Here is a 56,284-nt window from a genome sequence, read left to right on the forward strand (position 1 = left end):
GGTGGTAGAGGACGTGTGCGTGGTGAGCGTGGGTGCTCCCGAACACCCCGAGCTGGTCTTCCTGGTCGACGGTCCGGCCGAGGTTGAGCTGAAGGCCGGCGAGTCGGGCCGGGTGGCCGTCACGGTCGGCAGCCATGCCAAGGGCGACCTGGCGCTGGAGGCACACCTGATCAGCCCCTGGGGCACTTGGGAGTGGATCGGCCCGGCGGCTGTCGGCGCCACGCTGCCGGCGGAGGGGACCGTCGAAGTGGGCTTCGACGTCGTCCCGCCGGCCTGGCTGGAGCCCGGCCAGTGGTGGGCCCTGGTGCGGGTCGGCTGCGCAGGCCGTCTGCTGTACTCGCCGGCGGTCAAGGTGACGGTGGCATGACGCGGCCCGTCGCGACCGTGGGCGGTGACCCGGTCTCCGTCGGCGAGGTCGACGAGCGGGAAGTGCGCCTACGCAACGGTGCTTACGCCGCCACGCTGCCGGCGAGCGGCACCAGCGAGGGCCGGCAGCTCCGGCGCTGGCTGACCCAACTGATCGTGACCGAGCGGGTGGTCGCCGTCGAGGCGGCCGCCCGTGGCGTGGCGGTGCACGGCGCCCCCACCGAGGCCGATCTGTTGCCCGACGCGACGGCCCGGCTGGAGATCGGCAGCGTGGCCGCGGCGGTGTTGGCCGACCCGCTCGCGCGGGCGTTGTTCGCAGCCGTCACCGCGGACGTCGAGGTGTCCGACGACGACGTCGCCGACTACCACGCTCGCAACCCGCTCCGGTTCGCCCCGTCGCGCCCGGTCCCGCACGGCTGGCGTGCGACCGCAGACGAGGAGCCGCCGCTGCAGGAGGTGCGTCCGGCGATCACCGAGCATCTGCGCGGCGCCGCGCGTCGGCGCGCCTTTCGGCGGTGGCTCGACGCCCGCCGCGCCGCACTGGTCCAGCTCGCCCCCGGCTACGAGCATCCCGGTGACCCGCGTCAGCCCGACAACACCCACCGGCACTGATGCCCATCCTCTGCCTGGACATCGGCGGCACCAAGATCGCCGCCGGACTGGCCGAGCCCAGCGGTGTGCTGGGCTACACCGCTACCGTCCCGACGCCGGTGTACGACGGCGCCGATGCGGTCTGGGCCGCCGTCGCCGCGATGGTCACGCAAGCGTTGGACGCGGCCGGGGGCGCGGTGAGTGCCGTCGGTATCGCCTCGGCCGGACCCGTCGACCTGGACAGCGGAACCGTCAGCCCGATCAACATTGGCTGCTGGCACGGTTTTCCGCTGCGCGAACAGGTGGCGGCCCTGGTCCCCGGTGTCCCGGTGCGGCTCGGCGGCGACGGCGTGTGCATGGCGCTCGGCGAGCACTGGCTCGGTGCCGGCCGGCGGGCGCGATTCCTGCTGGGCATGGTGGTGTCCACCGGGGTGGGCGGCGGGTTGGTGCTCGACGGCGCCCCGTACGACGGCCGCACTGGTAACGCCGGCCACGTGGGCCATGTGGTGGTCGAACCCGATGGCCGGCGGTGCACATGCGGTGGCCGGGGCTGTGTCGAGACCGTCGCTTCCGGACCGTCGGTGGCGCGCTGGGCCAGGGACCACGGCTGGTCTGCGCCGCCGGGCGCGGGCGCCAAGGAGCTGGCCGAGGCCGCGGCGAGCGGAGATACGTTGGCGCTGGCGGCTTTTCGCCGGGCCGGCACCGCGCTGGCGGCGATGATCGCGTCGGTGGCGGCGGTGTGCGACCTGGACCTCGTTGTCATCGGTGGGGGAGTGGCCAAGTCCGGCGACCTGCTCTTCGGCCCTTTGCGTGCGTCGTTGTCCGACTACGCCGGGCTGAGCTTTGTGGCCGGGGTCCGAGTGCTGCCGGCCGAACTGGGTAGCGAGGCCGGGCTGGTCGGCGCCGCCCGGCTCGCCAGCATTGCGCGAGTGTGAATCCCGCGACGCGACACGCCGCGAGGGCGTCGCCGAGTTCACACTCGGCGACCGTTCGGGCCCGTTTTGGCTGATGGCAAGCGGCCGCGCTATTGTGGTTGCCGATCCACCGAAGACCGTCGGTCACCGAGAAATCGGTTGAAGGTCCGGGAACATCCCGGCGGCCCACGCAGGAGGACGAGGCAGTAACGCCGGCGTGCGCCGGCGTATCCAACGCCCCGGCCACTTCTGCGCCGGGGCGTACGTCATTCCCGGCCGGGCACACCTTCGGTGGTCGACAGACAACAGGAAGTCCACCGTAGGAGGCACGCATGGCCAGGGCTGACAAAGCCACCGCCGTCGCGGAAATCGCAGAGCAGTTCAAGGCCTCGAGCGCCAGCCTGATCACCGAATACCGCGGTCTGACGGTGGCGAACCTGGCTGAGCTGCGCAGGTCGCTGGGCGAGTCGGCTACTTACGCCGTCGCCAAGAACACGCTGATCAAGCGGGCGGCCTCGGAAGCCGGTATCGAAGGCCTCGACGAGCTGTTCGCCGGCCCGACGGCCATCGCGTTCGTCACCGGCGAAGCGGTCGATGCGGCCAAGGCCATCAAGACCTTCGCCAAGGAGCACAAGGCGCTGGTCATCAAGGGCGGCTACATGGACGGCCACCCGCTGACCGTCGCGGAAGTCGAGCGCATCGCCGATCTGGAGTCCCGCGAGGTGCTGCTGGCCAAGCTGGCCGGGGCGATGAAGGGCAACCTCGCCAAGGCGGCCGGCCTGTTCAATGCACCGGCATCGCAGATGGCCCGGTTGCTGGCCGCCCTGCAAGAAAAGAAGCCCGCCGATGCTCCGGCCCCCGCGGCCGCCGCCGAGGCACCCGCTGAAACTCCGGCCCCCGAATCAGCTGCAGCGGAATAACCCACCTACCCCAAACCCCAGAATCAGGAAGGACCCACATCATGGCAAAGCTCTCCAGCGACGAACTGCTCGACGCGTTCAAGGAAATGACCTTGTTGGAGCTGTCGGACTTCGTCAAGAAGTTCGAGGAGACCTTCGAGGTCACCGCGGCCGCACCGGTCGCTGTCGCCGCCGCGGGCGCGGCCCCGGCGGGCGGCGCTGCCGAGGCTGCCGAGGAGCAGTCCGAGTTCGACGTGATCCTCGAGGCCGCCGGCGACAAGAAGATCGGCGTCATCAAGGTGGTCCGGGAGATCGTCTCCGGCCTGGGCCTCAAGGAGGCCAAGGACCTGGTCGACAGCGCGCCCAAGCCGCTTTTGGAGAAGGTCGCCAAGGAAGCCGCCGACGAGGCCAAGGCCAAGCTCGAGGCGGCCGGCGCCAGCGTCACCGTCAAGTAGTTCCTGCTCGGCCCTCGCCCTCGCCGAGCGTCACTCCTGCGTGACACTCGGCGGGCGAGCGGTGGCTCAACCAGCCACCGCCGACAGCGCGGACTGTCGCACCCGGTCGGGCGAATCTCCCAGCGCCACCAGCAGATTCATCGTCATCGAGCCGAGCACCGGTCCGACGGCAGCGCCGTCGTCGCCGTAGTACCCGGCCAGTTCCAGCATCACGAACCCGTGTATCAACGCCCAGAACTGGGCAGCCGTGGCGACTACGCCGGCGGGCTCGACACTGATCCGGCCCGCGGTCATCGCCCTGTGCACCACCCGCACCACGTGCGCGAAGCTCGGGTGATGCTGTTCGACCTCCTCGACCGACAGTGTCAGGACATTGCGCACGGGCGCGTTGATGCCGTGCGCGCTGGTGCTGCCGAACATCAGGCGATACATATGCGGCCGTTCGGTGGCGTAGCGCCGGTATGCGGTGCCGATGGTCAGCAGGTCGGCGACCGGGTCCGCGGTCTGCGGCATGGTCAGGGCGGCGTCGAACTGCCGCAGACCCTCCTCGGCGACCTCGGCGATCAGCTCACGCATGCCGCCGAAATGCGTGTACACCGCCATCGTCGAAGTTCCGGCGGCGCTGGCCACCTTGCGGGTCTGCAGCGCATCGGGTCCGTGGTCGTTCAGCAGGCCGACGGCCGCGTGCAGCATGTCGTCACGGACACTGCGAACGCTGGCTTGGCTCTCCGAAGTCATCCTTGCCATCTTCTCATCGCCGGCGTACGGTCGCTATAACGCCGTAATAACAATGTTATGGGATCGCAGAGGAGCCCGAGATGACGTCCGTACAAACCGCCGAATCCCGGAACCGGTATCTCGAAGGCTTCCTCGCGCCGGTGACCGCCGAAGTGACCGCCACCGACCTGCCGGTGACCGGCCACATCCCCGAACACCTCGACGGGCGCTATCTGCGCAACGGCCCAAATCCCGTCGCGGAAGTCGACCCGGCCATCTACCACTGGTTCACCGGTGACGGCATGGTGCACGGCGTCGCGCTCAAGGACGGCAAGGCCTGCTGGTACCGCAACCGCTGGGTGCGCAGCCCGGTAGTGCGCGCCGCGCTTGGCGAGCCACCCGCCGCCGTCGGCAACCCGCGCGCCGGAATGCAGTCGCTGGGCGCCAACACCAGCGTGCTCAGCCACGCCGGTCGCACGCTGGCGCTCGTCGAAGGGGGCGTCGCCAATTACGAACTCACCGATGAACTCGACACCGTCGGCCCCTGCGATTTCGACGGCACCCTGACCGGCGGCTATACCGCGCACCCGCACCGTGACCCGCGCACCGGCGAGCTGCACGCGGTGTCCTACTCGTTCGCCCGCGGCCGGACCGTGCAGTACTCGGTGATCGACACCAACGGCCGGGCCCGGCGCACCGTCGACATCGCGGTGTCGGGATCGCCGATGATGCACGACTTCTCGCTGACCGACAAGTACGTGGTGCTCTACGACCTGCCGGTGACCTTCGACCCGATGCAGGTGTTGCCGACGACCATGCCGCGCTGGCTGCAACTGCCCGCCAGGCTGGTGCTGCAGTCGGTGATCGGGCGGGTCCGGATACCTGGGCCCATCACCGCGCTGGCCAACCGCGACGAGCGTCCCTCCAACCGGCTGCCGTACGCCTGGAACCCGAAGTATCCGGCCCGCATCGGCGTCATGCCCCGCGAAGGGTCCAACCGCGACGTGCGCTGGTTCGACATCGAACCCTGCTACGTGTACCACCCGCTCAACGCCTACACGGAGATGCGGGACGGCTCAGAGATCCTGGTCCTGGACGTGGTGCGGTACTCCCGGATGTTCGACCGCGACCGGCGCGGCCCCTTTGAGAGCGCGCCCCTGCTGGACCGCTGGACCGTCAACCTGGCGACCGGCGCGGTCACCACCGAACGCCGTGACGACCGGGCACAGGAGTTCCCCCGGATCAACGAGACCTTGCTTGGCGGTCGGCACCGGTTCGGCTACACCGTGGGGGTCCAGGGCACGTTCGACGACTCGAGCAGCGACCGCCCGATGGAGACCGCGCTGTACAAGCACGACTACGCGACCGGATCGAGTTCGATCGCCCCGCTGGACCCGGACCTGTGGATCGGTGAGATGTCGTTCCTCCCGAATCCCGGTGAGCATGCCGAAGACGACGGCATCCTCATGGGCTACGGCTACCACCGCGGTCGCGACGAGGGCCAGCTACTGCTGCTCGACGCCCAGACGCTGGAGCCGGTTGCCACTGTTCATTTGCCGCAACGGGTCCCGGGAGGCTTCCACGGCAACTGGGCGCCCACCGCTTGACGCGCACCGGCCAGCGGTAACGGTGATAATGGATCCGCCGAACGATCTGGTAAGACGGTTATCTGCCAAATATGAACTGCAACCCTGATATGTGGCCGCGGCGGTAAGCTACAGTGACTCAAGCCACACAATGGGGCGGGTGGGGCCACGCGCGTCGACGGAAGGATTCCCCATGGGCGTCAGCATCGAGGTCAACAACCTAACGAAGTCGTTCGGTTCCTCGAGGATTTGGGAAGACGTTACGCTTACCATCCCCGCCGGGGAGGTCAGTGTTTTGCTGGGGCCGTCGGGTACCGGCAAGTCGGTCTTCTTGAAGTCGTTGATCGGTCTGCTGCGACCGGAACGCGGCTCGATCATCATCGACGGCACCGACATCATCGAGTGCTCGGCCAAGGAACTCTACGAGATCCGAACCCTGTTCGGTGTGCTGTTCCAGGACGGCGCGCTGTTCGGCTCGATGAACCTCTACGACAACACCGCGTTCCCCTTGCGTGAGCACACCAAGAAGAAGGAAAGCGAGATCCGTGACATCGTCATGGAGAAGCTGCAGCTGGTGGGCCTCGGTGGGGACGAGAAGAAGTTCCCCGGCGAGATCTCCGGCGGTATGCGCAAGCGTGCCGGCCTGGCGCGGGCCCTGGTGCTGGACCCGCAGATCATCCTCTGCGACGAGCCGGACTCCGGTTTGGACCCGGTCCGTACCGCCTACCTGAGCCAGCTGATCATGGACATCAACGCTCAGATCGACGCGACCATCCTGATCGTGACGCACAACATCAACATCGCCCGCACCGTGCCAGACAACATGGGCATGTTGTTCCGCAAGCACCTGGTCATGTTCGGCCCCCGCGAGGTGCTGCTGACCAGCGACGAGCCGGTCGTGCGCCAATTCCTCAACGGCCGCCGGATCGGCCCGATCGGCATGTCCGAGGAGAAGGACGAGGCCACGATGGCCGAAGAGCAGGCCATGGTCGACGCCGGCCAGCACGCCGGTGGTGTGGAGGACATCGAAGGCGTGCCGCCGCAGATTCAAGCGACGCCGGGTATGCCCGAGCGCAAAGCGGTGGCTCGTCGTCAGGCCCGGGTCCGCGAGATGCTGCACACCCTGCCCAAGAGCGCCCAGGCCGCCATCCTCGACGACCTCGAGGGCACTCACAAGTTCCACGCGAACCAGTTCGGCGGCTAGTCCGTCCAGCGAAAGCCACGGCGGGGGACCGCAAGTCCCCGGCCGTGGCTTTCGGCTCAGCCGGTACCTAAAGTCGCACCGGCGCGCTGCTGCCGCCCGTGACGGTTCATCCAGGCAATTTCGTGTGAACTTGGCGCAACTTGCCGCCCCGCACCCCTTGACGACGGGACGTAAACGGGTCAATCTGTTGGGCAGCATGTGTCCAAGGTGTTCCAGGGGCAATTCCAGATTGCCAGCCAGCGCGAGGTGCCCCGGGGCCGTTTGGCATGGGTAGTTGAGGAATGCGCGGTCCTGCGCTATTGTTGGACGTTGCGCTGGCTACTTCCTGCCCACCTCACAATCGCCACTTGACACTGTGGTCCTAGCCTGAGCCCCCTTCTGTGGCCCAGCTAGTTAGTTGCGCGCGTGAGATCCGGGCAGATCGTCCGCCAGCCTGATTAACACAATTGTCGCGGCGAACAGGCCCGGTGGGCATCCGCTCTCTGGGGATCTCGTTAGTCGCACGAGGTGCTGGAAGGATGCATCTTGGCAGATTTCCGCCAGAGCAAGACAGACCAGAGTCGCCAAAGTTCCTCTAATAGCGGAAGTTCCTCTAACAGCTCCGTGCCCGGAGCGCCCGATCGAATTTCCTTCGCCAAGCTCCGCGAACCGCTTGAAGTTCCGGGGCTTCTCGACGTGCAGACCGACTCGTTCGAGTGGCTGATCGGCTCGCCGCGGTGGCGCGAGTCCGCCGCCGCACGCGGCGAGGGCAACGCGATGGGCGGCCTGGAAGAGGTGCTCTACGAGCTGTCGCCGATCGAGGACTTCTCCGGCTCGATGTCGCTGTCTTTCTCCGATCCCCGGTTCGACGAAGTCAAGGCACCGGTCGACGAGTGCAAGGACAAGGACATCACCTACGCGGCTCCGCTGTTCGTGACGGCCGAGTTCATCAACAACAACACCGGCGAGATCAAGAGCCAGACGGTGTTCATGGGCGACTTCCCGATGATGACCGAGAAGGGCACGTTCATCATCAACGGCACCGAGCGTGTCGTGGTCAGCCAGCTGGTGCGCTCGCCCGGCGTGTACTTCGACGAGACCATCGACAAGTCCACCGAGAAGACGCTGCACAGCGTCAAGGTGATCCCCAGCCGGGGTGCCTGGCTGGAGTTCGACGTCGACAAGCGCGACACCGTCGGGGTGCGTATCGACCGCAAGCGCCGGCAGCCCGTCACCGTGCTGCTCAAGGCGCTGGGCTGGACCAACGAGCAGATCCACGAGCGGTTCGGTTTCTCCGAGATCATGATGTCGACGCTGGAGAAGGACAACACCGTCGGCACCGACGAGGCGCTGCTGGACATCTACCGCAAGCTGCGTCCGGGCGAGCCGCCGACCAAGGAGTCCGCGCAGACCCTGCTGGAGAACCTTTTCTTCAAGGAGAAGCGCTACGACCTGGCCCGGGTGGGCCGCTACAAGGTCAACAAGAAGCTCGGGCTGCACGCCGGTGAGCCGATCACCAGCTCGACGCTGACTGAAGAAGACGTCGTGGCCACCATCGAGTACCTGGTCCGCCTGCACGAGGGGCAGACCGCGATGACCGTCCCGGGCGGCGTCGAAGTGCCGGTGGAGACCGACGACATCGACCATTTCGGTAATCGCCGGCTGCGCACGGTGGGCGAGCTGATCCAGAACCAGATCCGGGTCGGCATGTCCAGGATGGAGCGGGTGGTCCGGGAGCGGATGACCACGCAGGACGTCGAGGCGATCACGCCGCAGACGCTGATCAACATCCGCCCGGTGGTCGCCGCGATCAAGGAGTTCTTCGGCACCAGCCAGCTGTCGCAGTTCATGGACCAGAACAACCCGCTGTCGGGTCTGACCCACAAGCGCCGGCTCTCGGCGCTGGGGCCCGGCGGTCTGTCCCGTGAGCGCGCCGGCCTCGAGGTTCGCGACGTGCACCCGTCGCACTACGGTCGCATGTGCCCGATCGAGACCCCGGAGGGTCCGAACATCGGTCTGATCGGCTCGCTGTCGGTGTACGCGCGGGTCAACCCGTTCGGGTTCATCGAGACGCCGTACCGCAAGGTCGTCGACGGCGTGGTCTCCGACGAGATCCACTACCTGACGGCCGACGAGGAGGACCGCCACGTCGTGGCGCAGGCCAACTCGCCGATCGACGCGCAGGGCCGGTTCGTCGAGGGGCGTGTCCTGGTCCGCCGCAAGGCGGGCGAGGTGGAGTACGTGCCCTCCTCCGAGGTGGACTACATGGACGTCTCGCCGCGCCAGATGGTGTCGGTCGCGACGGCGATGATTCCCTTCCTTGAGCACGACGACGCCAACCGTGCCCTGATGGGCGCCAACATGCAGCGCCAGGCGGTTCCGCTGGTGCGCAGCGAGGCGCCGCTGGTGGGCACCGGCATGGAGTTGCGCGCGGCGATCGACGCCGGCGACGTCGTCGTCGCCGAGGAGAGCGGCGTCATCGAGGAGGTGTCGGCGGACTACATCACCGTCATGCACGACACCGGCACCCGGCGCACCTACCGGATGCGCAAGTTCGCCCGCTCCAACCACGGCACGTGCGCCAACCAGTGCCCGATCGTGGACGCCGGGGACCGGGTCGAGGCCGGCCAGGTCATCGCCGACGGTCCCTGCACCGACAACGGTGAGATGGCGCTGGGCAAGAACCTGCTGGTGGCGATCATGCCGTGGGAGGGTCACAACTACGAGGACGCGATCATCCTCTCCAACCGCCTGGTCGAAGAGGACGTGCTCACCTCGATCCACATCGAAGAGCACGAGATCGACGCCCGTGACACCAAGCTGGGCGCCGAGGAGATCACCCGGGACATCCCGAACGTCTCCGACGAGGTGCTGGCCGACCTGGACGAGCGCGGCATCGTGCGTATCGGTGCCGAGGTCCGCGACGGCGACATCCTGGTCGGCAAGGTCACCCCGAAGGGGGAGACCGAGCTGACGCCGGAGGAGCGGCTGCTGCGGGCGATCTTCGGCGAGAAGGCGCGCGAGGTCCGCGACACCTCACTGAAGGTGCCGCACGGCGAGTCCGGCAAGGTCATCGGCATCCGGGTGTTCTCGCGTGAGGACGACGACGAACTGTCGGCCGGGGTCAACGAGCTGGTCCGGGTGTACGTGGCCCAGAAGCGCAAGATCTCCGACGGCGACAAGCTGGCCGGACGGCATGGCAACAAGGGTGTGATCGGCAAGATCCTGCCGGTCGAGGACATGCCGTTCCTGCCGGACGGCACCCCGGTGGACATCATCCTGAACACCCACGGTGTGCCGCGACGGATGAACATCGGCCAGATCCTGGAAACCCACCTGGGTTGGTGCGCCCACAGCGGCTGGAATATCGACGGTTCGCCGGACTGGGCGGCCAGCCTGCCCGACGCGCTGCTGAGCGCCGAGCCGAACCAGATCGTGTCGACTCCGGTGTTCGACGGCGCCAAGGAAGAGGAGCTGCAGGGCCTGCTGTCGGCCACGCTGCCCAACCGCGACGGCGACGTGCTGGTCGACGGCGACGGCAAGGCGGAGCTGTTCGACGGTCGCAGCGGCGAGCCGTTCCCGTACCCGGTGACGGTGGGCTACATGTACATCATGAAGCTGCACCACCTGGTGGACGACAAGATCCACGCCCGCTCCACCGGCCCGTACTCGATGATCACCCAGCAGCCGCTGGGTGGTAAGGCGCAGTTCGGTGGCCAGCGGTTCGGTGAGATGGAGTGCTGGGCCATGCAGGCCTACGGCGCCGCGTACACGCTGCAGGAGCTGTTGACCATCAAGTCCGACGACACCGTCGGCCGGGTCAAGGTCTACGAGGCGATCGTCAAGGGCGAGAACATTCCGGAGCCGGGTATTCCCGAGTCGTTCAAGGTGTTGCTCAAAGAGCTGCAGTCACTGTGCCTCAACGTCGAGGTGCTGTCGTCCGACGGCGCGGCGATCGAGCTGCGCGAGGGCGAGGACGAGGACCTGGAGCGGGCCGCGGCAAACCTCGGAATCAACTTGTCGCGCAACGAATCTGCGTCTGTCGAGGACTTGGCTTAAATCGCGGCACAGCCGCGGTGCTTAACGGTTACTAAACCCGCAAGGGGAAAGGGAGTTACGTGTTAGACGTCAACTTCTTCGATGAACTCCGCATTGGTCTGGCCACCGCGGAGGACATCAGGCAATGGTCTTACGGCGAGGTCAAGAAGCCCGAGACCATCAACTACCGCACGCTGAAGCCGGAGAAGGACGGCCTGTTCTGCGAGAAGATCTTCGGACCGACTCGCGACTGGGAGTGCTACTGCGGAAAGTACAAGCGCGTCCGGTTCAAGGGCATCATCTGCGAGCGCTGCGGCGTCGAGGTCACTCGCGCCAAGGTGCGCCGTGAGCGGATGGGCCACATCGAGCTGGCCGCACCCGTCACGCACATCTGGTACTTCAAGGGTGTGCCGTCGCGGTTAGGCTACCTGCTGGACCTGGCCCCGAAGGATCTCGAGAAGATCATCTACTTCGCCGCGTACGTCATCACTTCGGTCGACGAGGAGATGCGGCACAACGAGCTCTCGACGCTCGAGGCCGAAATGGTGGTGGAGCGCAAGGCCGTTGAGGATCAGCGCGACGCCGAGCTGGAGGCACGCGCGCAGAAGCTCGAGGCCGACCTGGCCGAGCTGGAGGCCGAAGGCGCCAAGGCCGACGCGAAGCGCAAGGTTCGCGACGGCGGCGAGCGTGAGATGCGCCAGCTTCGTGACCGCGCCCAGCGTGAGCTGGACCGCTTGGAGGACATCTGGAACACCTTCACCAAGCTGGCCCCCAAGCAGCTGATAGTCGACGAGAACCTGTACCGCGAGCTCGTCGACCGCTACGGCGAGTACTTTACCGGCGCCATGGGCGCGGAGTCGATCCAGAAGCTGATCGAGAACTTCGACATCGACGCCGAAGCCGACTCGCTGCGCGAGGTGATCCGAAGTGGCAAGGGGCAGAAGAAGCTTCGCGCGCTGAAGCGGCTGAAGGTGGTGGCCGCCTTCCAGCAGTCGGGGAACTCGCCGATGGGCATGGTGCTCGACGCCGTGCCGGTGATCCCGCCGGAGTTGCGCCCGATGGTGCAGCTCGACGGTGGCCGGTTCGCCACGAGCGACCTCAACGACCTGTACCGCCGCGTGATCAACCGCAACAACCGGCTCAAGAGGCTGATCGACCTCGGCGCGCCGGAGATCATCGTCAACAACGAGAAGCGGATGCTGCAGGAGTCCGTGGATGCGTTGTTCGACAACGGCCGTCGCGGCCGGCCCGTCACCGGGCCGGGCAACCGTCCGCTGAAGTCGCTCTCCGATCTGCTCAAGGGCAAGCAGGGCCGGTTCCGTCAGAACCTGCTCGGTAAGCGTGTCGACTACTCGGGCCGTTCGGTCATCGTGGTCGGCCCGCAGCTCAAGCTGCACCAGTGCGGTCTGCCCAAGCTGATGGCACTCGAGCTGTTCAAGCCGTTCGTGATGAAGCGGCTGGTGGACCTCAACCACGCGCAGAACATCAAGAGCGCCAAGCGAATGGTGGAGCGCCAGCGACCGCAGGTGTGGGACGTCCTCGAAGAGGTCATCGCCGAGCACCCCGTGCTGCTGAACCGCGCACCCACCCTGCACCGGCTGGGCATTCAGGCCTTCGAGCCAATGCTGGTGGAAGGCAAGGCGATTCAGCTGCACCCGCTGGTCTGTGAGGCGTTCAACGCCGACTTCGACGGTGACCAGATGGCGGTGCACCTGCCGCTTTCCGCCGAGGCGCAGGCCGAGGCGCGCATCCTGATGCTGTCGTCGAACAACATCCTGTCGCCGGCGTCGGGCCGTCCGCTGGCCATGCCGCGACTGGACATGGTGACCGGCCTCTACTACCTGACCACCGAGGTCGACAGCGACAAGGGTGAGTACCAGCCCGCAGGCAAGGACACTCCCGAGTCGGGCGTGTACTCGTCGCCGGCTGAGGCGATCATGGCGGCCGACCGCGGGGTGCTGTCGGTGCGCGCCAAGATCAAGGTGCGGTTGAACCAACTGCGTCCGTCGGCCGAGGTGGAGGCCGAGTTGTTCGGCGCCAACGGCTGGCAGCCGGGCGACGCGTGGACGGCCGAGACCACGCTGGGCCGGGTGATGTTCAACGAGCTGCTGCCGCTGGGGTATCCGTTCGTCAACAAGCAGATGCACAAGAAGGTGCAGGCTGCCATCATCAACGACCTGGCCGAGCGTTACCCGATGATCGTGGTGGCGCAGACCGTCGACAAGCTGAAGGACGCCGGTTTCTACTGGGCGACCCGAAGCGGTGTGACGGTCTCCATGGCCGACGTGCTGGTTCCGCCGCGTAAGAAGGAGATTCTCGACCACTACGAGGAGCGGGCCGACAAGGTCGAAAAGCAGTTCCAGCGTGGTGCTTTGAACCACGACGAGCGCAACGAGGCGCTGGTGGAGATCTGGAAGGAAGCCACCGACGAGGTCGGGCAGGCCCTGCGCGACCACTACCCGGTCGACAACCCGATCATCACGATCGTCGACTCCGGCGCCACGGGTAACTTCACCCAGACCCGGACGCTGGCCGGCATGAAAGGTCTTGTGACCAACCCGAAGGGTGAGTTCATCCCGCGTCCGGTCAAGTCCTCGTTCCGTGAGGGCCTGACCGTGCTGGAGTACTTCATCAACACCCACGGCGCTCGAAAGGGCTTGGCGGACACCGCGTTGCGTACCGCGGACTCGGGTTACCTGACCCGTCGTCTGGTGGACGTGTCGCAGGACGTCATCGTGCGCGAGCACGATTGCGAGACCGAGCGCGGCATCCTCGTCGAGTTGGCCGAGCGGCAGCCCGACGGCACTTTGATCCGCGACCCGTACATCGAAACCTCGGCGTACGCGCGGACTTTGGGCACCGACGCGGTCGACGAGGCCGGCAACGTCGTCGTCGCGCGCGGCGAGGACCTGGGTGACCCGGAGATCGACGCCCTGCTGGCCGCGGGCATCACGCAGGTCAAGGTGCGTTCGGTGCTGACCTGCACCACCGGCACCGGGGTCTGCGCCACCTGCTACGGGCGGTCCATGGCCACCGGCAAGCTGGTCGACATCGGCGAGGCGGTCGGCATTGTCGCCGCCCAGTCCATCGGTGAGCCCGGCACGCAGCTGACCATGCGTACCTTCCACCAAGGCGGTGTGGGTGAGGACATCACCGGCGGTCTGCCGCGTGTCCAGGAGCTGTTCGAGGCCCGCGTGCCGCGTGGTAAGGCGCCGATTGCCGACGTCACCGGTCGCGTCCGTCTCGAGGACGGTGAGCGCTTCTACAAGATCACCATCGTTCCCGACGACGGCGGCGAAGAAGTCGTCTACGACAAGCTGTCCAAGCGGCAGCGGCTGCGCGTGTTCAAGCACGAGGACGGCTCCGAGCGGGTGCTCTCCGACGGCGACCACGTCGAGGTGGGTCAGCAGCTGATGGAAGGCTCGGCCGACCCGCACGAGGTGCTGCGTGTGCAGGGTCCGCGGGAGGTGCAGATCCACCTGGTACGCGAGGTCCAGGAGGTCTACCGGGCGCAGGGTGTGTCGATCCACGACAAGCACATCGAGGTGATCGTGCGCCAGATGCTGCGCCGGGTCACCATCATCGACTCGGGTTCGACGGAGTTCCTGCCCGGCTCGCTGATCGATCGTGCGGAGTTCGAGGCGGAGAACCGCCGGGTGGTGGCCGAGGGCGGCGAGCCCGCCGCCGGCCGTCCGGTGCTGATGGGTATCACCAAGGCGTCGCTGGCCACCGACTCGTGGCTGAGTGCGGCGTCGTTCCAGGAGACCACGCGAGTGCTGACCGATGCGGCGATCAACTGCCGCAGCGACAAGCTCAACGGTCTGAAGGAGAACGTGATCATCGGAAAGCTGATCCCGGCCGGTACTGGTATCAACCGTTACCGGAACATCCAGGTCCAGCCGACCGAAGAGGCCCGGGCCGCGGCGTACACGATCCCGTCGTACGAGGACCAGTACTACAGCCCGGACTTCGGTCAGGCCACCGGTGCCGCCGTTCCGCTGGACGACTACGGCTACAGCGACTACCGCTAGCGGGTAGCGCTAGCAGCGCGAGCACCTTCCCTCGCGAGCAGACGCAAAATCCCCCCAAACAACCGTTTTCGGGGGATTTTGCGTCTGCTCGCGCGTGCACAGCCGCGCGCTCGTCCACAAACGGGCGGTCGCTGCCTACTTTCGCGGTCGGATACCGCGCATCATGCGCCCATGGACATCGAAAGTGCTCTCGTAGCCAACGGCGGATTGGCGACCACCGCCGAGCTGCTGACCATGCTGAGCCGCAAACGTCTGGATGGACTTGTCGCGGCGGGCAGGCTCGTTCGGGTGTGCCATGGTGTCTATGCGTTGAGCGGGCAAGACGTGACCGGCAAGCTGGCCGCACTGGATCGCCTTGCCGCGCAACCGATTGTGGCCTGTATGGGCACTGCCGCGGCGTTGTACGGCTTCGACACCGAGAACACGTCGCGCCTGCACATCCTGGATCCGGGGGTGCGCATGCGACCGTCAGCGAATCTCATGGTGCATCAGCGGATTGGGGCACCGCTGCGACGGGTCGAGGGCCGGCTGGCGACAGCACCGTCCTGGACGGTGATCGAGGTGGCGCGAACGTTGCGACGGCCACGTGCGCTCGCGACTATGGATGCGGCGTTGCATATAAGTGCTTGCACGACAGGTGAATTGAGCGCCGCGATCCGTGATCAGAAGGGCCGTCGCGGCATCGTCAAGGTCCGCGAGTTGATCTGTCACGCCGACGGTCGTGCCGAGTCACCGATGGAGAGCGAAGCACGGCTGGTGTTCATCGACCACCGGCTACCGATGCCGGAATTGCAGTATGAAATCGTGGACCACTACGGCAAACTCTGGCGCGTCGATTTCGCGTGGCCGGACGCAATGCTCGTCGCCGAATACGACAGCCTGGAGTGGCACGGCGGCCGAGATGCCCTGCTGCACGACCGCCAAAAAATCGCCCGACTGCAAGATTGCGGATGGGCGATTATCCCGATGACCGTCGACGACATTCGACATGACCCCATCGGCCTCGTCGACCGCATCAACGCTCAGTTGGCGAGCAGACGCAAAATCCCCCAAAATCGGTCTGAATCGGGGGATTTTGCGTCTGCTCGCCATGGGTAGACTGGCCGACGTGCTTATCGGTTCGCATGTCCACCAAGATGATCCGCTGGAAGCCGCCCAGGCGGACGGCGCCGACGTCGTGCAGTTCTTCCTCGGCAACCCGCAGAGCTGGAAGAAGCCCAAGCCGCGCGACGACGCGGACAAGTTGAAAGCATCCCCGATACCGCTGTACGTCCACGCGCCGTATCTGATCAACGTCGCGTCGGCCAACAACCGCATCCGCATCCCGTCGCGCAAGATCCTGCAGGACACCTGCGACGCGGCATCGGAAATCAACGCGACTGCGGTGATCGTGCACGGCGGCCACGCCGACGATAACGACATGGAGGCCGGCTTCGAGCGGTGGGTCAAGGCGCTCAAGTACCTCGAAACCGATGTTCAGGTGTATCTGGAAAACACCGCCGGCGGCGACCACGCGATGGCCCGACACTTCGACACCATCGGCCGGCTGTGGGATCACATCGGCGACAGCGGCATCGGCTTCTGCCTGGACACCTGCCACGCTTGGGCCGCCGGGGAGAAGCTGGTCGACGCCGTCGACCGGATCAGGGCCCTGACCGGCCGCATCGACCTCGTGCACTGCAACGACTCGCGGGACGCCGCAGGATCCGGAGCGGACCGGCATGCCAACTTCGGCGCCGGCCAGATCGATCCTGACCTGCTGGTCGCCGTCGTGAAAGCGGCCGATGCGCCGGTGATCTGCGAGACCGCCGACGAGGGCCGCAAGGACGACATCGCGTTCCTGCGAGAGAACACAAGCGGCTAAGCGCCGCGGCGGGATTGTTCGGAGCTGACGTCGGCTGGCCCCCACACGCGACGAGCGACACCGCCGTAACGATCCCGATGAACCATAACCACCAACGTGACTGCGCCGAAACACTTTTCGGTGTAGATGTAATCGATCGAACGCTATGCCACATAATCCTTGCCGTCCCAATGCAGCACCTTGTTCGTAATCGTGCCTCCCGCGCAATCTGGTTCGCAGTCGTTGCGCGACTGCACGATCGTGTACTTGCCGTCCGGACCCGGACCTTGCGGTTTGGCGTCGTAGTAGGCGCGCTTGCCCACATAGTGGATACCTGGCGTCGACCACCCGGGGTCTTGGAATCCGCTGGGCGTCGGCACGAGGACGAGGACCCCGTCGTATCGGCCTGGGTTGTAGGTGACGAAGGCATTCCCGGTCGAGTCGGTCACCGGATCGGCGAACGCGAGCGAATTACCTTCGATGTCAAGCGGAATGGCGATGATCGCTTTCCCCGTGTCCGCGACCGCGACGACACACCCGTGGTCGCTTACTTGCTTCGTCGCGGTAAGCATCAGCAACAGCCGAACGGTACCCAGCGACGGATGACCGATGTCGCGGTGAGCAGTGACGTCGCCTTGACATCCGGCGTCGGGCGGCGGGGCGTCGGGCAAACTCACCGCCGATGTCCTGCCCGCAGCCCCGGAACTGCTGCCCGGCAACGCGGTTGAGCTGTGATCGCCGCTGCATCCGGTCACGACCGCAGCCAAGATCGCGACGACGGCGAGCCAGCTCACCAATGGATTGCTCATCGAATTTTTTCCTTGCCGGCCCGCCCCCGAGAATCGCCCGGCCGACGTCCCGACGCTAACGGCTTTACCTGGCCGCCGCACTGCCATTACATCCCTTGTGCAGTTGTCGGAGAACTGTAATATGGACACCATGCCAGACACCCATGTCGTCACCAACCAGGTTCCGCCGCTGGAGAACCACAATCCCGCGTCCTCCGCGGTCCTCGTCGAAGCCCTGATCCGCGAGGGCGGTCAATGGGGGCTGGACGAGGTGACCGAGCTCGGAGCTATCAACGGCAGCCACCAAGCCCAGCGTTGGGGCGAGCTCGCCGACCGCAACCGGCCTATCCTGCACACCCACGACCAGTACGGGCACCGGGTCGACGAGGTGGAGTTCGATCCGGCCTACCACGAGCTGATGCGCACCGCGATCGCCCACGGGCTACACGCCGCGCCGTGGGCCGACGAGCGGCCGGGTTCGCACGTGGTACGCGCCGCCAAGACATCGGTGTGGACCGTAGAGCCGGGGCATATCTGCCCGATCTCGATGACCTATGCCGTGGTGCCGGCGCTGCGCCACAACCCCGAGTTGGCAGCCGTCTACGAGCCGTTGCTGACCAGCCGCGAATACGACCCCGAGCTCAAGCTGGCCACGATCAAAGCCGGCATCACCGCCGGCATGTCGATGACCGAGAAGCAGGGCGGATCCGACGTGCGCGCCGGCTCCACCCAGGCGACGCCCAACGGGGACGGCACCTACAGCCTGACCGGCCACAAATGGTTCACCTCGGCGCCGATGTGCGACATCTTCCTGGTGCTCGCGCAAACCCCAAAAGGGTTGTCGTGCTTCATGTTGCCGCGAATCCTGCCCGACGGCACCCGCAACCGGATGTTCCTGCAGCGGCTCAAGGACAAGCTCGGCAACCATGCCAACGCGTCCAGCGAGGTCGAATACGACGGTGCCACCGCATGGCTGGTGGGCGAGGAGGGCCGGGGCGTCCCGACCATCATCGAGATGGTCAACCTCACCCGGCTGGACTGCACCCTGGGCAGTGCCACCAGCATGCGCACCGGTCTGACCCGCGCCATTCATCACGCCCAGCACCGAAAGGCGTTCGGCGCCTATCTGATTGACCAGCCGCTGATGCGCAACGTGCTGGCCGACCTGGCCGTCGAGGCCGAGGCCGCCACCATCGTGGCGATGCAGATGGCCGGCGCCACCGACAAGGCGGTGCGCGGCGACCAACGGGAAGCCCTGCTGCGTCGCATCGGCTTGGCGGCCAGCAAGTACTGGGTGTGCAAGCGCTCCACGCCGCACGCCGCCGAAGCACTGGAGTGCCTGGGCGGCAACGGCTATGTCGAAGACTCCGGCATGCCGCGGCTGTACCGTGAGGCGCCGCTGATGGGTATCTGGGAGGGCTCGGGAAACGTCAGTGCGCTCGATACCTTGCGCGCCATGGCAACTCGACCCGAATGTGTCGAGGTGCTGTTCGACGAATTGGCCACCAGCTCCGGGCAGGACGCCCGGTTGGACAGCCACGTCGACAAGCTACGGCCCCAGCTTGCCGACCTGGAAACCATCCAATACCGCGCCCGCAAGGTCGCCGAGGACATCTGCCTGGCGTTGCAGGGGTCGCTGCTGGTGCGGCACGGACATCCCGCCGTCGCCGAGGCATTCCTGGCCACCCGGCTCGGCGGCCAGTGGGGCGGAGCGTTCGGCACCATGCCCGCCGGCCTGGATCTCGCTCCGATCCTCGAGCGCGCGATGGTCAAGGGATGACGCACGCGATCAGGCCCGTCGACTTCGGCAATCTGAAAACGATGACCTATGAGGTCACCGATCGGGTTGCGCGAATCACGTTCAACCGTCCGGAGAAGGGCAACGCGATCATCGCAGATACTCCGCTGGAGCTATCGGCCTTGGTGGAGCGCGCCGACCTGGACCCCGAAGTGCACGTCATCCTGGTGTCCGGCCGAGGCGAGGGCTTCTGCGCCGGCTTCGACCTGAGCGCCTACGCCGACGGCACCGGGTCGGCGGGCGGCACCGGGGCGTACCAGGGCACGGTGCTGGATGGTAAGACCCAGGCTGTCAACCATCTCCCGAATCAGCCGTGGGACCCGATGGTCGACTACCAGATGATGAGCCGTTTCGTGCGCGGGTTCTCCAGCCTGATGCATGCCGACAAGCCGACGGTGGTCAAGATCCATGGTTATTGCGTGGCAGGTGGCACCGACATCGCGCTGCACGCCGACCAGGTGATCGCCGCCGCCGACGCCAAGATCGGTTACCCGCCGACCCGGGTGTGGGGCGTGCCCGCAGCCGGGCTGTGGGCGCACCGGCTGGGTGACCAGCGTGCCAAGCGCCTGCTGCTCACCGGCGACTGCATCACCGGCGCGCAGGCCGCCGAGTGGGGCCTGGCGGTCGAGGCTCCGGCCCCCGAAGACCTCGACGAGCGCACCGAGCGGCTGGTCCAGCGCATCGCGGCGCTGCCCGTCAACCAGTTGATCATGGTCAAGCTCGCGCTCAATTCCGCTCTGCTGCAACAAGGTGTGGCCACCAGCAGGATGGTCAGCACCGTGTTCGACGGTGTCGCCCGGCACACGCCGGAGGGGCACGCCTTCGTCGCCGACGCCGTCGAACACGGCTTCCGGGACGCGGTGAAACAACGGGACGAGCCGTTCGGTGACTACGGCCGCAAAGCATCCCAGGTGTAACCCGATGCCTACCATGACAGCCCGCTCGGTGGTGCTCAGCGTGCTGCTCGGCGCCCATCCGGCGTGTGCTACTGCTGGCGAATTAATCAGGCTCACAGCAGATTTCGGAATCAAGGAAACGACATTGCGGGTCGCGCTGACACGCATGGTCAGCGCCGGCGACCTGATCCGCTCCGCCGGCGGCTATCGGCTGTCCGATCGATTGCTGGCCCGCCAGCGCCGTCAGGACGAGGCCATGCGCCCGCAGGAGCGTCCCTGGCTCGGAGACTGGATCATGCTGGTCGTCACCAGCGTGGGCACCGATGCCCGCTCACGGGCAGCTCTGCGAAACACCATGTACCACAAGCGCTTCAGTGAGCTGCGCGAAGGCGTGTGGTTGCGTCCCGACAACCTCGACTTCGCGTTGGACGACGACGTCCAGGCGCGGGTACGGGTGCTGAAGGTGCGCGACGACGCGCCCGCTCAGCTGGCCGGGCAGCTGTGGGACCTGTCCGGTTGGGCTGACACCGGCCATCAGCTGCTCGCCGAGATGGCCCGGGCCGCAGACATTCCCCGCCGCTTCGTGGTAGCCGCGGCAATCGTGCGCCACCTGCTCACCGACCCGATGCTGCCAGCGGAGTTGCTGCCGCAGCAGTGGCCCGGTGCCCGGCTGCGCGCCGCCTATCGTGACTTCGCCACCGAACTGGCGGAGCGACGCGACTTGGAACAAGACAACACCAGACTCGTGGAGGCGACATGACCGATCCGGTGCGAGTAGAGCGCAATGGCCCGGTGACCACGGTCATCGTCAACCGGCCCGAAGCGCGCAACGCCGTCAACGGCCCGACGGCCTCGGCGTTGTACACGGCGTTTGACGAATTCGACCGCGACGACAGCGCATCCGTGGCGGTGCTCTGGGGCGACGGTGGAACCTTCTGTGCCGGAGCCGATTTGAAGGCCTTCGGCACGCCGGAAGCCAATGCGGTGCATCGGGACGGGCCCGGCCCGATGGGGCCGTCGCGAATGGTGTTGTCCAAGCCGGTGATCGCCGCCGTCAGCGGCTACGCCGTCGCGGGAGGTCTGGAGCTCGCGCTGTGGTGCGACTTGCGGGTAGCCGAGGAGGACGCCGTCTTCGGGGTGTTCTGCCGCCGCTGGGGCGTGCCGCTCATCGACGGCGGCACGGTGCGGCTGCCGCGGCTGATCGGGCACAGCCGGGCAATGGACATGATCCTCACCGGTCGCGGGGTCAAGGCCGACGAGGCGCTGGCGATGGGGCTGGCCAACCGGGTGGTGCCCAAGGGTCAGGCGCGGCAGGCCGCCGAGGAGCTGGCTGCCCAACTGGCCGCGTTGCCGCAGCAGTGCATGCGCTCGGATCGGCTCTCGGCACTGCACCAGTGGGGATTGCCCGAGGCGCAAGCAATGGACGTCGAATTCGCCAGCATCTCCCGCGTCGCCGCCGAAGCCATGGCTGGTGCCGGACGGTTCGCCGCGGGCGCCGGCCGGCACGGCGCCCCGGCGGGCTAGCTCGGTCCGTTGATCGTGTTGCTCGAGCCGAGCTTGTCCACCTTCGGCTTGCCGTCCTTATAGGTGATCGTGTTGTTCGTCCCGATCACCCTGAGCTTGTTGTCGATCTTGTCGAGGGTGATGTTGTTGCCCGTGCCGCCGACCGTCACCTCCGCACAATGGCCCGTGACGGTCAGCGTGTTGTTGCTGCCGGCCACGTTCAGGTTCTTGCCGTCTTTGCAGTCGATGCTCGACGTGGTGCCCATCGACCCGTAGTTGATCGTGTTGCCCGTCTCGAAGGTCACGGTCGTCGTCGCGCTGCCGGACGAGGTGGCCGATTCCGAGGTTCCGCTGCTCGCCGTCGTCGTTCCGGACGCGGAGGTCGTGCTGGCGCCGCTTGTACCGGAGGTGGCCGCTGGGGGGTTGGCCGTCGAACCGCAGCCGGCCAGCCCGACGGCAGCCACAACGGCCGCAGACGCCGCGACCAGCCCGGCGAATCTGAGTGAGTCAGCAGTTCCATGGACGCGCATAGTTCCTCGATTCCTCGGTAGGGGTTGGGTTCTTACGAGGTATTGATGACTGTGATTGCGTTCCGTCAGGGGCCCACCCGTTGCAGCCGGTTGACCATCCCCAGTTCGCGGCCGCGGTCCCACAGGACCGGGTCGCCGCCGTGGAAGAACACCGTTTCGTCGTAGCCGTAGACCGTGATGTCGTGCGTGACGCTATCCGCGATGACGGTGTTCGACGAGCCCATGACGGTCACCGCCCAGCAGTTTCCCTTCGCGGTGACGTTATTGAACGAGCCATTGACGATCAGCGTCGCGTCGCCGCAGTCCACCACCTGCTCCAGGCCTTCGCCGACCACATGGGTATCGCCGTTCTTGGCGTGCGCGGCAGGTGGCGAGGCGGCCGCGGCGCAGGCAATCGCGATGGCACAGGCGCCGAGTGAGACGGCAGCTGTCCACTTCATCGAGCGCCTCCTTTGCCTGCACGCAATCCGCTCGACTGAGCCTACGTGCATTCGCCCGCCGGAAAACAGAGTTGAGTGCATTTACTGGGCCATTTATCAAGCAGTCCAGCCGTCTCCTGTACACAGCCCGGCAACAGCGAGATATCGACGTGGCGGCCGCCCCGCGCTGACTACTGGCGAGCGTGCGCATTTGTACAGCGAAATGACCCTTTGGGCGGCATTTGCGCACGCTCGGCAGGGTGATTACGAATGCACCGGCGTCGGGCAAGGTAGTCTCGCGCCCTCGTCAATTAGAGTCATTAGTTGATCTTCAAACGGCCATCGGAATCGAAGGGCGATCGCATGGCAGCTCAGCCGGAACCGTCGTCGGCGCCCGGGCGCCAGCGTGCGGCCAAAGCGGGCGCGCGGCCCGCGAAGCTGAGCCGCGAGGGCATCGTCGAGGGCGCGCTGACCTTCCTCGACCGGGAAGGCTGGGATTCGCTGACCATCAATGCACTGGCGACCCAGCTCGGCACCAAGGGGCCATCGCTGTACAACCACGTGGACAGCCTGGAAGACCTGCGCCGGGCTGTGCGCGTTCGGGTGATAGACGACATCATCGGGATGCTGAACAGGGTCGGCGAGGGCCGCGAGCGCGACGACGCGGTGCTGGTGATGGCCGGCGCATACCGCAGCTACGCCCATCACCACCCGGGTCGGTACTCGGCGTTCACCCGGATGCCGCTGGGCGGCGACGACCCGGACTACACGGCGGCGACCAGGAGTGCGGCGGCCCCGGTGATCGCGGTGCTGTCCTCCTACGGACTGGACGGTGAGGAGGCCTTCCACGCCGCTCTCGAGTTCTGGTCGGCACTGCACGGGTTCGTTTTGCTGGAGATGACCGGGGTGATGGACGACATCGACACCGACGCGGTGTTCTCCGACATGGTGCTGCGGCTGGCGGCGGGCCTGGATCGGCGCACCACGCCCGGTGGCGCCCGGTCCAGCTGAAACCGATCCGCTACCCCCGGGCACCGCTTTGACCTGCCAGACCGCCGGCGGGTATTGTGGTAGCTCGTGCCTGGCGGCTTACGACGCCTGACGTAAGGCGTGAATGCCGGGCCAATTCGCATGTCCAGGATGCATCGGAAAAATCCGGGGCAAGCGCATGCGACACACCCGAGAACAGAACGTAGAGCGCAACACAGAAAGCCGGTAGATGCCAACCATTCAGCAGCTGGTCCGCAAGGGTCGTCGGGACAAGATCGGCAAGGTCAAGACCGCGGCTCTGAAGGGCAGCCCGCAGCGCCGTGGTGTATGCACCCGCGTGTACACCACCACCCCGAAGAAGCCGAACTCGGCGCTTCGGAAGGTCGCCCGGGTGAAGCTGACGAGTCAGGTCGAGGTCACGGCCTACATCCCCGGCGAGGGCCACAACCTGCAGGAGCACTCGATGGTCCTGGTGCGTGGTGGCCGGGTGAAAGACCTGCCCGGTGTGCGGTACAAGATCATCCGCGGTTCGCTCGACACCCAGGGCGTCAAGAACCGCAAGCAGGCTCGCAGCCGTTACGGCGCCAAGAAGGAGAAGAGCTGATGCCGCGCAAGGGGCCCGCACCCAAGCGTCCACTGGTCAACGACCCCGTCTACGGGTCGCAACTGGTCACCCAACTGGTGAACAAAGTTCTGCTGAAGGGGAAGAAATCGCTGGCTGAGCGCATTGTTTATGGAGCGCTCGAGCATGCCCGCGAGAAGACCGGCACCGACCCCGTCATCACCCTCAAACGTGCTCTCGACAACGTCAAGCCGGCCCTCGAGGTGCGCAGCCGCCGCGTCGGCGGTGCGACCTACCAGGTGCCAGTCGAGGTGCGTCCGGACCGGTCCACCACGCTGGCGCTGCGTTGGCTTGTCGGCTTCTCGCGGCAACGCCGGGAGAAGACGATGATCGAGCGGCTGGCCAACGAGATCCTGGACGCCAGCAACGGCCTGGGGGCCTCCGTCAAGCGGCGCGAGGACACCCACAAGATGGCCGAGGCAAACCGCGCCTTTGCGCACTATCGCTGGTGACAAGCCACCGGTGATTCTGCCGGGGCGCAACCGATAGCGAACTACCAAGCAACCGAAAGAGTGGGAAGACTTCTGTGGCACAGAAGGACGTGCTGACCGACCTGAGCAAGGTCCGCAATTTCGGCATCATGGCGCACATCGATGCCGGCAAGACCACGACCACCGAGCGCATCCTGTACTACACCGGCATCAATTACAAGATCGGTGAGGTGCACGACGGCGCCGCCACGATGGACTGGATGGAGCAGGAACAGGAGCGCGGGATCACCATCACGTCCGCGGCTACCACGACGTTCTGGAAAGACAACCAGCTCAACATCATCGACACGCCGGGCCACGTGGACTTCACCGTCGAGGTGGAGCGCAACCTGCGGGTGCTCGACGGCGCGGTCGCCGTGTTCGACGGCAAGGAAGGCGTGGAACCGCAGTCCGAGCAGGTTTGGCGGCAGGCCGACAAGTACGACGTGCCGCGCATCTGCTTCGTCAACAAGATGGACAAGATCGGCGCGGACTTCTACTTCTCGGTGCGCACCATGGAAGAGCGGCTCGGGGCGAACGCCGTCCCGATCCAGCTGCCGATCGGCGCGGAAGCCGAATTCGAGGGCGTCGTCGACCTGGTCGAGATGAATGCCAAGGTATGGCGCGGCGAGACCAAGCTCGGCGAGACCTATGACACCATCGAGATCCCGGCCGACCTGGCAGAACAGGCTGAGGAGTACCGCACCAAGCTGCTCGAGGTGGTCGCCGAGTCCGACGAGGAGCTGCTGGAGAAGTATCTCGGCGGCGAAGAGCTGACGGTCGACGAGATCAAGGGCGCGATCCGCAAGCTGACCATCGCCAGCGAGATCTACCCGGTGCTGTGTGGCAGCGCGTTCAAGAACAAGGGCGTGCAGCCGATGCTCGACGCCGTCGTCGACTATCTGCCGTCGCCGCTGGACGTGCCGCCGGCCATCGGGCACCCGCCCGGCAAGGAGGACGAGGAGGTCGTCCGCAACGCGACGACCGACGAGCCCTTCGCGGCGCTGGCGTTCAAGATCGCCACGCACCCGTTCTTCGGCAAGCTCACCTACATCCGGGTGTATTCCGGCAAGGTCGATTCCGGCGCCCAGGTCATCAACGCCACCAAGGGCAAGAAGGAGCGTCTGGGCAAGCTGTTCCAGATGCACTCCAACAAGGAGAACCCGGTCGACAGCGCGTCGGCGGGGCACATCTACGCGGTGATCGGCCTCAAGGACACCACCACCGGTGACACCTTGAGCGATCCGAACAAGCAGGTCGTCCTCGAGTCGATGACCTTCCCCGCCCCGGTCATCGAGGTGGCCATCGAGCCGAAGACCAAGAGCGACCAGGAGAAGCTGAGCCTGTCGATCCAGAAGCTCGCCGAGGAGGATCCGACCTTCAAGGTGCATCTGGACTCCGAGACCGGGCAGACGGTTATCGGCGGTATGGGTGAGCTGCACCTGGACATCCTCGTGGACCGGATGCGCCGGGAATTCAAGGTCGAGGCCAACGTCGGTAAGCCGCAAGTGGCGTACAAGGAGACCATCCGCCGCGTGGTGGACAACGTCGAGTACACCCACAAGAAGCAGACCGGTGGTTCGGGCCAGTTCGCCAAGGTACTCATCAAGCTCGAGCCGTTCACCAGTGAGGACGGCGCCACCTACGAGTTCGAGAGCAAGGTCACCGGTGGCCGCATCCCGCGCGAATACATCCCGTCGGTGGACGCCGGCGCCCAGGACGCCATGCAATATGGCGTGCTGGCCGGCTACCCGCTGGTGAACCTGAAGGTCACCCTGCTCGACGGTGCTTACCACGACGTCGACTCGTCGGAGATGGCATTCAAGATCGCCGGTTCGCAGGTGCTGAAAAAGGCTGCGGCGCAAGCGCAACCGGTCATCCTGGAACCGATCATGGCCGTCGAGGTGACCACGCCCGAGGACTACATGGGCGATGTGATCGGCGACCTGAACTCCCGCCGTGGCCAGATCCAGGCCATGGAGGAGCGGGCCGGTGCGCGCGTCGTCAAGGCGCACGTGCCGCTGTCGGAGATGTTCGGCTACGTCGGCGACCTGCGGTCCAAGACGCAAGGCCGGGCGAACTACTCCATGGTGTTCGACTCCTACGCCGAAGTTCCGGCGAACGTGTCGAAGGAGATCATCGCGAAGGCGACGGGGGAGTAGCTGGGCCAATGCGGGGGAGAGCCGAGCAATCGGCACCGAAGGCGACGGCGAGTAGGTGAAGCCTACGAGTGAGGAGCCGAGCAACGGACACAGAACCTTACGAGTAAGCTGACCCGGTTACCACCGCGGCAAAACCTGTAAAAATCAACACTGCTTTTAAAGCACCAACAAGTCCAGGAGGACACAGAAGTGGCGAAGGCGAAGTTCCAGCGGACCAAGCCCCACGTCAACATCGGGACCATCGGTCACGTTGACCACGGCAAGACCACACTGACCGCGGCTATCACCAAGGTCCTGCACGACAAGTTTCCGGACCTGAACGAGTCCAAGGCGTTCGACCAGATCGACAACGCGCCCGAGGAGCGTCAGCGCGGTATCACCATCAACATCGCGCACGTGGAGTACCAGACCGACAAGCGGCACTACGCCCACGTCGACGCGCCGGGCCACGCCGACTACATCAAGAACATGATCACCGGCGCCGCCCAGATGGACGGTGCGATCCTGGTGGTCGCCGCCACCGATGGCCCGATGCCGCAGACACGTGAGCATGTGCTGCTAGCCCGTCAGGTCGGTGTGCCCTACATCCTGGTCGCGCTGAACAAGGCCGACGCGGTGGACGACGAGGAGCTGCTGGAGCTCGTCGAGCTGGAGGTCCGCGAGCTGCTGGCCGCCCAGGAGTTCGACGAGGAGGCCCCGGTGATCCGCGTCTCGGCGCTCAAGGCGCTCGAGGGCGACGCCAAGTGGGTCGAGTCCGTCGAGGAGCTGATGAACGCCGTCGACGAGTCCATCCCGGACCCGGTGCGTGACACCGACAAGCCGTTCCTGATGCCCGTCGAGGACGTCTTCACGATCACCGGCCGCGGCACCGTGGTGACCGGTCGTGTCGAGCGGGGCGTCATCAACGTCAACGAGGAAGTCGAGATTGTCGGCATCCGCCCGACCAGCACCAAGACCACCGTCACCGGTGTGGAGATGTTCCGCAAGCTGCTCGACCAGGGGCAGGCCGGCGACAACGTCGGACTGCTGCTGCGTGGTGTCAAGCGTGAGGACGTCGAGCGGGGCCAGGTCGTCACCAAGCCCGGCACCACCACGCCCCACACCGAGTTCGAGGGCCAGGTCTACATCCTGTCCAAGGACGAGGGCGGCCGGCACACGCCGTTCTTCAACAACTACCGTCCGCAGTTCTACTTCCGCACCACCGACGTGACCGGTGTGGTGACGCTGCCGGAGGGCACGGAGATGGTGATGCCCGGTGACAACACCAACATCTCGGTGAAGCTGATCCAGCCCGTCGCCATGGACGAGGGCCTGCGGTTCGCGATCCGCGAGGGTGGCCGCACCGTCGGCGCCGGCCGGGTCACCAAGATCATCAAGTAACTTCTGACAGCGTTCGCCGGGCCACGCCCGGCCGCCCAGACGCAAAATCCCCCGAAACGACTGGTTTTCGGGGGATTTTGCGTCTGCTCGCCCGTAGGTGCTTTCGACGGAATTTGTGATCGGTAGCGCCACGACGGCGCTAGTCTGACTCCACTTATCGGGCAACGGGAGGGACAAGCACATGTTGTGGCGCTATCTGAAATTGCAGTTATTCATTCTGACATGCTTCGGCGTCGGACCGGCCTTTCTGATCTTTTATTTCGTACTCGGCCAGCCCGCCGATGCGACGTGGATGTTGTACTCCGGTGTGGGCGTCACCGTCCTTGCCTTCTTGATTCCGCCGGTGTTGTTCACCTACAGCTCGAAATCGGCCGCCAAAAGGGCTGCGTTCGAACAGAGCGGGTTGCTTGGCCTGGCTGAGATCACCGGCATCAACGAGACCGGGACTACCATCAACGATCAACCCTTGGTCAAGTTGCAGCTGCACATCTCCGGATCGGGCTTCGAGCCCTTCGACACTGAAGACAAGGTCCTCGCCGGTATCACCCGCCTGCCGAACATCACCGCGCGCAAGCTGGTGGTCGTCGTTGATCCCACCACCCGGAAACACCAAATCGACTGGGAACGAAGCGCTTTGGTGAACGGCCTGGCGCCCATGAAGTTCACCGTCGCCGAAGACAACAAGACCTATGACCTGAGCGGGCAGGCCGGTCCGGTAATGGAGATCCTGCAGATCCTCAAGGCCAACAACTTTGGGCTGAACGCCGACCTTCGGGCGAATCCCGCAGCTCGTCAGCAGGCCCTGGCGGTGCTGCGCAGGTTCGAGGAGGAGAAGGCAGCGGCGGCGGCGCCACCCGCGCCGCAAGCTTCGACCGTCGAGCGTCTGCAGAATCTGGAGACGCTACGCACCAGCGGCGCGGTGACGGAGCAGGAATACAACACCCAACGCGCCCAGATCATCTCAGATATCTGAGTCGCGATACCCTCGCCGAGCATGGTCGACGTCAAAGTTTCGGAAGCATCTTGGCGGCGAGGTCTTTCTCCGCCTGCAGTTGTCTGTCGTCTCGGGTGCTGGAGTCTCCCGAGGTGAGCACGACGTTGATCTGCATGCCGTGCTTGCCCTTTCGCACTTTCAGGCCCGAGAACGACGTGTACGCTGCGTCGCCGATCCCCGCGACCGGCTGTTCATTCGGCTCACTGACGAGGTGGATCACGGACCACTCGCCGACCATCGCGTCGATCCAGCCGTTCTGACCCTTGTACTGGCAGTGGGTTTCGCGCGGATTGGGTTGCGCAGAGATCGATTGGACGGCATTGTCACCGATCACCGGCTTCGCGAGATCCAGCGTCAGCACCTGACACGCGTTGGCGGCGTCGGTGCCACCACCGAGGCCCGAGCGAATGCTGCCGCATGCGGCTGTGGTCGAAACAACTGCGGCCCCGATCAACACCAATGCCGAACCCGCCGACCAACGGGCAGGCGTTGGCGCCACGATTCGAAGCATCGCTGATCAGAGCTCAGCGATGATCTTCTCGCGCTTCGCGCTGTATTCGGCCTCCGTAATAGCCCCGGTGGCGCGCAGCGTTTCGAGCTCCTGTAGCCGCTGAGAGGCGGGTGCTTGTGGAGGTGGTGGCATTGCGGAACCCCCGGGTTCGGACGGTGCCGCCCCGGCAGGTGCCGGGACCGCCTGGGCGTGCTGGGCGCGTCGCACTACGGCCATCACCTGCTGGCGCACCGCTGGGTAGTTGCGCAGATCGGTCGTGCCACCGAACGGCAGATTGTTCGCTTTGTAGATCTGCAGGATCTCCATCAGCAGGTCGGGTTGACCCCTCAAATCGTAGGTCTTGTTGTCCTCGGTGCTGGTGAACTGTGCCGGTACCACGCCGGCAATCAATCCGCTGGCCTGCCAATCAATTTCGTACTCACGCGTGTTCGGGTCCACCAGTACGACAACCTTGCCCGACGTGACGATGGCCTGTTTGGCGATGTCGACGATCACCCGCTTGTCGCTGTCGAACCCAAACCCGGGACCGGAGATGCGCAGGTTCAATCTGACCACCGGGCGCTCGTTGACACGCATTCCCGTCTCGGAAAGGCCGATGATCTGGGCCACCGTCAGCACCCCGGTCTGGCGCAGGGCCGCGGACTTGGCCGACGAGCGGGCGCCGCGGTTGGCCAGCCACAGGGCAACCGCCACATCCGCAATGGTGATCAACGCCCCGACATACAACATCCATCCGATGTTGTCCTGCACCAGCGAGCCAAGCGAGCCCGTGTCGATTCCATTACCGGAGAATTGCGAACCGATCATGGACGGAAGCAAGAAGTAAGCGGCAATGAAGATCGGCCCGACGATCCCTCCGCAGATCAGGACGAATAGTTGGGCCTTTAGATAACGCGCTAACATTGCCGGCTCCTGTCGTTTCGAGGCAGATCAGAGTGTAATGCTTAGCCCTGCCATATGCGCTGCTCTGCTGGAAAGCGTTGCGACGTCGCACACCGATTTTGAGAGGTACATCCTGTTCAAGATGCCGCCGACGATCCTTTGTCGGTTTCGGCTCGCCCTTGCGCCCTAGCAAGCTGCCCGCCGAGTTCGGGATCGGTAGCGCCGATTTGGCGTTAATGTGACAGGAACTGTCGGGTATCGGGGGGAAGTAGGCACATGTTGTGGCGCTATGTGAAATTGCAGTTTTCCATGCTGGTATGCGGCGTGGTCGGGCCGTTATTTCTGATCGAATATTTTTCAAGCGGCAGGCCCAGCGGTTCTAAGTGGATGTTGTACGTCGGCCTGTTCGTGACCGTCTACGTGTTCTTGGTCCCGCCGATGCAGATCATCCGCGGTTCGAAAGCGGCGGCCAGGAGGGCGGCGTTGGAACAGGGCGGTGTGCTCGCGCTCGCTGAGGTCACGGGCATCGCTCAGACGGGTACGCAAATCAACGATCAACCGCTGGTCAAAGTGCAGCTACACATCTCCGGTTCGGGGTTCGAGCCATTCAACAGCGAGGACCGGCTCGTTGCCAGTGTCAGCCGTCTGCCGAACATTACCGCGCGCAAGCTGGTCGTCGTCGTTGACCCCGCTACCCAGGAACACCAAATCGACTGGGAGCGAAGCGCTTTAGTGAACGGCCTGGTGCCCATGAAGTTCGCCGTCGCTGAAGACGACAAGACCTATGACCTGAGCGGGCAGACCGGCCCGGTAATGGAAATCCTGCAGATCCTCAAGGCCAACAATGTTCAGCTGAACGACGATATTCGGTCGAATCCCGCAGCGCGTCAGCAGGTCCTGGCGGTGGTGCGCAAGGCCGCGGAGCAGCAGGCAGTGGCAGCGCCGGCCGCACCGCAAGCGTCGACCGCCGAGCGTCTGCAGAACCTCGAGACGCTACGCGCCAGCGGCGCGGTGACCGAGGAGGAATACAACACCCACCGGGTTCGGATCATTTCGCAGATGTGACCCCATGTTGGGATCGGTAGCAACTCGGCCCGTGTCTACTTATGCCGGCACAAAACAGGCAGAATTGCCCATCACCCGGGCCTGTCCGCCGGGACATACCATGGCGGAAGGTCCGCGGCGGGCCCGGTAGCAAAGGAAGTCCAGCATGGTCATCACCCGCATGCCAAGACGAGGAGTCGGCCGGCTCGCAACGGCCATGTTGGTGTCCGGCGGTCTGGGTCTGGCCTGCCTGGGGGCGGGCTCGGGTGCCGCCCTGGCCATACCGTCGAGTCCACACCACTGGTGCCCGGGGGATTCGATGAATCCTCCGACCGGCCCGGGGGCCGACAAAGTTTGGGACATGAGTGTCTGCCACACCTGGTATTTCGTCAAAGAAGGATATGGCAACGTCCAAACTAGATATGGCACTGTCAGTGGCAATGTTTTCGATGGAGACAACCCGCCTCCCGGCGCGATCAAAGACTGCGGCTACGACTTGATCGGTATTCCGATCCATTGTTAGAAAGGCGTTTACGAAGTCGACTTTGTCCGTCTGAATCGTACCGAACGCCCCAACTAGAACACGTTTCAGTTTCGCTGCTAGCCTGGCTGGGTGACTGGATCGCTGCAAGGCCGGGTTGCCTTCATCACCGGCGCTGCTCGCGCCCAGGGTCGGTCGCACGCGGTGCGGCTGGCCCGGGAAGGCGCCGACATCATCGCGCTGGACATCTGCGCTCCGGTGTCCGGCACGCTGACGTACACGCCGGCCACGCCGGAGGACCTCAACGAAACCGTGCGGCTGGTGGAAGCTGAAGGCCGCAAGGTGCTGGCCCGCGAGGTGGACATCCGCGACGACCCGGCCCTGCGGCAACTGGTCGCCGACGGCGTCGAACAATTCGGCCGGCTCGACATCCTGGTGGCCAACGCCGGAGTCCTGGGCTGGGGCCGGCTATGGGAACTCACCGACGAGCAATGGGACACGGTGATCGGGGTGAATCTCACGGGCACCTGGCGCACCCTGCGCGCCGCGATCCCCGCGATGATCGAGGCCGGCAACGGCGGTTCAATAGTCGTTGTCAGCTCGTCGGCCGGACTCAAGGCGACGCCCGGCAACGGGCATTACTCGGCCAGCAAGCATGGGCTCACCGCGCTGACCAACACCCTGGCGATCGAACTCGGCGAATACGGCATCCGGGTCAACTCCATCCACCCCTACTCCGTCGACACCCCGATGATCGAGCCGGAGGCGATGATGCAGATATTCGCCAAGCATCCCCGGTTCGTGCACAGCTTTCCGCCAATGCCGGTGCAGTACAAGGGATTCATGACGTCCGATGAGGTGTCCGACGTCGTGGTCTGGCTGGCCGGCGACGGCTCGGGCACACTGTCGGGCACACAGATCCCGGTGGACAAGGGCGCCTTGAAGTACTGAACCGGCGAGCGTGCTATGAACTCCGAGTGACCAGTAGCGCGAAGTCCAACGGACCCAAAAAAGGAATCGTGATCGTCGGCGGCGGACTCGGCGCCGCCCGCACCGCTGAGCAACTGCGCCGGGCCGACTACACCGGTCCCATCACGATCGTCAGCGACGAGGTGCATCTGCCCTACGACCGGCCCCCGCTGTCCAAGGAAGTGCTGCGCAGCGAGGTCGACGACGTCGCGCTCAAGCCGCGCGAATGGTACGACGAAAAAGACGTCGCGCTGCGGCTGGGATCCGCGGCCGTCAGCCTGGACACCACCGCGCAGACGGTGACGCTTTCGGACGGATCCGTGCTCGGCTACGACGAACTCGTGATCGCTACCGGTTTGGTGCCGCGGCTCATCCCGTCGTTCCCCGATCTGGAGGGCATTCGGGTGCTCCGGTCGTTCGACCAGAGCATGGCGTTGCGCACCCATGCGTCGGCGGCCAATCGCGTCGTCATCGTCGGCGCCGGCTTCATCGGATGTGAGGTCGCGGCCAGCCTGCGCAGCCTGGGCGTGGAAGTGGCGTTGGTGGAGCCCCAGCCCACCCCATTGGCGGCCGTCCTCGGCGAGCAGATCGGCGAACTGGTGACGCGGCTGCATCGCGCCGAGGGAGTCGACGTGCGCACCGGGGTGGGCGTGGCCGAAGTGCGCGGCGAGGGCCACGTCGACACCGTGGTGCTCAGCGACGGTACAGAACTGGCAGCAGACCTGGTGGTCGTCGGCATCGGGTCGCGTCCGGCGACCGAGTGGCTGGACGGCAGCGGCATCGAGGTCGATAACGGCGTCATCTGCGACGAAGCCGGACGCACCAGCGCGCCAAACGTGTGGGCACTCGGAGACGTCGCTTCCTGGCGTGATCCCACGGGACATCAAGCGCGCGTGGAACATTGGAGCAACGTCGCGGACCAGGCCCGGGTCGTGGTGCCGGCGATGCTGGGCCAGGACGTGCCGTCGGCCGTGGTGGTCCCGTACTTCTGGAGCGACCAGTACGACGTGAAGATCCAATGCCTGGGCGAGCCGGAAGCCACCGACATCGTGCATCTGGTCGAGGATGACGGCCGCAAGTTCTTGGCCTACTACGAGCGTGACGGCGTGCTCGTCGGCGTGGTCGGCGGTGGAATGCCAGGCAAGGTGATGAAGGTCCGCGCCAAAATCGCTGCCGCCACACCCATTTCGGAAGTGCTGGGCTGACATGGCTGGCCCGCGGTTGTATCGGCCGCGGCCGCCGCTTGCCGAGCACATCGAGTATTTCGGCTACTGGGAGCGGGGTAGCGCGATCGGCGCGCACACCAGCCGGGCGCTGCCTCGAGGAGCCGCCACGGTGATCATCGACGTCGGCGACGGCAACGACCTCGGCTTCTATGCCGCCGATGGCGGCACCCGGCTATCGGTTCCGCCGGCTTTCCTCGTCGGGCCGGGTGTGGCCTCCTACATCACCCGGGTCCAAGCCACTCAGACCGTCATGACGATCCACTTCCGTCCGGCGGGGGCGCAGCCATTCGTCGGATGTCCCCTGGGGGAGCTGGAAGACACCTGCGCTGGTCTGGCGGATCTCTGGGGTTCGGACGCCGACTTGCTGCTGGACCAGCTGGTCGAGACACGGTCGGCAAGGCGTCGGGTGGACTTAGTCGAGACGTTTCTGCTTCACCGCATGCGCTCGCAGTATGTGCCAGCACGCTCGGAGGTGGCTTCGGTAATCGTTGCCGCGGAACAAAATCCGTCGATGAGGGTCTCGAAAGCCCGCGACTTCACCGGCCTCTCAGCCAAGCGGTTCAACGCGGTGTTCCGTTCACGAGTCGGGTTGTCACCCAAGGCTTATCTTCGGGTGCGACGGCTGCAGGCGGCGCTGCGCGCGCTCGATGCGGCGGCGCCGGGCGCGCGAATCGCCGCCGATCTCGGGTACTTCCATCAGGCCCACTTCGTCCGGGAGTTCCAGGCGTTCGCGGCGATAACACCCACCCACTACGTACAGCGACGGTCGTCGATGCCCGGGCATGTCGCGCTTCGCTAGGTGCGGCTGATGTCGTGCCCTCCGCTGCGTGTGAAACGTCGGCGATGGCTGAGAAACGTCGGCAATGGCTGTTAAACCAGGGCGCAGAATCGCCCCTCAAAGAGATTCCGCCCTGGCTGCACACCAAAAGCCCTGCCTTCACACCGAAACCCCGGTGCGACCGAAAAATACAAGCCAGGCCACGGTCCGGCATCGATGATGAACCCATGGACACACATCACCGAGCGGTGGCCGATACGGCGCTGTTGGTCGCCGCCATCCGCGCCCGCGAGTCGGCCCGTGCGGACGGCCTCTTCTGCGATCCATTCGCCGAGCGACTGGCTGGCGACCGCGGGCGAGAACTGCTTGCCGGAGCACTGACCTCGGCCGGCGAACAGTCCACCGCCCAGATCGTCGTGCGGACCCGCTTCTGGGACGAAGCCCTACTCGAAGCGGTGCCGCAAGGCGGGCAGGTCGTCATCATGGCGGCAGGGATGGACGCGCGAGCCTACCGCCTGCCCTGGCCGGACGGCACCGTCGTGTACGAACTCGACCAGCCCCAGGTCCTTTCGGCCAAGGCCCGGTTGCTCGGCGGTGAGAACCCACGCTGCCGGCGCGTCCCGGTCGCCGTTGACCTGGCCGACGACTGGGCCGCCGCCATCCGGTCCGCCGGCCTGACCGAGGGCACGCCCACCGTGTGGCTACTCGAAGGCCTGCTGCAGTACCTCGACGAGAGTGCGGTCCACACGTTGTTCGATCGCATCGACGCGCTGTCCGCACCCGGCTCTGTGTTGCTGTACGAGGTTATAGGCAAGTCGCTGCTCGAATCCGATTCCATGGCACCGGTTTTGGAATCGATGGCGAAGAACGGCGCGCCGTGGTTGTTCGGCACCGATGAACCAGAACAGCTTGCTGCGCGCCGTGGTTGGTCGGCGACGGTGATCGACGTGGCCGAAGTCGGGAATCGCTACGACCGCTGGTTCGCGCCGATGGTCCCGATGGATGTCGAGGGCGTGCCGCGCGGCTACTTCGTCAAGGCGGCGAAGTAGGTCATTGCGGCAATCTCAGAATTGGCCTAGATAGAAGCGGGCGCCCTGGTCGTCGACGCACTCGGCCGTCACGCCGTACGGCTGACGCGACGGTTCGGCCAGCACGGTGCCGCCCGCCTCGCGAACCCGCGTGACTGCCGAGTCGATGTCCGCAACCGTCCACATCGGCACGGTAACCGGACGGGGGCTGCCGCCCGCAGCGCCGGCCATCGGATGGACAGTCTCGACCTGCCAGCCATCCGCCACCCGGCCAGGCGCAAAGGTCCAGCCCAACACCCGGCCGTAGAAGTCGCGGAACGCGGCCGAATCCGGCACCTGGTAGGTGACATACGACAGCTCACCCGGCCCGGAACCGTTGAGTTCGGGCCGTTTCTGGCCACCGGCCGGTTGATACACGGCGAACGCCGCGCCCTGCGGATCGACGGCGTCGAGCAGCACGCCGAAGTCTCTGTGCTCGATTTCGCCGGGCACACCGCCCGCCGCGATGATCGAGTCGCGCGCCGCCTGCACATCGTCGACCGCGTAGCAGCAGAACAGCGTCGGCTCGACGTCATCTGCCGAAATGCCGGTCGGCAGTTCGGTATTCGTCACCTGGTGCGACTGGCGGTCGTAGGTCCAGCCCAAGACGTGCCCGTAGAAGGCGGCCGCGCGATCGGCATCGGGCACCCACACCGACACGTAGCCGATGTCGCCGTGTCGGATGCCGGCAACGGGGGTACTTGTCGGACCGCTGAGCATCCAGCGATGACCGAACGGGTCGATGATGGTCGCGTTGCGCGCTCCGTAATTCTCGTAGATCTCGCGCTCCACCGTGGCGCCGTGTTCGCGCGCCCGCTGCAAAGCGGTGTCGGTGTCGGCGACGTGCAGCATCAGGCTCACCGAAACCGACTGCGGCGCAGGGGCTTTCAACCCGAGTTCGGGATATTCGTCGGCCAGGTACAGCACGCCGTCACCGATCGCGACTTCCGCATGCCCGATTCGCCCGTCGTCCATCACGATCGGCTCACCCAGCACGGTGGCCTCGAAAGCATCGGTGTACCAGGCGATCGCGGCACGCGCGTCGGCTACGGCCAGGTAGGGCAGGGCCGCGGGGCGCGGCGGCCGGTCTTCGGTCGATGGTTCGTTCAGCTCGGAAATGGCTGTGGCGGTGCCGCTCATGAGAACTCCTTCCGGTAGTGACAATGCGGATTCCAGGCGCCGGCGCAGCTGCGCGGCGAAGGCCGGATCTGGTTGCACCGGAAGGTCATCGGTGTGCAGGACGCTGAGCGGGTCCCGACGGTCGCGCAAACTCATGACGTCCCTCCTTCCGGATACTCCTGTTTGAACGCCTTCCGGGCACGGACCAACAGCGCCTCGGTGGCATGCACGGTGCGCCCGATGAGTCGCGCGCATTCGTCTACCGTGCAGTCGTCCATATAGCGCAGCACCAATACGGTCCGGTGCGGCTCGGTCAGCCGGGTCAGGACGCTTTCGGCCACCAGTCGATCCAGTTCGGCGTCCCAGTCGTCGATCGCCCCTTCGAGGATGGGTTCCGGCAGCTCGGCCACCGGGACGGCGGGGCGGGCTTGCCGGCGCCGATAGTGGTCCGCCAGCTTGTGGCGGGCCACGCCGAGCAACCACGGGACCGCTATCGGCAGCGGGTCAGTCTTGCGTGCGGCGTCCATCGCGGCCAGGAACGTTTCCGACGTCAGATCCTCGGCCGTCCCGCGATCGCCACATCGCCGGACGAAGTACCCGTACACCACCGGCAGTGCCTCGTCGTACAGCGCCAACAGCGCGCGTCGAGCATCGGATCGGTCGTCCGCTTCGGCGCTCACACCCTTATCGTCGCGGTGGCGGAGCATTTTCCGACGCACGGGCCCGGAAAAATGCAAAAGAATCTTGCAAAAAGAAGCTATTGCCAGTTCACCGGCGGCCCGTGCGGATGGCATTCGCCGAGCACGCGCAACTCGCCGCCCGGCCAGCTGCGGACCCGCACCAAAAACTTCAGCTCGCCACCGTCGCGCGCGGGTTCGAGGGTCAGGTGTGCAAACGGCGAGCGGGTGTCGGCTTGACCGGCCAGCGCGTCAACCCCGTCGCGGATCGCGGCCCGTTCGTCGACGGACAGGTACTGCCAGGTGATCGAATGCCACAGCACCGTCAGCGCGCCGTCGGTCAGGCTCACGCCGGCTACCGCCGCACTGGCCGTGTCGCGCACCAGCACCGCCGGGACTTCACGGGCGACCGCGATGGCGCCCCGCAGTCGATCCAGGCGGGCCCGCTGATCGGGCCAGACGTAGCTGAGCAACGTCATCTCCCCATCGGCGCGGGAGACGTCAAGGGGTGCGATGTCGTATCCGTACCGCTCGACGATACGCAGCGCACCGGGCGGCGGCAGCGCGCCGTGCCAGGCGTCGTCAATGGTCACCGGGGAGTCGGCCGGTCCCCACTGGCCACCGGCAAAGCGGTAGTGATAGCGGTCGGCCCGCAGGTTGAGCCCGGCGCTGGACCCGATCTCGAAAAGCCTTACGGGCAAGTCGAATCCGTGGTTGATCCGCAGCAGTGCGCCGACCAGCACGGCCGAGCGGCCCACCTCATTGGTCTGCGGTGGCTGGTCCAGAGCCGCGCGCAGCACGCCCGTGTTCGCCGCCGCGACCCGCACGATTTCCGGCCACGCGGCTTGGGCGTCCCAGCTTCCTCCGGTGCTGGGATACCAGCGGCGTAGAGCCGATGCCCGGCCGTCGAGCACCATCCGGTGCAGACCGCCGAGCAGTCGCAGCGGCACCGCTTGGGGCGACGGGGCATCTTCGCGGCCGGCCAGGATGGTCGCGAACACACCGCCGGCTTCCACGTCGTCGGCCACCCGCTCGAACAGCTCGTCGTACATCGAAGAGCCGGAGGCGCCGCAGAATCGCCCCTGCGAGCGCAGGGTGTGTACCAGGTGCCCGGAATTCATCTGCCGAGTCCGTTCAGCCCGGCGCCGACGACGTCGAAGGCGTTCCCGAGCGCGATGGGCAACGGCACGGATTCGTCGCCCAGCCAGAGCTCGTAGGCACTCAGCGCCACCCCCAGCATCGTCCAGGCCACGGTCTGGGGCACCAGGTCGGCGGTCTTGACACCCAATCGGCCGGCGACGAATTCGGCGATCACCTCGCGCCAGCCGGCGTACATCGTCATCGAGTAAGCCTGCAGCTCTTCGGTTTTCAAGATGACCCGCATGCGCTGGCGGTGCCGGGCGGTCTCGGATTCGTCAAAGGTGTTGAACGCCAGCAGCGCAGCCCGCAGTGCCTCGCCCAGCGGAACACTTTCCTCGACAGTGTCGAGCAGATTTCGCAGATGCGCGAGGTGGGTGTCGAAGTCGCCCCACGGGATTGCGTTCTTCGAGGCGTAATAGCGGAAGAGCGTGCGCCGGGCAATACCGGCGGCGTGCGCGACGTCGTCGACACTCACCTCCGCGAAACCACGCTCGGAGAACAAGTCGATGGCGACGTCGGCGATGTCGCGCGGCGTCGTCGAGCGGCGCCGGCCAACCCGCGACTGCGGCATCATCAGAACCTGCCCTTCCATTTCGGCACTCGATGCCATATCCTGACGACGATTGTGACCAGCCCGACCCTTCGTTGTCGAGACCTAACGAGAGGCAATTCGTATGGACCACGAGACCGAGACCGACACCGAGCTCGTCGCCGAGACTCTGGTTGAAGAGGTGTCTATCGACGGGATGTGCGGGGTCTACTGATCCGCGTGTTCGATCCTGATCGCGGCTGGCGGCTGCATCCACAGGTGGCCGTCCGGCCGGAACCGTTCGGCGCTCTGCTCTACCACTTCGGTACGCGCAAGCTGTCGTTTCTGAAAAACCGCACCATCCTCACCGTCGTGCGATCGCTGGCCCAGCACCCGGACCCGCGGTCCGCCTGCCGCGCCGCGGGAGTCGACGATGCCGGCCAAGATCCCTACCTGCACGCGCTGGCCGTGCTGGCCGACTCCAACATGCTGGTGGCCCAGGAGGATCCGAGATGACCGCCCCAACAGCGCGCGTTCCGCGACTCATCGAGCAGTTCGAGCGCGGCCTGGACGCACCCATTTGCCTGACGTGGGAACTCACCTACGCGTGCAATCTGGCTTGTGTGCATTGCCTTTCGTCGTCGGGCAAGCGCGATCCACGCGAGCTGTCCACCCGCGAATGCAAGGACATCATCGACGAGCTGGAACGCATGCAGGTCTTCTATGTCAACATCGGCGGCGGAGAACCCACGGTGCGTCCGGACTTCTGGGAGCTGGTGGACTACGCCACCGCCCACCACGTCGGGGTGAAGTTCTCCACCAACGGGGTCCGGATCACACCCGACGTCGCGGCGCGGCTGGCTGCCAGTGACTACGTGGATGTGCAGATCTCGCTCGACGGCGCCACCGCCGAGGTAAACGACGCCGTGCGCGGCACCGGGTCGTTCGACATGGCGGTGCGGGCGCTGGAAAACCTTTCCGCCGCCGGATTCCGGGATGCCAAGATCTCCGTTGTCGTCACCAGACACAACATCAGTCAGCTCGACGAATTCGCCGCACTGGCAAGCCGTTACGGCGCCACCCTGCGGATCACCCGGCTGCGGCCGTCGGGACGGGGCGCCGATGTGTGGGAAGACCTGCACCCCACCGCCGAACAACAGGTAGCGCTCTACGACTGGCTGGTCGCCAAGGGGGAACGGGTGCTCACCGGCGACTCGTTCTTCCATCTGTCACCGCTCGGCGAGTCCGGAGCCCTGGCGGGCCTGAACATGTGCGGCGCCGGCCGGGTGGTGTGCCTGATCGACCCGGTCGGCGACGTGTACGCCTGCCCGTTCGCCATCCATGATCGCTTCCTGGCCGGAAACATCTTGTCGGATAGCGGTTTCGGGACTGGCTTCCAAAACATCTGGAAGCACGCGCCGCTGTTCCGCGAACTGCGCGAGCCCCAGTCCGCGGGTGCCTGCGGCAGCTGCGGCCACTACGACAGCTGCCGGGGCGGCTGCATGGCGGCGAAGTTCTTCACCGGCCTGCCGCTGGACGGCCCCGATCCAGAATGCGTGCAAGGGCACGGCGCCCCGGCGCTGGCGCGGGACCGTGACACACCGCGGCCCCGCGTCGACCACTCCCGTGGACAGCGAGTCCGCGAGCCCGTGCCCCTGACGCTCTCGATGCGGCCGCCGGCACGTCTCTGCAACGAAAGTCCCCTGTAATGCCCGACCAATGGTTTGAAACAGTTGCCATCGCCCAGCAGCGCGCTAAAAAGCGCTTACCGAAATCGGTTTATTCGTCCTTGATTTCGGCCAGCGAAAAAGGAATTACGGTCGCCGACAATGTCGGAGCGTTCAGTGAACTCGGATTCGCTCCCCATGTCGTCGGCGTGGTGGAAAAGCGCGACCTCTCGACCACCGTTATGGGCCAAGAGATTTCGCTTCCGGTAATCATTTCGCCCACCGGTGTCCAGGCGGTGGACCCGGACGGTGAAGTCGCCGTAGCGCGCGCCGCGGCAGCGCGGGGAACCGCGATGGGTTTGTCCTCGTTTGCCAGCAAGCCGATCGAAGACGTCATCGCCGCCAACCCCAAGCTGTTCTTCCAGGTGTACTGGCTCGGTGGCCGGGACGCGATCGCCGAGCGGGTCGAGCGCGCGCGCCAGGCCGGCGCGGCCGGACTGATCGTCACCACGGACTGGACGTTCTCACACGGTCGCGACTGGGGTAGCCCCAAGATCCCCGAGCAGATGGACCTGCGGACCATGCTGCGCATGTCTCCGGAGGCGATCACCAAGCCGCGATGGCTGTGGAAGTTCGGCAAGACGTTGCGGGCGCCGGACCTGCGAGTGCCCAATCAGGGCCGCCGCGGCGAACCCGGCCCGCCGTTCTTTGCCGCCTACGGCGAGTGGATGGGCACCCCACCACCGACCTGGGACGACATCGCCTGGCTGCGCGAATTATGGGGCGGGCCGTTCATGCTCAAGGGCGTGATGCGCGTCGACGACGCCAAAAGGGCAGTGGACGCTGGTGTTTCGGCGATATCGGTGTCCAACCACGGTGGCAACAACCTGGACGGCACACCCGCCTCGATCCGCGCCCTGCCCGCAGTGGCCGCGGCGGTCGGCGACCAGGTCGAAATCCTGCTGGACGGCGGCGTCCGGCGGGGCAGCGACGTGGTCAAGGCGGTGGCCTTGGGAGCGCGGGCGGTCATGATCGGGCGGGCGTATCTGTGGGGCCTGGCCGCCGCGGGCCAGTCCGGCGTCGAGAACGTCCTCGACATCCTGCGGGGAGGTATCGACTCGGCGCTGATGGGCCTCGGCCATGCCTCGGTCCACGACCTGAGCCCGGACGACATCTTGGTTCCGCCGGGGTTTGCCCGGGCGCTCGGTGCGCCCGCCTCGGACACCTAGGCCGCCGCCGCACGCTGTCGCAAATACACGTTCCCGACAATTCTGATACGGGCGTGACAGTGGTGGCGGACGTGTCGTAAATTCCGGGCACTCGTTCACCCGGCGAACAGAAATTTCAATAGAAGCTGGAACAATTGGTGCACGAGAGGTGAATTCGTCCTACCATCGGCAAGTGCCCTTACGCGGCGAACTGGGAAGCCTGACGTCGAGCCAGTTGCCAAGCATCTCGCCGTCAATGCTGATTCCGTTGGGGTCCACTGAACAGCACGGCCCGCACTTGCCGCTGGACACCGACACGCGCATCGCCACCGCGGTTGCCCGAGCGGCCGCGGACCTTGTCGACGATGGTCGAGAATGGCTGGTCGCCCCGGCCATCGCGTACGGCGCCAGCGGTGAGCATCAGAGCTTCACCGGAACGGTCTCCATCGGCACCGACGCCCTGACCACCGTGCTGGTGGAGTACGGCAGGTCGGCCGCCTGCTGGGCCCAGCGCCTGGTCTTCGTCAACGGCCACGGCGGCAATGTCGCCGCGCTGAACCGCGCGGTGAGCGCGCTGCGGACCGAAGGCCGCGACGTGGGGTGGTGCCCCTGCACCGTCGCCGGCGGCGACGCTCATGCCGGCCATACCGAAACTTCCGTGCTGCTGCACATTTCGCCGGACGACGTCCGCATCGACCGGCGACTGGCCGGCAACGGCGCACCGCTGCCCGAGCTGCTGCCGGCGATGCGGCGGGGAGGTGTTGCGGCGGTCAGCCGAACCGGGGTGCTCGGCGACCCGACGACGGCCACCGCAGCCGAGGGGAGGCGCATCTTCGGCGAGATGGTCGACGGGTGTGCACGCCGAGTCGCCCGCTGGTCGCCGGGGCCACACGGGATGCTGACATGAACGCGCCGGCGACGATGCAGAGCGTAAGCGATGAGGTGGGGGCACTCCCCAGCTCCGCGGGGACCCCACCCGCTTGCGGGGGAGAGCGGCGCACATGAGCCAGCCGCGCCTCCCGGACGGATTCGCCGTTCAGGTCGACCGCCGCGTGCGGGTGCTCGGTGACGGTTCGGCCCTGTTGGGCGGCTCGCCGACGCGCCTGCTGAAGCTGGCGCCCGCCGCCCAGGGCATGCTCTCCGACGGCCGGCTGAAGGTGCGCGACGAGGTCAGCGCTCAGCTGGCGCGCGCCCTGCTGGACGCCACGGTAGCCCATCCCCGGCCCGCCGGTGGTCCGTCGCATCGCGACGTGACGGTGGTGATTCCGGTGCGGGACAACACTTCTGGCGTGCGACGGCTGGTGTCATGCCTGCGGGGATTGCGGGTCATCGTGGTGGACGACGGATCGCAGTGCCCGATTCAGGAAGACGACTTCCTGGGAGCGCACTGCGATGTCAAAGTGCTCCGGCACGATCGCAGCAAGGGGCCGGCGGCGGCACGCAACACCGGCTTCACCGCCTGCACCACCGACTTCGTGGCGTTCATGGATTCCGACGTGTCGCCGCGGCGGGGCTGGCTGGAGGCGCTCCTCGGACATTTCTGCGACCCCACGGTCGCGCTGGTCGCGCCCCGCATCGTCGGCCTGTCGCAGAGCGAGAACCTGGTAGCCCGGTACGAGGCGGTGCGCTCGTCACTGGACCTCGGTCAGCGAGAGGCGCCGGTACTGCCGCACAGCAGTGTGTCCTACGTTCCCAGCGCGGCGATCATCTGCCGCAGTACCGCCATTCGTGACGTCGGCGGGTTCGACGAGACCCTGAGGTCTGGCGAGGACGTCGACCTGTGCTGGCGACTCATCGAAGCGGGCGCCCGTCTGCGCTACGAGCCGATTGCGCTGGTGGCCCACGATCACCGCACGGAATTGAAGGATTGGCTTGTCCGCAAAGCGTTTTACGGCGGCTCGGCGGCTCCGCTGTCGGTTCGTCACCCGGACAAGACCTCCCCGCTGGTGATCTCCGGCGGGGCATTGATGGTCTGGATCCTGATGGCCTTGGGCACCAGCCTCGCTCAGCTGGCGTCGCTGGTGATGGCCGTCCTGACGGGCCGCCGGATCGCCAAGGCGATGAGCAAAGCCGACACGTCGCTCCAAGACGTTCTGGTGATCGCCACTCGCGGACTGTGGTCAGCGGCGCTGCAGCTGGCATCGGCCATTTGCCGGCATTACTGGCCCCTGGCGCTGCTTGCCGCCATCCTCTCGCGACGGTGCCGGCGGGTGGTGCTGATCGCGGCCATCGTGGACGGCGTGGTGGACTGGCTGCGTCGCAGAGACGCGGTCGGCGAGGACGTCGAGCCGATCGGGCTGTTCACCTATCTGTTGCTCAAACGCATCGACGATCTGGCATACGGCATCGGGTTGTGGACCGGGGTGGTGCGCGAACGAAACGCGGGCGCGCTGAAACCGAAGATCCGTACCTGACGCTTTGACCGCGAGCAGACGCAAAAGCACCGACGCACTCGGCGTGTCGGGTGCTTTTGCGTCTGCTCGCGCGGCTAGCCCGCACAGCGATGTGCTGATCATCGGCGCAGGCAGTGCTGGATCCGTTGTCGCCGAGCGCCTTTCCGCGGATCCTCGCTGCGCCGTTACCGTCCTCGAAGCCGGCCCGGGACTGGCCGATCCGGGGTTGCTGGCCCAGACCGCAAACGGGCTGCAACTTCCGATCGGGGTCCGCAGCCCGCTGGTCCAGCGCTACCTGACCAAGCTCACCGATCGGCCCGCCCGCCAGTTGCCCATCGTGCGCGGGGCAACTCTCGGCGGTTCCGGCGCGGTCAACGGCGGCTACTTCTGCCGCGCACTACCCGGGGATTTCGACCGCAACGAGCTGCCCGGTTGGGCGTGGTCCGACGTCCTCGAGCACTTCCGGGCCATCGAGACCGACCTCGATTTCGATAGCCCGGCTCACGGCCGCAGCGGCCCCATTCGTGTTCGCCGGACGCACGAGATGACCGGCACCACAGAAGCTTTCGTAGCCGCCACCGAGCGCGCGGGTTTTCCGTGGCTCGCCGACCTCAACGATGTTGGGCCCGAGCTGCCTTCAGGGGTGGGCGCGGTCCCGCTCAATATCGTCGACGGCGTGCGCACCGGATCGGGGGCCGGCTACCTGATACCAGCGCTGAGCCGACCCAACCTGACCCTGCTGGCACACACGCGGGCTGTGCGGCTACGTTTCTCCGGGGACACCGCGGTGGGGGTCGATGGGATCGGCCCCGACGGTCACGTCTCCTTGACTGCCGATCGAATTGTCCTGTGCGCCGGTGCGATTGAATCGGCTCAGCTGCTCATGCTCGCGGGCATCGGGGCGGAGGCGATGCTACGGGACGCCGGCGTGCAGGTCGTCGTCGCGTTGCCCGTCGGGCTGCGCTGCAGTGACCACCCCGAATGGGTGATGCCCACCAACTGGGCGGTGGCCGTGGATCGTCCGGTGCTGGAAGTCGTGCTGAGCACCACGGACGGCATCGAAATACGGCCCTATACGGGCGGTTTCGTAGCAATGACGGGTGACGGCACCGCGGGACACCGGGACTGGCCGCATATCGGGGTGGCGCTGATGCAGCCGCGGTCACGCGGACGCATCACGCTGGTCTCCGCCGATCCCGGCGTGCCGCCCCGGATTGAGCACCGATACGACAGCGAGCCCGCCGACGTCGCGCTGCTGCGGCAGGGCAGCGAACTGGCTCGTGAACTCTGCAGCGCCGCAACGCATATCGGTCCGGCAGTATGGTCGACATCGCAACACCTGTGCGGAAGCGCCCCGATGGGCAGCGATGTTGACCAGTACGCCGTCGTCGATCGTCAATGTAAGGTCCTTGGCATCGAAAACCTCTGGGTGATAGACGGTTCCGTCCTGCCAGTGGTTCCCAGCCGGGGTCCGCACGCGACCATCGTGATGCTGGCACATCGCGCAGCCGAATTCATCTCATGAACCATTGCCGCAGCGAGTAGCGCATCGCCGGATGCACTTCGGGATCGTCGGTGGCACGATATGGCTCGTGGACAATGCTCACGATCGTCCGCGCTTGGCCGGGCTGCACCACCTCGGAATTTCGGTGACCAACCTGGATCGCAGTTTGCGGTTTTATTGCGACGTGGTCGGAGCGAATCTTCTGGTTCCACCCAACCGGGGGCACCAGTTCCGCGTTCACCGGACGGATGGCCATTCTCAGCCTGGGCGGACGCATTCTCGACCTATGCGAGCACTCGGGCAATAAGGGGCAGCAATTCGATCCCGCGCATACGGGGCTCGATCATCTTGCGCTAGAGGCCGAGTCCCTGGATGCGTTGCACGCGTGGGCAGGCTGGCTTGACGCTTCTGGTGTTGCGCGCTCGCCTATTCGGGAGGTAGCGGGTGGGCAGGGGTCGATGTTCGACTTCGTCGACCCGGACGGCATCCAGATCGAGTTCATCTATCTGAACCTCGCGAGCTAGGGGCTTAATTCGCGAATGATGGCGGACCGCGTGGCGCGCCATGCCCAGCTGACGGTGCCAACGTGACCCAGGTGACATGAGAGGTGCCGCAACCCACCGCGTCGACCCAATCTCAGGACCGGTCGCCCCGTGTCTGACCAGGTATTTCGGCGGCGTCGTAGACCTTCGCGGACGCCCATGCGCCGGACCCGCTGGCGGCCCGGCCCGAAATTTGGCCGCGACCGCGATCTGAGGCATACTGTTCAGGTTGCCCTGCGCCAGGTTTGCGCCTGGTCGGGCATACGACCAGCGCCCACAACGGGCGCGTCCGGTCCCCACCTTGGAGCGCGACTGAATTCGGCCGCGAACAAGGCTGCGTGCGGGTGACACGCCCGAGCGCGGGGGTCGGTGGACCACGACAGGTAAACAGCGGCGCAGTAACCGGCGCGACGCTGGACCGGCCCGGGAAAAGGCCCGAGCCGATCAGCGCGCTGGAAAGCACCAGGTCCGGACACGGGCCTCAAGTTGGAGTGAGGGTAGAGAAGCGTGGCGGGACAGAAGATCCGCATCAGGCTCAAGGCCTACGACCATGAGGCTATTGACGCGTCGGCGCGCAAGATCGTCGAAACCGTCGTCCGCACCGGTGCCAGCGTCGTAGGGCCGGTGCCGTTGCCGACCGAGAAAAACGTGTATTGCGTCATCCGCTCACCGCACAAGTACAAGGACTCCCGCGAGCACTTCGAAATGCGGACGCACAAGCGGCTGATCGACATCCTTGATCCCACGCCGAAGACCGTTGACGCCCTGATGCGCATCGACCTTCCGGCCAGTGTCGACGTCAACATCCAGTAGGAGCGCGACGAACTCATGGCAAGAAGAGGCATTCTGGGAACCAAGCTGGGCATGACCCAGGTGTTCGACGAGAACAACCGGGTCGTCCCCGTGACGGTGGTCAAGGCCGGACCCAATGTGGTGACCCGCATCCGCACGCCGGAGCGCGACGGGTACAGCGCCGTCCAGTTGGCGTACGGCGAGATCAGCCCGCGCAAGGTGAACAAGCCGGTGACCGGTCAGTACGCCGCGGCGGGGGTCAACCCGCGCCGGTACCTGGCCGAACTGCGGCTGGACAACTCGGACACCGCGGAATACGAGGTCGGCCAAGAGCTGACGGCCGAGATCTTCGCCGACGGGACTTACGTCGACGTGACGGGCACCTCGAAGGGCAAGGGCTACGCCGGAACCATGAAGCGGCACGGCTTCCGCGGCCAGGGCGCCAGCCACGGCGCTCAGGCAGTGCACCGCCGCCCGGGTTCCATCGGCGGCTGCGCCACTCCCGCTCGGGTGTTCAAGGGCACTCGGATGTCGGGCCGCATGGGAAATGACCGGGTGACCGTTCAGAACCTGTTGGTGCACAAGGTCGATCCCGAAAACGGTGTGCTGTTGATCAAGGGCGCGGTTCCCGGCCGCACCGGTGGACTCGTCATGGTCCGCTCCGCGATCAAGCGAGGTGAGAAGTAATGGCTGCCATCAAGATTGACGTCAAAAGCCCAGATGGCAAGAAGAGCGGCTCTGTCGAGTTGCCGGCTGAGCTGTTCGACGCGCCGGCCAACATCGCGCTGATGCACCAGGTGGTCGTCGCGCAGCGGGCAGCGGCACGCCAAGGCACGCACTCGACCAAGACGCGCGGCGAGGTCAGCGGCGGTGGCCGTAAGCCCTACCGGCAGAAGGGGACCGGTCGCGCCCGGCAGGGCTCCACGCGGGCGCCGCAGTTCACCGGCGGTGGCACTGTGCACGGTCCCAAGCCGCGCGACTACAGCCAGCGCACCCCGAAGAAGATGATCGCCGCGGCATTGCGCGGGGCATTGTCCGACCGGGCCCGCAACGGGCGCATCCATGCGGTCACCGAACTTGTGGCGGGCCAGACCCCGTCCACCAAGAGCGCCAAGGCGTTTCTGAGCACGCTGACCGAGCGCAAGCAGGTACTGGTGGTCATCGGCCGCAGCGACGAGGCCAGCGCGAAGAGCGTGCGCAACCTGCCCGGCGTGCACACCCTGGCGCCCGACCAGCTCAACACCTACGACGTGCTGCATGCCGACGACGTGATTTTCAGCGTCGAGGCGCTGAACGCCTACATCGCCGCAAATACAGCCAACACGGCTACCACCGAGGAGGTTTCGGCCTGATGGCGACCATCGCTGACCCCCGCGACATCATCCTGGCCCCGGTCATCTCGGAGAAGTCCTACTCCCTGCTCGACGACAACGTCTACACCTTCGTGGTGCACCCCGACTCGAACAAGACACAGATCAAGATCGCCGTCGAGAAGATCTTCTCTGTCAAGGTCGCGTCGGTGAACACCGCGAACCGCCAGGGCAAGCGGAAGCGCACCAGGACCGGATACGGCAAGCGCAAGAGCACCAAGCGTGCCATCGTCACCCTGGCGCCGGGCAGCAAGCCGATCGACCTGTTCGGAGCACCGGCCTAGTCGGCCGAGCGAGAGAAAGACCTGATTAGACATGGCAATTCGGAAGTACAAGCCGACCACTCCGGGTCGTCGCGGCGCCAGCGTGTCCGACTTCGCCGAGATCACCCGGTCACACCCGGAGAAGTCATTGGTGCGCCCGCTGCACAGCAAGGGCGGGCGGAATGCGCACGGCCGGATCACCACCCGTCACCAGGGCGGTGGCCACAAGCGCGCGTACCGGGTCATCGACTTCCGCCGCAATGACAAAGACGGCGTTAACGCGAAGGTCGCGCACATCGAGTACGACCCGAACCGCACCGCGAACATCGCGCTGCTGCACTACCTCGACGGTGAGAAACGGTACATCATTGCGCCGCAGGGGCTTTCGCAGGGCGACGTGGTGGAGTCGGGTCCCAATGCGGACATCAAGCCGGGCAACAACCTCCCGATGCGCAATATCCCGGCCGGTACCCTGATCCACGCGGTGGAGCTGCGGCCGGGTGGCGGCGCCAAGCTCGCCCGGTCGGCCGGCTCGAGCATCCAGTTGCTCGGCAAGGAGGGGACCTACGCGTCGCTGCGGATGCCCAGCGGTGAGATCCGTCGCGTCGACGTCCGTTGCCGCGCTACGGTCGGCGTGGTGGGCAACGCCGAGCAGGCAAACATCAACTGGGGCAAGGCCGGCCGGATGCGGTGGAAGGGCAAGCGCCCGTCGGTCCGCGGTGTCGTGATGAACCCGGTGGACCACCCGCACGGCGGTGGTGAGGGCAAGACCTCCGGTGGGCGTCACCCGGTCAGCCCGTGGGGCAAGCCCGAGGGCCGTACCCGCCATCCGAACAAGCAGAGCAACAAGCTCATCGTCCGACGCCGGCGCACCGGCAAGAAGCACTCGCGGTAGAAGCTCAGGAGTAGCCAACCATGCCACGCAGCCTCAAGAAGGGCCCGTTCGTCGACGACCATCTGCTCAAGAAGGTCGACGTGCAGAACGAGAAGAACACCAAGCAGGTCATCAAGACCTGGTCGCGGCGGTCCACCATCATCCCGGACTTCATCGGCCACACCTTTGCGGTCCACGACGGTCGCAAGCATGTGCCGGTGTTCGTGACCGAGGCAATGGTGGGTCACAAGCTTGGTGAATTCGCGCCCACGCGCACCTTCAAGGGACACATCAAGGACGACCGAAAGAGTAAACGGCGATGACCACCACGACCGAATTTCCGTCGGCGACCGCCAAAGCGCGGTTCGTGCGGGTGTCGCCGAGAAAGGCGCGCCGGGTGATCGACCTGGTGCGGGGCAGGTCGGTGGAGGACGCGCTCGACATTCTGCGCTGGGCTCCGCAGGCCGCCAGCGAGCCAGTGGCCAAAGTGATCGCCAGTGCCGCGGCCAACGCCCAGAACAACAACGGACTGGACCCGACCACTCTGGTAGTGGCCACGGTGTACGCCGACGAGGGCCCGACCGCCAAGCGCATTCGCCCGCGTGCGCAGGGGCGCGCATTCCGGATCCGTCGGCGCACCAGCCACATCACCGTGATTGTGGAGAGCCGTCCGAGCAAGGACCAGCGGTCGTCGAAGTCGTCGCGCGCCCGCCGCGCCGAAGGCAGCAAGGCCGCCGCAAAAGCACCCGCGAAATCCCCTGCCGGCAAGGCGCCCGCGAAGAAGGCGCCCACCAAGGAAGCGGCAAAGAAGACGCCCGCAAAGAAGGCTGCTGCCAAGGCTTCTGAGGCTTCTGAATCGAAGGGAGGCTCAGACTAGTGGGCCAGAAGATCAATCCGCACGGCTTCCGGCTGGGCATCACCACCGACTGGAAGTCGCGTTGGTATGCCGACAAGCAGTACGCCGAGTACGTCAAGGAAGACGTCGCGATACGCCGGCTGCTGTCGACCGGCCTGGAGCGCGCGGGGATCGCCGACGTGGAGATCGAGCGCACCCGCGACCGGGTCCGCGTGGACATTCACACCGCGCGTCCTGGCATCGTCATCGGCCGTCGTGGCACCGAGGCCGACCGCATCCGGGCCGACCTGGAGAAGCTGACCGGCAAGCAGGTTCAGCTCAACATCCTCGAGGTCAAAAACCCGGAATCGCAAGCACAATTGGTGGCTCAGGGGGTCGCCGAGCAGTTGAGCAACCGGGTGGCGTTCCGTCGTGCGATGCGCAAAGCCATCCAGTCGGCAATGCGCCAGCCCAACGTCAAGGGCATCCGGGTGCAGTGCTCCGGCCGTCTCGGCGGCGCTGAGATGAGCCGTTCGGAGTTCTACCGCGAGGGGCGGGTGCCGTTGCACACCCTGCGCGCCGACATCGACTACGGCCTCTACGAGGCCAAGACCACCTTCGGCCGGATCGGCGTGAAGGTGTGGATTTACAAGGGCGACATCGTCGGTGGGAAGCGGGAATTGGCCGCGGCCGCGCCGGCGGGTGCCGATCGTCCGCGTCGCGAGCGGCCGTCGGGCACGCGTCCGCGCCGCAGTGGCGCGTCCGGTACCACCGCGACCAGTACCGAGGCCGGACGGGCGGCCGGTAGCGAAGAGTCGGCCGCCGGCGGCTCAGGAGATGGCGCGCCTGCCCTCGAACCGCAGAGCACGGAGAACTGAATCATGTTGATTCCCCGCAAAGTTAAACACCGAAAGCAACACCATCCCCGCCAGCGCGGCATCGCCAGCGGCGGCACGTCGGTCAACTTCGGCGACTACGGCATCCAGGCCCTGGAGCACGCCTACGTCACCAACCGGCAGATCGAGTCCGCTCGTATCGCCATCAATCGCCACATCAAGCGTGGCGGCAAGGTCTGGATCAACATCTTCCCGGACCGCCCGCTGACCAAGAAGCCCGCCGAGACTCGGATGGGTTCGGGTAAGGGCTCGCCGGAGTGGTGGGTGGTCAACGTCAAGCCCGGTCGCGTGCTGTTCGAGCTCAGTTACCCCAACGAGCAGACCGCCCGCGCCGCGCTCACCCGTGCGATCCACAAGTTGCCGATCAAGGCACGCATCGTGACCCGAGAGGAGCAGTTCTGATGGCAGTGGGAGTTTCCCCTGGCGAACTGCGTGAGCTCACCGACGAGGAGCTGACCGAGCGCCTGCGCGAATCCAAGGAGGAGCTGTTCAACCTGCGCTTCCAGTTGGCGACCGGCCAGCTCAACAACAATCGGCGGCTGCGCGTCGTGCGTCAGGAAATCGCACGCGTCTACACCGTGCTGCGTGAACGAGAACTGGGCCTGGCGTCTGGTCCCGACGGCCCCGATGGTAAGGATTCGTGATGGCAGAAGCTAAGACCCCCGCCAAGCGGGCCGCATCGGCGGCGACCAAGGCCGCACCGGCGAAGACAGCCGCGAAGAAGGCTGCGCCGAAGGAAGCCGCCGCCAAGGATGTTGCGTCGAAAGACAAGGGCCCCAGGCACACTCCGGCCACGCCGAAGCCGCGGGGCCGCCGCAAGACGCGCATCGGCTATGTGGTGAGCGACAAGATGCAGAAGACCATCGTGGTCGAGCTGGAAGACCGCATGCGTCACCCGCTGTACGGCAAGATCATTCGCACCACCAAGAAGGTCAAGGCGCACGACGAGAACAGCTCCGCCGGCATCGGCGACCGAGTCTCGCTGATGGAGACCCGTCCGCTGTCAGCGACCAAGCGCTGGCGGCTGGTCGAGATTCTGGAAAAGGCCAAGTAACCCCGCGAGCAGACGCAAAAGCTCCCGTACGCGCGGCGTGTCGGGGGCTTTTGCGTCTGCTCGCCGGGCAGCCTCCCCGCCCGACTTTTGCGATGGGCGTGAATTGTGGGTCTTCAGTGTGAACCCACGGCTTTGAGTGTGCGGCCCGGGCGGAGAAATCGCGATTTCTCGACCCTGGGTTCACAACGAACACCCTGAGTTCACGCCGAACGCCCTGAGCTCACACCCGACAGGGCCGGCCGCCTGATGCGGCCTTCCGGTAGAAATCCTCAGCCTATTACTACTTGACACGTGTAATGTCCACGGACATTCGGTAAGTCCATCGCGGGAGTGAGGCTGGCAGTCATGACGGGGTCGACCGAGTTTCAAGGCAAAATCGAGCTGGATATTCGCGATTCGGTAGCGGATTGGGGGCCGTACGCGGCACCAACCGCCCCGAAGAATTCGCCGAACATCCTTTATCTGGTGTGGGACGACACCGGCATCGCCACCTGGGACTGCTTCGGCGGCCTGGTCGAGATGCCCGCGATGACGCGAATCGCCGAACGTGGTATCCGCTTGACGCAGTTTCACACCACCGCGCTGTGTTCACCGACCCGAGCGTCGCTGCTGACCGGTCGCAATGCGACCACCGTCGGCATGGCCACCATCGAGGAGTTCACTGACGGCTTCCCCAACTGCAATGGCCGGATCCCGGCCGACACCGCGCTGCTCTCCGAGGTGCTCGCCGAACGCGGCTACAACACCTATTGCGTCGGCAAGTGGCACTTGACGCCGCTGGAGGAGTCCAGCATGGCGTCGACCAAGCGGCACTGGCCGACCTCGCGCGGCTTCGAACGCTTCTACGGCTTCATGGGCGGCGAGACCGACCAGTGGTACCCCGACCTGGTTTACGACAACCACCCCGTAAACCCGCCCGGCACACCGGAAGACGGCTATCACCTGTCGAAGGACATCGCCGACAAGACAATCGAATTCATTCGCGACGCCAAGGTGATCGCCCCGGACAAGCCGTGGTTCAGCTACGTATGCCCCGGCGCCGGGCACGCTCCGCATCACGTCTTCCAAGAGTGGGCCGACAAATACGCCGGCAAGTTCGACATGGGCTACGAGCGCTACCGCGAGATCGTGCTGGACAAGCAGAAGTCGATGGGGATCGTGCCACCGGACACCGAATTATCGCCTGTCAACCCGTATCTCGACGTGACGGGACCGAAAGGCGAGCCGTGGCCAATGCAGGACACGGTGCGGCCTTGGGATTCCCTCAACGATGAAGAGAAGAAACTATTCAACCGCATGGCCGAGGTGTTCGCCGGCTTCCTGAGCTACACCGATGCCCAAATCGGCAGGATCCTGGACTATCTGGAGGATTCCGGCCAACTGGACAACACCATCGTCGTGGTGATCTCCGACAACGGCGCCAGCGGTGAGGGCGGTCCGAACGGGTCCGTCAACGAGGGCAAGTTCTTCAACGGCTATATCGACACCGTCGAAGAGAGCATGAAGCTCTTCGACCATCTCGGCGGACCCGAGACCTACAACCATTACCCGATCGGGTGGGCAATGGCGTTCAACACGCCGTACAAGCTGTACAAGCGCTACGCCTCGCACGAAGGAGGTATTGCCGACACGGCAATCATCTCCTGGCCCAACGGTATTGCGGCCCACGGCGAAGTCCGGGACAACTACGTCAACGTCAGCGATATCACGCCGACGGTCTACGACCTACTGGACATGACGCCGCCGGACACCGTCAAAGGCATTTCCCAAAAGCCGCTCGACGGCGTGAGTTTCAAAGCGGCCCTTTCGGATCGGGCTGCCGACACCGGCAAGAGCACCCAGTTCTACACCATGTTGGGCACGCGCGGCATCTGGCACGACGGCTGGTTCGCGAACACCGTGCATGCCGCGACGCCCGCGGGTTGGTCGCACTTCGACCAGGACCGCTGGGAGCTCTACCACATCGCGCAGGACCGCAGCCAATGCCATGACCTGGCCGCGAAGCATCCGGAGAAACTCGAAGAGCTTAAGGCACTGTGGTTCTCCGAAGCAGCCAAGTACAACGGGCTGCCCCTGGCGGATCTGAACATCATGGAAACGCTGATGCGGTCGCGGCCCTACCTGGCCGGCGAGCGAGAAAGCTACGTCTACTATCCCGACTGCGCTGACGTCGGGATCGGTGCGGGCGCCGAGATTCGCGGCCGCTCGTTCGCCGTCCTGGCGGAGGTGACCGTGGATACCACCGGCGCCGAAGGCGTCCTGTTCAAGCAGGGCGGCGCGCACGGCGGTCATGTGCTGTTCCTCCAGGACGGCCGCCTGCACTACGTCTACAACTTCTTCGGCGAGCGCCAACAGCTGGTTTCTTCGAACGGCCCGATCCCGCTGGGCAGACACTTGTTCGGCGTCCGGTATTCGCGGACCGGAACCGTGCCGAACAGCCACACGCCCGTGGGTGACCTCGTGCTGTACTTCGATCACAACGAGGTCGGCACACTGGCCGATGTGACGACGCATCCGGGGACGTTCGGATTGGCCGGCGCCGGCATCACCGTGGGCCGCAACGGCGGTTCCGGAGTGTCCAGCCGCTACAAGGCGCCATTCACCTTCACCGGCGGCACCATCGCCCAGGTCACCATCGACCTGTCCGGACGGCCATATCAAGACGTGGAATCTGAACTTGCCCTTGCGTTTTCGCGCGACTGATTGGCCGCCGCAGTTCTCGGCGCGTTCCTCGCGGGACAGGCCATAAATCCAACGGGCTAAGGAAAATTCGATGTGGCCGCGCCATGGGCACGGCTTCGCTACGATCTGACCTCGTGTTGCCTCCGACAAACAAAAGGTGGTAACCGATGAGTCATCACGCGCCTCCAGCACCCCCGCCTGAAACGCCGCCCACGCCGGAGACACCTGAACCCTCGGAGCGGGCCGTGTCGAAGTCGCGTGGGCGACGGTCCCTGATCGTCGCGGGGATTCTGGTGGCTTTCATCGTGGTCTACTCGCTGTCACTGTTCGGTGTGCACATGCTGGCCAAGTCATCGGGACCGCTGAAGGCGCCGGACCTTAATGCCACGGACGACAGCGTTGTGCTGATCCGGCTCGAGGAGCTCAAGACCGTCGCAAACCGCCTCTCGGTGAAGGTCCTTGTCATTCCTCAGGACAACATGTTCAATCAGCGCCTCGACGTGCTGAAGGTCGACACATCGGTGCGCATGGATCCACCGAACGATCTGGGAGACCTGGTTTACCCGGCAGGAAAGTCGCCGGCACAGGTCGCCACCACCATCGAGG

General features: G+C 65.8%; 59 protein-coding genes (2 of these 59 only partly in view). 49 read left to right on the top strand and 10 right to left on the bottom strand.

The annotated features are described in order from the left end of the window. From A9W99_RS13065 to rplL, 5 genes are all read left to right on the top strand, one after another. A protein-coding gene (locus A9W99_RS13065) for an NEW3 domain-containing protein (protein WP_067378031.1) crosses the window boundary here: on the top strand, window positions 1–367 show its 3' end. It extends 3,812 nt beyond the left edge of the window; only the last 367 of its 4,179 coding nucleotides appear in the window; the start codon falls outside the window, past its left edge; it ends in the stop codon at window positions 365–367. Then, a complete protein-coding gene (locus A9W99_RS13070) occupies window positions 364–978 on the top strand; it encodes a malonyl CoA-ACP transacylase (RefSeq protein WP_067378034.1) in 615 nt (204 codons plus the stop codon). The genes A9W99_RS13065 and A9W99_RS13070 overlap by 4 nt, the downstream gene beginning before the upstream one ends. Next, complete coding sequence (locus A9W99_RS13075; protein WP_067378037.1) at window positions 978–1,892, top strand: ROK family protein; 915 nt, start codon at window positions 978–980, stop codon at window positions 1,890–1,892. The genes A9W99_RS13070 and A9W99_RS13075 overlap by 1 nt, the downstream gene beginning before the upstream one ends. A 311-nt stretch (window positions 1,893–2,203) precedes the next feature. After that, a complete protein-coding gene (rplJ, locus tag A9W99_RS13080; RefSeq protein ID WP_067378040.1) occupies window positions 2,204–2,791 on the top strand; it encodes a 50S ribosomal protein L10 in 588 nt (195 codons plus the stop codon). A gap of 41 nt (window positions 2,792–2,832) precedes the next feature. Beyond that, window positions 2,833–3,225 (top strand): 50S ribosomal protein L7/L12, encoded by a 393-nt coding sequence (gene rplL / locus A9W99_RS13085; RefSeq protein WP_067378043.1) that lies wholly within the window; start codon window positions 2,833–2,835, stop codon window positions 3,223–3,225. A 66-nt stretch (window positions 3,226–3,291) separates the two neighbouring features. On the opposite strand, the gene A9W99_RS13090 is transcribed toward rplL, so the two are convergent. Beyond that, window positions 3,292–3,963, bottom strand: coding sequence for a TetR/AcrR family transcriptional regulator (locus tag A9W99_RS13090; protein ID WP_067378046.1), 672 nt, complete (start codon window positions 3,961–3,963; stop codon window positions 3,292–3,294). A gap of 80 nt (window positions 3,964–4,043) precedes the next feature. Between A9W99_RS13090 and A9W99_RS13095 the strand changes: the two genes are divergently transcribed. The 6 genes from A9W99_RS13095 (at window position 4,044) to A9W99_RS13120 (ending at window position 16,644) form a co-directional block, all read left to right on the top strand. Then, on the top strand, window positions 4,044–5,549 hold the full coding sequence (locus A9W99_RS13095) for a carotenoid oxygenase family protein (RefSeq protein ID WP_067378049.1): 1,506 nt from the start codon (window positions 4,044–4,046) through the stop codon (window positions 5,547–5,549). A 172-nt stretch (window positions 5,550–5,721) separates the two neighbouring features. Continuing rightward, a complete protein-coding gene (locus A9W99_RS13100) occupies window positions 5,722–6,732 on the top strand; it encodes an ABC transporter ATP-binding protein (protein ID WP_067378052.1) in 1,011 nt (336 codons plus the stop codon). A 525-nt stretch (window positions 6,733–7,257) separates the two neighbouring features. After that, complete coding sequence (locus tag A9W99_RS13105; protein WP_156623084.1) at window positions 7,258–10,770, top strand: DNA-directed RNA polymerase subunit beta; 3,513 nt, start codon at window positions 7,258–7,260, stop codon at window positions 10,768–10,770. Between the two features lie 59 nt (window positions 10,771–10,829). Next, window positions 10,830–14,780: a DNA-directed RNA polymerase subunit beta' gene (locus A9W99_RS13110; RefSeq protein ID WP_067378058.1), complete on the top strand. Its 3,951-nt coding sequence runs from the start codon at window positions 10,830–10,832 to the stop codon at window positions 14,778–14,780. 171 nt (window positions 14,781–14,951) lie between these two features. After that, entirely contained in the window at window positions 14,952–15,878 is a 927-nt protein-coding gene (locus A9W99_RS13115; RefSeq protein WP_067378061.1) for a type IV toxin-antitoxin system AbiEi family antitoxin domain-containing protein, read from the top strand. Window positions 15,879–15,888: 10 nt separating this feature from the next. After that, a complete protein-coding gene (locus tag A9W99_RS13120) occupies window positions 15,889–16,644 on the top strand; it encodes a deoxyribonuclease IV (protein ID WP_067378206.1) in 756 nt (251 codons plus the stop codon). Between the two features lie 143 nt (window positions 16,645–16,787). Here the strand turns inward: A9W99_RS13120 and A9W99_RS13125 are convergent, their stop codons facing one another. After that, the gene (locus A9W99_RS13125) at window positions 16,788–17,432 is read right to left on the bottom strand and encodes a hypothetical protein (protein WP_067378065.1); all 645 of its coding nucleotides are present in this window, start codon (window positions 17,430–17,432) and stop codon (window positions 16,788–16,790) included. Window positions 17,433–17,562: 130 nt separating this feature from the next. On the opposite strand from A9W99_RS13125, the gene A9W99_RS13130 reads away from it, so the two are divergent. The 4 genes from A9W99_RS13130 to A9W99_RS13145 are packed head-to-tail and all read left to right on the top strand — an operon-like array spanning window position 17,563 to window position 21,629. Next, window positions 17,563–19,191, top strand: a complete 1,629-nt coding sequence (locus A9W99_RS13130) for an acyl-CoA dehydrogenase family protein (RefSeq protein ID WP_067378209.1) — start codon at window positions 17,563–17,565, stop codon at window positions 19,189–19,191. After that, entirely contained in the window at window positions 19,188–20,126 is a 939-nt protein-coding gene (locus tag A9W99_RS13135) for a crotonase/enoyl-CoA hydratase family protein (RefSeq protein WP_067378068.1), read from the top strand. Before A9W99_RS13130 ends, A9W99_RS13135 begins: the two co-directional genes overlap by 4 nt. Window positions 20,127–20,130: 4 nt before the next feature. Next, window positions 20,131–20,865 carry a PaaX family transcriptional regulator C-terminal domain-containing protein gene (locus A9W99_RS13140; RefSeq protein ID WP_067378071.1) on the top strand — a complete coding sequence of 245 codons (735 nt, stop codon included), beginning with the start codon at window positions 20,131–20,133 and terminating at the stop codon, window positions 20,863–20,865. Further along, on the top strand, window positions 20,862–21,629 hold the full coding sequence (locus A9W99_RS13145) for a crotonase/enoyl-CoA hydratase family protein (RefSeq protein WP_067378074.1): 768 nt from the start codon (window positions 20,862–20,864) through the stop codon (window positions 21,627–21,629). Before A9W99_RS13140 ends, A9W99_RS13145 begins: the two co-directional genes overlap by 4 nt. Here A9W99_RS13145 and A9W99_RS13150 read toward each other — a convergent pair. Both A9W99_RS13150 and A9W99_RS13155 read right to left on the bottom strand, forming a co-directional pair. Beyond that, complete coding sequence (locus A9W99_RS13150; protein WP_067378077.1) at window positions 21,626–22,138, bottom strand: DUF3060 domain-containing protein; 513 nt, start codon at window positions 22,136–22,138, stop codon at window positions 21,626–21,628. The genes A9W99_RS13145 and A9W99_RS13150 overlap by 4 nt on opposite strands. A gap of 65 nt (window positions 22,139–22,203) precedes the next feature. After that, window positions 22,204–22,578: a DUF3060 domain-containing protein gene (locus tag A9W99_RS13155; RefSeq protein WP_067378079.1), complete on the bottom strand. Its 375-nt coding sequence runs from the start codon at window positions 22,576–22,578 to the stop codon at window positions 22,204–22,206. A gap of 342 nt (window positions 22,579–22,920) precedes the next feature. On the opposite strand from A9W99_RS13155, the gene A9W99_RS13160 reads away from it, so the two are divergent. The 6 genes from A9W99_RS13160 (at window position 22,921) to A9W99_RS13185 (ending at window position 29,154) form a co-directional block, all read left to right on the top strand. Further along, window positions 22,921–23,568 carry a TetR/AcrR family transcriptional regulator gene (locus tag A9W99_RS13160; protein ID WP_067378083.1) on the top strand — a complete coding sequence of 216 codons (648 nt, stop codon included), beginning with the start codon at window positions 22,921–22,923 and terminating at the stop codon, window positions 23,566–23,568. 208 nt (window positions 23,569–23,776) lie between these two features. Further along, a complete protein-coding gene (gene rpsL, locus A9W99_RS13165; protein ID WP_003879423.1) occupies window positions 23,777–24,151 on the top strand; it encodes a 30S ribosomal protein S12 in 375 nt (124 codons plus the stop codon). Further along, window positions 24,151–24,621, top strand: coding sequence for a 30S ribosomal protein S7 (gene rpsG / locus A9W99_RS13170; protein ID WP_067240665.1), 471 nt, complete (start codon window positions 24,151–24,153; stop codon window positions 24,619–24,621). Before rpsL ends, rpsG begins: the two co-directional genes overlap by 1 nt. A 74-nt stretch (window positions 24,622–24,695) precedes the next feature. Then, the gene (fusA, locus tag A9W99_RS13175; RefSeq protein WP_082929978.1) at window positions 24,696–26,801 is read left to right on the top strand and encodes an elongation factor G; all 2,106 of its coding nucleotides are present in this window, start codon (window positions 24,696–24,698) and stop codon (window positions 26,799–26,801) included. 189 nt (window positions 26,802–26,990) lie between these two features. Beyond that, window positions 26,991–28,181 (top strand): elongation factor Tu, encoded by a 1,191-nt coding sequence (tuf, locus tag A9W99_RS13180; protein WP_067240664.1) that lies wholly within the window; start codon window positions 26,991–26,993, stop codon window positions 28,179–28,181. Window positions 28,182–28,362: 181 nt separating this feature from the next. Further along, window positions 28,363–29,154, top strand: coding sequence for a hypothetical protein (locus A9W99_RS13185; protein WP_067378085.1), 792 nt, complete (start codon window positions 28,363–28,365; stop codon window positions 29,152–29,154). Window positions 29,155–29,185: 31 nt separating this feature from the next. On the opposite strand, the gene A9W99_RS13190 is transcribed toward A9W99_RS13185, so the two are convergent. Next, entirely contained in the window at window positions 29,186–29,674 is a 489-nt protein-coding gene (locus tag A9W99_RS13190; RefSeq protein WP_156623085.1) for a hypothetical protein, read from the bottom strand. Between the two features lie 18 nt (window positions 29,675–29,692). Continuing rightward, the gene (locus tag A9W99_RS13195) at window positions 29,693–30,589 is read right to left on the bottom strand and encodes an SHOCT domain-containing protein (RefSeq protein WP_067378091.1); all 897 of its coding nucleotides are present in this window, start codon (window positions 30,587–30,589) and stop codon (window positions 29,693–29,695) included. A 255-nt stretch (window positions 30,590–30,844) separates the two neighbouring features. On the opposite strand from A9W99_RS13195, the gene A9W99_RS13200 reads away from it, so the two are divergent. The 6 genes from A9W99_RS13200 to A9W99_RS13225 all read left to right on the top strand — a co-directional run bounded on the left by A9W99_RS13200 (window position 30,845) and on the right by A9W99_RS13225 (window position 36,115). Beyond that, window positions 30,845–31,633, top strand: a complete 789-nt coding sequence (locus A9W99_RS13200; RefSeq protein ID WP_067378095.1) for a hypothetical protein — start codon at window positions 30,845–30,847, stop codon at window positions 31,631–31,633. Between the two features lie 145 nt (window positions 31,634–31,778). Beyond that, window positions 31,779–32,135, top strand: a complete 357-nt coding sequence (locus A9W99_RS13205; RefSeq protein ID WP_253869808.1) for a hypothetical protein — start codon at window positions 31,779–31,781, stop codon at window positions 32,133–32,135. A gap of 90 nt (window positions 32,136–32,225) precedes the next feature. After that, entirely contained in the window at window positions 32,226–33,044 is an 819-nt protein-coding gene (locus tag A9W99_RS13210; RefSeq protein WP_067378098.1) for a mycofactocin-coupled SDR family oxidoreductase, read from the top strand. Beyond that, entirely contained in the window at window positions 33,041–34,267 is a 1,227-nt protein-coding gene (locus A9W99_RS13215; protein ID WP_371514957.1) for an NAD(P)/FAD-dependent oxidoreductase, read from the top strand. Before A9W99_RS13210 ends, A9W99_RS13215 begins: the two co-directional genes overlap by 4 nt. Window position 34,268: 1 nt before the next feature. Continuing rightward, on the top strand, window positions 34,269–35,087 hold the full coding sequence (locus A9W99_RS13220) for a helix-turn-helix domain-containing protein (RefSeq protein WP_067378104.1): 819 nt from the start codon (window positions 34,269–34,271) through the stop codon (window positions 35,085–35,087). A gap of 206 nt (window positions 35,088–35,293) precedes the next feature. Continuing rightward, on the top strand, window positions 35,294–36,115 hold the full coding sequence (locus A9W99_RS13225) for an SAM-dependent methyltransferase (protein WP_067378105.1): 822 nt from the start codon (window positions 35,294–35,296) through the stop codon (window positions 36,113–36,115). Between the two features lie 15 nt (window positions 36,116–36,130). On the opposite strand, the gene A9W99_RS13230 is transcribed toward A9W99_RS13225, so the two are convergent. The 4 genes from A9W99_RS13230 to mftR are packed head-to-tail and all read right to left on the bottom strand — an operon-like array spanning window position 36,131 to window position 39,643. After that, the gene (locus A9W99_RS13230; RefSeq protein ID WP_067378108.1) at window positions 36,131–37,408 is read right to left on the bottom strand and encodes a VOC family protein; all 1,278 of its coding nucleotides are present in this window, start codon (window positions 37,406–37,408) and stop codon (window positions 36,131–36,133) included. Then, window positions 37,405–37,959, bottom strand: a complete 555-nt coding sequence (locus tag A9W99_RS13235) for an RNA polymerase sigma factor (RefSeq protein ID WP_371514956.1) — start codon at window positions 37,957–37,959, stop codon at window positions 37,405–37,407. The genes A9W99_RS13230 and A9W99_RS13235 overlap by 4 nt, the downstream gene beginning before the upstream one ends. Before the next feature lie 50 nt (window positions 37,960–38,009). Then, window positions 38,010–39,050, bottom strand: a complete 1,041-nt coding sequence (locus A9W99_RS13240; RefSeq protein WP_067378111.1) for a DUF2332 domain-containing protein — start codon at window positions 39,048–39,050, stop codon at window positions 38,010–38,012. Continuing rightward, complete coding sequence (mftR, locus tag A9W99_RS13245) at window positions 39,047–39,643, bottom strand: mycofactocin system transcriptional regulator (RefSeq protein WP_172828866.1); 597 nt, start codon at window positions 39,641–39,643, stop codon at window positions 39,047–39,049. Before mftR ends, A9W99_RS13240 begins: the two co-directional genes overlap by 4 nt. A gap of 100 nt (window positions 39,644–39,743) precedes the next feature. Here mftR and mftA point away from each other — a divergent pair, with 100 nt between their 5' ends. The 22 genes from mftA to A9W99_RS13355 form a co-directional block, all read left to right on the top strand. Continuing rightward, window positions 39,744–39,833 (top strand): mycofactocin precursor MftA, encoded by a 90-nt coding sequence (gene mftA / locus A9W99_RS13250; protein ID WP_067378115.1) that lies wholly within the window; start codon window positions 39,744–39,746, stop codon window positions 39,831–39,833. 5 nt (window positions 39,834–39,838) lie between these two features. Further along, the gene (mftB, locus tag A9W99_RS13255) at window positions 39,839–40,114 is read left to right on the top strand and encodes a mycofactocin biosynthesis chaperone MftB (RefSeq protein ID WP_172828865.1); all 276 of its coding nucleotides are present in this window, start codon (window positions 39,839–39,841) and stop codon (window positions 40,112–40,114) included. Beyond that, window positions 40,111–41,307 carry a mycofactocin radical SAM maturase gene (gene mftC, locus A9W99_RS13260; RefSeq protein WP_067378121.1) on the top strand — a complete coding sequence of 399 codons (1,197 nt, stop codon included), beginning with the start codon at window positions 40,111–40,113 and terminating at the stop codon, window positions 41,305–41,307. The genes mftB and mftC overlap by 4 nt, the downstream gene beginning before the upstream one ends. Continuing rightward, complete coding sequence (gene mftD / locus A9W99_RS13265) at window positions 41,307–42,494, top strand: pre-mycofactocin synthase MftD (RefSeq protein ID WP_067378124.1); 1,188 nt, start codon at window positions 41,307–41,309, stop codon at window positions 42,492–42,494. Before mftC ends, mftD begins: the two co-directional genes overlap by 1 nt. Window positions 42,495–42,642: 148 nt before the next feature. After that, on the top strand, window positions 42,643–43,380 hold the full coding sequence (gene mftE / locus A9W99_RS13270; protein ID WP_067378127.1) for a mycofactocin biosynthesis peptidyl-dipeptidase MftE: 738 nt from the start codon (window positions 42,643–42,645) through the stop codon (window positions 43,378–43,380). A gap of 94 nt (window positions 43,381–43,474) precedes the next feature. Next, window positions 43,475–44,887, top strand: coding sequence for a mycofactocin biosynthesis glycosyltransferase MftF (mftF, locus tag A9W99_RS13275; protein ID WP_067378130.1), 1,413 nt, complete (start codon window positions 43,475–43,477; stop codon window positions 44,885–44,887). Window positions 44,888–44,930: 43 nt separating this feature from the next. Further along, window positions 44,931–46,391, top strand: a complete 1,461-nt coding sequence (gene mftG, locus A9W99_RS13280; RefSeq protein WP_156623086.1) for a mycofactocin system GMC family oxidoreductase MftG — start codon at window positions 44,931–44,933, stop codon at window positions 46,389–46,391. 31 nt (window positions 46,392–46,422) lie between these two features. Continuing rightward, window positions 46,423–46,677 (top strand): VOC family protein, encoded by a 255-nt coding sequence (locus A9W99_RS27775; RefSeq protein WP_156623087.1) that lies wholly within the window; start codon window positions 46,423–46,425, stop codon window positions 46,675–46,677. Continuing rightward, window positions 46,619–46,894, top strand: a complete 276-nt coding sequence (locus A9W99_RS26585) for a VOC family protein (protein WP_067378139.1) — start codon at window positions 46,619–46,621, stop codon at window positions 46,892–46,894. Before A9W99_RS27775 ends, A9W99_RS26585 begins: the two co-directional genes overlap by 59 nt. Before the next feature lie 525 nt (window positions 46,895–47,419). Next, on the top strand, window positions 47,420–47,725 hold the full coding sequence (rpsJ, locus tag A9W99_RS13295; RefSeq protein WP_003873519.1) for a 30S ribosomal protein S10: 306 nt from the start codon (window positions 47,420–47,422) through the stop codon (window positions 47,723–47,725). A gap of 15 nt (window positions 47,726–47,740) precedes the next feature. Further along, entirely contained in the window at window positions 47,741–48,391 is a 651-nt protein-coding gene (gene rplC / locus A9W99_RS13300; RefSeq protein ID WP_067378142.1) for a 50S ribosomal protein L3, read from the top strand. After that, window positions 48,391–49,056, top strand: coding sequence for a 50S ribosomal protein L4 (rplD, locus tag A9W99_RS13305; protein WP_067378145.1), 666 nt, complete (start codon window positions 48,391–48,393; stop codon window positions 49,054–49,056). Before rplC ends, rplD begins: the two co-directional genes overlap by 1 nt. Next, window positions 49,056–49,358, top strand: a complete 303-nt coding sequence (rplW, locus tag A9W99_RS13310) for a 50S ribosomal protein L23 (RefSeq protein WP_067378148.1) — start codon at window positions 49,056–49,058, stop codon at window positions 49,356–49,358. Before rplD ends, rplW begins: the two co-directional genes overlap by 1 nt. A gap of 31 nt (window positions 49,359–49,389) precedes the next feature. After that, window positions 49,390–50,232, top strand: coding sequence for a 50S ribosomal protein L2 (rplB, locus tag A9W99_RS13315; RefSeq protein ID WP_067378151.1), 843 nt, complete (start codon window positions 49,390–49,392; stop codon window positions 50,230–50,232). Window positions 50,233–50,252: 20 nt separating this feature from the next. Next, a complete protein-coding gene (gene rpsS / locus A9W99_RS13320) occupies window positions 50,253–50,534 on the top strand; it encodes a 30S ribosomal protein S19 (RefSeq protein WP_003892827.1) in 282 nt (93 codons plus the stop codon). Then, window positions 50,531–51,088 carry a 50S ribosomal protein L22 gene (gene rplV / locus A9W99_RS13325; RefSeq protein ID WP_067378154.1) on the top strand — a complete coding sequence of 186 codons (558 nt, stop codon included), beginning with the start codon at window positions 50,531–50,533 and terminating at the stop codon, window positions 51,086–51,088. The genes rpsS and rplV overlap by 4 nt, the downstream gene beginning before the upstream one ends. Next, a complete protein-coding gene (rpsC, locus tag A9W99_RS13330) occupies window positions 51,088–51,924 on the top strand; it encodes a 30S ribosomal protein S3 (RefSeq protein ID WP_067378158.1) in 837 nt (278 codons plus the stop codon). The genes rplV and rpsC overlap by 1 nt, the downstream gene beginning before the upstream one ends. 3 nt (window positions 51,925–51,927) lie before the next feature. Then, the gene (gene rplP / locus A9W99_RS13335) at window positions 51,928–52,344 is read left to right on the top strand and encodes a 50S ribosomal protein L16 (protein ID WP_067241947.1); all 417 of its coding nucleotides are present in this window, start codon (window positions 51,928–51,930) and stop codon (window positions 52,342–52,344) included. Continuing rightward, entirely contained in the window at window positions 52,344–52,586 is a 243-nt protein-coding gene (gene rpmC, locus A9W99_RS13340) for a 50S ribosomal protein L29 (RefSeq protein ID WP_067378162.1), read from the top strand. Before rplP ends, rpmC begins: the two co-directional genes overlap by 1 nt. Further along, complete coding sequence (gene rpsQ, locus A9W99_RS13345; RefSeq protein ID WP_156623088.1) at window positions 52,583–52,996, top strand: 30S ribosomal protein S17; 414 nt, start codon at window positions 52,583–52,585, stop codon at window positions 52,994–52,996. The genes rpmC and rpsQ overlap by 4 nt, the downstream gene beginning before the upstream one ends. A gap of 345 nt (window positions 52,997–53,341) precedes the next feature. After that, complete coding sequence (locus A9W99_RS13350; RefSeq protein WP_067378168.1) at window positions 53,342–55,699, top strand: arylsulfatase; 2,358 nt, start codon at window positions 53,342–53,344, stop codon at window positions 55,697–55,699. A 146-nt stretch (window positions 55,700–55,845) separates the two neighbouring features. Next, on the top strand, window positions 55,846–56,284 hold the start of the coding sequence (locus tag A9W99_RS13355) for a DUF4436 domain-containing protein (protein WP_067378171.1). It continues 506 nt past the right edge of the window; the window shows 439 of its 945 coding nt (coding positions 1–439); it begins with the start codon at window positions 55,846–55,848; its stop codon lies beyond the right edge, outside the window.

It is taken from the genome of Mycobacterium sp. 1164966.3, assembly GCF_001665395.1.
Taxonomy (GTDB): domain Bacteria; phylum Actinomycetota; class Actinomycetes; order Mycobacteriales; family Mycobacteriaceae; genus Mycobacterium.

Bases quoted from the DNA above. Each gene is read 5' to 3' on its own strand.
- A9W99_RS13070 (WP_067378034.1), top strand. From the start codon at position 364: ATGACGCGGCCCGTCGCGACCGTGGGCGGTGACCCGGTCTCCGTCGGC.
- A9W99_RS13075 (WP_067378037.1), top strand. From the start codon at position 978: ATGCCCATCCTCTGCCTGGACATCGGCGGCACCAAGATCGCCGCCGGA.
- rplJ (WP_067378040.1), top strand. From the start codon at position 2,204: ATGGCCAGGGCTGACAAAGCCACCGCCGTCGCGGAAATCGCAGAGCAG.
- rplL (WP_067378043.1), top strand. From the start codon at position 2,833: ATGGCAAAGCTCTCCAGCGACGAACTGCTCGACGCGTTCAAGGAAATG.
- A9W99_RS13090 (WP_067378046.1), bottom strand. From the start codon at position 3,963: ATGACTTCGGAGAGCCAAGCCAGCGTTCGCAGTGTCCGTGACGACATG.
- A9W99_RS13095 (WP_067378049.1), top strand. From the start codon at position 4,044: ATGACGTCCGTACAAACCGCCGAATCCCGGAACCGGTATCTCGAAGGC.
- A9W99_RS13100 (WP_067378052.1), top strand. From the start codon at position 5,722: ATGGGCGTCAGCATCGAGGTCAACAACCTAACGAAGTCGTTCGGTTCC.
- A9W99_RS13115 (WP_067378061.1), top strand. From the start codon at position 14,952: ATGGACATCGAAAGTGCTCTCGTAGCCAACGGCGGATTGGCGACCACC.
- A9W99_RS13125 (WP_067378065.1), bottom strand. From the start codon at position 17,432: ATGAGCAATCCATTGGTGAGCTGGCTCGCCGTCGTCGCGATCTTGGCT.
- A9W99_RS13130 (WP_067378209.1), top strand. From the start codon at position 17,563: ATGCCAGACACCCATGTCGTCACCAACCAGGTTCCGCCGCTGGAGAAC.
- A9W99_RS13135 (WP_067378068.1), top strand. From the start codon at position 19,188: ATGACGCACGCGATCAGGCCCGTCGACTTCGGCAATCTGAAAACGATG.
- A9W99_RS13140 (WP_067378071.1), top strand. From the start codon at position 20,131: ATGCCTACCATGACAGCCCGCTCGGTGGTGCTCAGCGTGCTGCTCGGC.
- A9W99_RS13145 (WP_067378074.1), top strand. From the start codon at position 20,862: ATGACCGATCCGGTGCGAGTAGAGCGCAATGGCCCGGTGACCACGGTC.
- A9W99_RS13150 (WP_067378077.1), bottom strand. From the start codon at position 22,138: ATGCGCGTCCATGGAACTGCTGACTCACTCAGATTCGCCGGGCTGGTC.
- A9W99_RS13155 (WP_067378079.1), bottom strand. From the start codon at position 22,578: ATGAAGTGGACAGCTGCCGTCTCACTCGGCGCCTGTGCCATCGCGATT.
- A9W99_RS13160 (WP_067378083.1), top strand. From the start codon at position 22,921: ATGGCAGCTCAGCCGGAACCGTCGTCGGCGCCCGGGCGCCAGCGTGCG.
- rpsL (WP_003879423.1), top strand. From the start codon at position 23,777: ATGCCAACCATTCAGCAGCTGGTCCGCAAGGGTCGTCGGGACAAGATC.
- rpsG (WP_067240665.1), top strand. From the start codon at position 24,151: ATGCCGCGCAAGGGGCCCGCACCCAAGCGTCCACTGGTCAACGACCCC.
- A9W99_RS13185 (WP_067378085.1), top strand. From the start codon at position 28,363: ATGTTGTGGCGCTATCTGAAATTGCAGTTATTCATTCTGACATGCTTC.
- A9W99_RS13195 (WP_067378091.1), bottom strand. From the start codon at position 30,589: ATGTTAGCGCGTTATCTAAAGGCCCAACTATTCGTCCTGATCTGCGGA.
- A9W99_RS13200 (WP_067378095.1), top strand. From the start codon at position 30,845: ATGTTGTGGCGCTATGTGAAATTGCAGTTTTCCATGCTGGTATGCGGC.
- A9W99_RS13205 (WP_253869808.1), top strand. From the start codon at position 31,779: ATGGTCATCACCCGCATGCCAAGACGAGGAGTCGGCCGGCTCGCAACG.
- A9W99_RS13220 (WP_067378104.1), top strand. From the start codon at position 34,269: ATGGCTGGCCCGCGGTTGTATCGGCCGCGGCCGCCGCTTGCCGAGCAC.
- A9W99_RS13225 (WP_067378105.1), top strand. From the start codon at position 35,294: ATGGACACACATCACCGAGCGGTGGCCGATACGGCGCTGTTGGTCGCC.
- A9W99_RS13230 (WP_067378108.1), bottom strand. From the start codon at position 37,408: ATGAGTTTGCGCGACCGTCGGGACCCGCTCAGCGTCCTGCACACCGAT.
- A9W99_RS13235 (WP_371514956.1), bottom strand. From the start codon at position 37,959: ATGCTCCGCCACCGCGACGATAAGGGTGTGAGCGCCGAAGCGGACGAC.
- A9W99_RS13240 (WP_067378111.1), bottom strand. From the start codon at position 39,050: ATGAATTCCGGGCACCTGGTACACACCCTGCGCTCGCAGGGGCGATTC.
- mftR (WP_172828866.1), bottom strand. From the start codon at position 39,643: ATGATGCCGCAGTCGCGGGTTGGCCGGCGCCGCTCGACGACGCCGCGC.
- mftA (WP_067378115.1), top strand. From the start codon at position 39,744: ATGGACCACGAGACCGAGACCGACACCGAGCTCGTCGCCGAGACTCTG.
- mftC (WP_067378121.1), top strand. From the start codon at position 40,111: ATGACCGCCCCAACAGCGCGCGTTCCGCGACTCATCGAGCAGTTCGAG.
- mftD (WP_067378124.1), top strand. From the start codon at position 41,307: ATGCCCGACCAATGGTTTGAAACAGTTGCCATCGCCCAGCAGCGCGCT.
- mftF (WP_067378130.1), top strand. From the start codon at position 43,475: ATGAGCCAGCCGCGCCTCCCGGACGGATTCGCCGTTCAGGTCGACCGC.
- A9W99_RS27775 (WP_156623087.1), top strand. From the start codon at position 46,423: ATGCACTTCGGGATCGTCGGTGGCACGATATGGCTCGTGGACAATGCT.
- A9W99_RS26585 (WP_067378139.1), top strand. From the start codon at position 46,619: ATGGCCATTCTCAGCCTGGGCGGACGCATTCTCGACCTATGCGAGCAC.
- rplC (WP_067378142.1), top strand. From the start codon at position 47,741: ATGGCAAGAAGAGGCATTCTGGGAACCAAGCTGGGCATGACCCAGGTG.
- rplD (WP_067378145.1), top strand. From the start codon at position 48,391: ATGGCTGCCATCAAGATTGACGTCAAAAGCCCAGATGGCAAGAAGAGC.
- rplW (WP_067378148.1), top strand. From the start codon at position 49,056: ATGGCGACCATCGCTGACCCCCGCGACATCATCCTGGCCCCGGTCATC.
- rplB (WP_067378151.1), top strand. From the start codon at position 49,390: ATGGCAATTCGGAAGTACAAGCCGACCACTCCGGGTCGTCGCGGCGCC.
- rpsS (WP_003892827.1), top strand. From the start codon at position 50,253: ATGCCACGCAGCCTCAAGAAGGGCCCGTTCGTCGACGACCATCTGCTC.
- rplV (WP_067378154.1), top strand. From the start codon at position 50,531: ATGACCACCACGACCGAATTTCCGTCGGCGACCGCCAAAGCGCGGTTC.
- rplP (WP_067241947.1), top strand. From the start codon at position 51,928: ATGTTGATTCCCCGCAAAGTTAAACACCGAAAGCAACACCATCCCCGC.
- rpmC (WP_067378162.1), top strand. From the start codon at position 52,344: ATGGCAGTGGGAGTTTCCCCTGGCGAACTGCGTGAGCTCACCGACGAG.
- A9W99_RS13350 (WP_067378168.1), top strand. From the start codon at position 53,342: ATGACGGGGTCGACCGAGTTTCAAGGCAAAATCGAGCTGGATATTCGC.